Here is a 57671-nt window from a genome sequence, read left to right on the forward strand (position 1 = left end):
CCAGGCATGCGCCTGCACCGGCGTGGGCGCGGCGAACGCCGCGCTGAACCAGGCGCGCGTGGCCGGGGTGAAGGTGGCCAGTGAGCCGGTGAGGTCGTTCGAGGTGGGCATGGATCCGGAGGTCGTAGGACGCCCGCCCGGCATCGGCCGCGAGCGCAATGGAACCAGCCTAGGGTATGCCGCGTCGGGTAGGCGTCAATCGGCCCGACCTCCCAGCGTCGCTGATTCGCACCAGTCGCCCCTGGGCCACCGCCACTCGTCCCTTCGCCCCCGACGTCCAGCCCCAGGCCAATGCTGGCGGGCCTACGCGGGATCACACTCATTGGCATCACGCACAGCGCCCAGCGCAGGACGATTCCCATGAAACGACGCGATTGCCTCAAGGCCGGGCTGGCCCTGCCGCTGTTGCCGATGCTGCTCAACGCCGGCCCCGCGTTCGCGGCGACCGGTGTGAGGGTGAGGCCTGGAAGTGCGGCGTGGCCGGCGGCGGCCGAGTGGGACCGGCTGTCGCGTGCGGTGGGCGGCCGACTGTCGGTCCCGCGGTCGCCGTTCCTGGCTGACCCAACGAGCCGCGCGGCGGCGCTGGAGCAATTGCAGAACCCCTTCTTCCTCGGCGACCAGCCCGCCCTGACCCAGACCAGTGGCTACTTCGGCGCGTGGCGATCGGTGCCCAGCGCCCAGATGGTCTCGGCCGCCAACAGCGCCGATGTCGCCGCCGCGGTGAACTTCGCCCGCACTCACCGGCTGCGGCTGGTGGTCAAGGGCGGTGGGCACAGCTACCACGGCACATCCTGCGCACCGGATTCGCTGCTGGTCTGGACCCGCGCGATGAACCAGGTCGAGCTGCACGACGCCTTCGTGGCCCACAACGCGCGCCCGGGCACGGCGCCACAACCGGCGGTGAGCGTCGGCGCCGGGGCCATGTGGATCGATGCCTACGATGCGGTCACCACGCGGGGCGGGCGCTATGTCCAGGGCGGTGGCTGCACCTCCGTGGGGGTGACCGGCCTGGTCACCGGTGGTGGCTTCGGCAGCTTCTCCAAGGCGCATGGCACGGCCGCCGCCAGCCTGCTCGAGGCCGAGATCGTCACCGCCGACGGCCAGATCCGCATCGTCAACGCCGACAACGACCCGGACCTGTTCTGGGCCTTGAAGGGTGGCTGCGCGGCGAGCTTCGGCATCGTGACCCGGATGACGCTGCGCACCCACGCCCTGCCCGATACCTTCGGCGGCGTCTCCTGCCAGATCCAGGCCAGCGACGCGGCCAGCTGGCAGGCGCTGGCCGCGGAGATGCTGCGCTTCTACCGCGATACCCTGTGCAACCCGCACTGGGGCGAGCAGATCACCTTCACCGATACGCGTCGGCTCTCGGTCTCGATGGTGTTCCAGGGGTTGTCGCGTGACGCGGCCGAAGCCACCTGGGCGCCGTTCCTGGCATGGGTGCGTGCGCGTCCGGCCTACACGATCACCGAGCCCCTGCAGGCCATGGCGATGCCGGCCCGCGATTTCTGGGATGCCGATTTCTTCCGTCAGCATGCCCCCGGGTTCATTGCCGAGGACACCCGCGCGGGTGCCTCGCCGCGGCACATGCTGTGGAAGGGCGATCAGGGCCAGGTCGGCTGGTTCCTGCACGGCTACGCCTCGGCCTGGCTGCCGTCGGGCCTGCTGGACGATGCGCGGCGGGAGCAGGCGGCGGCCGCGATCTGCGCCGCGGCCGAGCACATGGATGTCGGCCTGCACTGCAACAAGGGCCTGTTCGGCGCACCGGCCGCCGCGCTGGCGGCCAGCCGTGACAGCGCCACCCACCCTGCGGTGCTGGATGCCTTCGCGCTGGCCATCATCGGCAATGCTGGCGGCCCGGTCTTCCCGGGCCTGGGCCTGAACGTGGACGAGCCCCGTGCACGCCGCGGTGCCTTGAACGTGGCGCGCGCCTACCAGGCGCTGAGCGCGGTGGCCCCGTCCGCACCGGCCTACGTCTCCGAGAGCGACTACTTCCAGAAAGACTGGCAGCAGGCGTTCTGGGGGCCGAACTACCCTCGCCTGCAGGCGGCCAAGCGCCGCTACGATCCGCACGGGCTGTTCGTCATCCACCACGGCGTGGGCAGCGAAGACTGGAGCGCGGACGGCTTCGAGCGCGTCCGCGGCTAGCCCAGCACGTGACGCAAGGCCTGCTGCGCGCGCCGGTTCTCCGCCGGCGTGCCGATGGTGATCCGCACCCAGCTGTCATACGGGGCGAACACCCGCGCGATGCGAACGCCCTGCTGCAGCAGCCCGGCGGCGATGGCCGCATGCGGGCGACCGGTGTCGACGAACACGAAATTGCCGGCCGCCTCGGTTGAACGCAGGCCCAGCCCGGTCAGCACCTGCTGCCAGCGCTGCCGCTCCAGCGCAACGCTGCGCCGGACCTGGGCAACGTGGGCGGTATCAGCCAGCGCCGCAGATGCCGCGGCGAGCGAGAGCTGGTTCTGCGCGTGCGCGCCACCGACCCCGCGCTGGTGCAGGGCCGCGGCCAACGCCGTCGGCGCCAGCGCATAGCCGACCTGCAGCCCGGCCAGCGCGTGGATCTTGCCCAGCGTGCGGAACACCACCACGTTCTGGCCCTGCCGCAGCAGGCGTACCGCGCTCAATGCGGCGGCGTCCTCACGGTAGTCCAGGTAGGCCTCATCGACGATCACCAACGTGCGCGCCTGCGCGGCGGTCACGAAACGATCGAAGTCCGCGCCGGGGCTGAGCGTGCCGGACGGGTTGTGCGGATTGACCACGAACAGCGCGCGGGTGTCCGCCGCGATCGCCGCCAGCAATGCGGGCAGATCATTCTCCAGCCGCGCGTTCAACGGCACTTCCACCGCCCGCCCGCCAAAGGGCCTGGCCGCATCCACCAGAGCGCCATAACCGGGCACCGAATAGATGAACCCACCGGCACCCTGGCTCAGCGCCAGGTGCTGGCCGAGCGCTTCCAGCACTTCACCGACGATGACCTGCTCCGGCGCGACCCCTTCCAGCGTGGCGATCTGCACCTGCAGGGCCTGCAGCTGGGCAGCGCTCACGTAGCGCGGCGCGTCCACCAGCGCACGCTGCACCGCCGGCCCCACCCGCGGCGAGGGACCGTAGCTGCTTTCGTTGAGGTCCAGCCGCAGCAGATCGGGAGCCGTGTCGGCGGCGGCGGACGGGGCGGACGGGGCGGCCGCAGCGGCCGATCCGGCGACCGGCGCCAGCGCGGCCACCGCCGCACTGGTCAGACCGGCACGCAGCCAGTGGCAGCGCTGCGGGTCGGCAGGCAGCGTGCCTGCCATCGTGGCATGGGTCATTGGAAACGGGCCTCCAGGCGTGCGTAGTAGTACGTGCCGCTCCAGCCGAACGGCGACAGCTCGCTGTACGGGAATACGCCAAAGGTATCCGCACCGGAGACCTGCGGGGTGGTGGCGATGTTGCGGGTGGGATAGGTATTGAACAGATTGTTCGCGCCCACCACCAGGGTGACGGTGTCGGTGGCGCGGAAGGCGATGTCCAGATCGGTGACCCAGCGCGCCTCCAGCTTCTGGATCACATCGAAATTGCCGGCCGTGCCGGCTTCGGTTGGCAGCGTGCGGAAACGGGTCGAGCCCTGCGCGAAGGCGGCGACGTTGGCCGCGCTCTGGTTGGTCGCCGCCACGCCTTCGATCTCGCCGTACCGGTGCGTGCCCAGGTGCAGGCCCCAGCGGCCGACGTCCCAGCCCAGCGCAACGGTCAGGTTGTCGCGCGGCTGGCCCTTCTCCACGCGGGTGCGTTCGGTGACGTCGAACAAGGGCGTGCGCACACCGAGCGCGGTGAGCTGGGCCGGGGTCGAGGCGACGTGGGTCAGCTCGGTCTTGTTGCGATTGTAAGCGACGGTCGCGGTCAGCCGGCCATGCTCCGCCAGCTCCCACAGGTAGCGTGCCGACGCATCCACACCGGTGGTGCGGGTGTCTGCGGCGTTGCTGAAGTAGCGCACGCTGGTGACCCCCGGTGAACCCAGCGCCGCCAGATAATCGCGGATCGCGGTGGTACCGGCCGCATCGACGAAGTTGCTGGAGAGGAAGATGCGGTCATCGATGTCGATCCGGTACACATCCAGCGAGGCACTCAGCCCGCCGATGCCCCAGGTAAGGCCGGCGGTGAGATTGGTGGCCTGCTCCGGCTCCAGCGACCGCGCGCCCAGCGCGCGCGCCTCCACCGTATCCACCGGTGCGGTGCGCACCAGCACGTACTCCGGCACACCGGTCACCGCGTTGTTGAGGGTGCGGCTGCTGGTGGAGCTGAAGTACTGCTGGGCCAGTGCGGGCGCATGGAAGCCGCTGCTGACCGAGGCGCGCAGCGCGACCCCGCCATCGAGCTGGTAACGCAGCGCGAGCTTGCCGTTGGTGGTACTGCCGAAATCGCTGTAGTCCTCCCAGCGCCCGGCCAGCGACACCAGGAAACGGTCGGTGACATCGGTCTCGGCTTCGGCATAGGCCGAGACGTTGTGCCGAATGTGGTTGCCCGCATCGGCCGGCTGGATGCCGGCAAAGCCCTGCGAGCCGATGGTCGGCACGCTGCCGGCCGAAGGGCCATCGAGCACGCGTGCCGGCCCCCACACATACGAGTCGAGCTCGCCGGGCGAGATGCCATAGGTGTCGCGGCGGAACTCCGCGCCCACCGCCAGTCGCAACGGCGCATGCCAGCCCAGCTCGACGCTGTTGTTCGCATCCAGGTTGGTCGTCCACTGCGAGGCCTCCAGCGCGCCGTTGTAGAACGCGGTCGGACTCTCGGCACCCAGAGTCGCGTTGAGCGTGTTGCGGGTGCGATAGACCAGCTTGTTGCGGCCATAGACGCTGCTCAGGTCCCAGTGCCAGTCGCCGAGCAGGCCCTTGATGCCGGCACCGAGCGAGGCGTTCGTACTCTGCGTATCCACCCACGGCAGGAACCCGTCCGGGTAGATCGCACGCACGTTCTCGACCTGGCCGGCGCGGCGCAGCGAGGCATTGGAGCTGCCCTCGCTCACCCCGTAGCCACCGAATGCATAGGCTTCCAGTCCCTCGGCCCAGGCCAGCGGCTTGCGCAGGTTGCCGAACACGGTTTTCTCGACGGTATCGGCCGAGTCGGCGAAGCGCCACAGCGCATCGCGATCGATGCTGGCCTCACGTGGATCGGCGACCGCACCTGCGGCCGCGCCGCCGATCGGGGCCAGGCCGGTGCCGGAGCCGAAGGTGCCCGAGGGCGCCACCGGCGCACCGTTGCGACCGATCCCGAAGTACTGCTGGCGCGTATCGGGCAGCGCGCGGTTGGCCGCCTTGCGGTCGCGATAGTCCCAGGTCAGGTGCAGGCCGCCACCGTCGGCGAAGGCCACGCCGGTATCCAGCGCGACGGCCGTCGTACCGCCGCCGCCATCGCGGGTGGTGCCGCGGCTGACGCGACCTTCGAATCCGGCATCCTCGCGCAGCACGATGTTGATCACCCCGGCGATCGCGTCCGAACCGTACTGGGCGGACGCGCCATCACGCAGCACTTCCACCCGCTCGATCGCACTGACCGGAATGGCGTTCAGATCGGTGGAGACCGCGCCCTTGCCGACCGTTCCGCCGGTGTTGACCCAGGCGCTGGCATGCCGGCGCTTGCCGTTGACCAGCACCAGGGTCTGATCCGGCGACAGCCCGCGCAGCGTCGCCGAGCGGATGTGGGTGTTGCCGTCCGGCGTGGTCGGGTGCGGGAAATTGAACGAGGGCAGCAGCGACTGCAGGATCTGGCTGATGTCGGTGTAGCCGCTGCTGCGGATGTCCTCGGCCCCGAGCACGTCGATCGGGACCGGCGATTCCAGCACGGTGCGTGCCTGGGTCCGGTTGCCGAGCACGGTGAGCTGGTCGAGCTGGGTGACTGCCGGCGCGGTAGCGGACGATTGCGCGTGGACAGGCAGGGTGGTGAACAGACTGGCAAGCACGGCGACGGACAGACGACGACGTCGCAGCACGGTGGCGCGAGGATTCATGGCAACTTCCGCAGAGATCGGGCGAGGCCCGCAAGAGACGATGGAGCGCGGCGCAGGCGGTACGTCAGTGGCGACATCGCCGTGGCAGATGGAATGCAGGCAAGACAGGTTCCCCCAGGTGACCTGCGGGACATGTTGCAAACTTGTTGCAGAGCGTCAATCGGTCCCGACGTGCACGTCGTTGCGCGCGCGGACACACCTGCCAAGGGTGGCGGTCAAGTCACTGATTTCATTCATTGGTGGGAGCCACGCGGCGGCCAACGCCCTTACCCATGGGAATATCCACATAGCCAACGGTGCTCGCCGGATGACGGCGAACGACCCGCCGACAGCGGAACCTGCGCGGACGTGACGATCCGCAGATGCGGCCGCACACGCACAGGCGTAGCCTGCGCGCAGCCTGCCCGCCAACGGAGATCGCCCTGTGTTTCCGATCATGCCCGCCCGCCTCGCCCCTGCCCTGCTCACACTCGCCCTTGCCGGCGCGGTGGCCCTGTCCGTTCCGGAGGCGCGTGCACAGACGCCTGCGACCGCAAGCGCCGTTGCCCCCACCTCGTTCAACGCACTGCTCGATGCGCAGACGATGGCCGCGATCAACGCCGATCCCGAACTGCGCACCATGCTGGGCATCAGCGGCGATGCTGCTGGCGATCTGTCCGACCAGTTGACCGACGTCTCGCTGGCACGGCGCGAGGTCAACCGCCGCGCGATGGCTGACAACCTGGCCCAGATAAAGGGCTGGAACGGCGCGCCGCTGGATCCGCAGCAACGTCTCAGCGATGGATTGGCGCGCTGGTTCTACCAGGCCCAGATCGATCTGATGGCGGTGCCCTGGGCTGCGGCGTGGTTGCCGGTCGGCGGCAGCACCTATGCGGTGGACCAGCTGTTCAGCCTGCCGGTCAACCTGCCGCAGTTCATGGACAATCAACATGCGGTGACCGACGAGACCAGTGCCCGCCATTACATCGCGCGCCTGCGGGCCATGGGCCCCAAACTGGACCAGGTCCGCGCCAATGTCGACATGCAGGCCAGCCAGGGCGTGGTACCGCCGGAGGTGGCATTGGAAGGGGCGGCCAGCCAGTTCCGTGCGCTGCTCACGCCTGCCCCGGAAAACAGCCTGTGGGTGCAGTCATTGCAGCGCAAGCTGGACAAGGTGCCGACCATCGCCGCCGCGCGGCGGGCGGAACTGATCGCGCAGGCGACCACCGCCGTGCGCGACGCCGTCAATCCGGGGTACCAGCGCCTGCTCGATGACGTGCAGGCCAGGCTCGCCACCCATCCCGGCAACAAGGGCGTGTGGGCCCTGCCCGGGGGCAAGGCGTATTACGACGCAGCGCTGCGCTGGTATACCAGCACCGATCTGGATGCCGATGCGATCCACCAGATCGGCCTCAGCGAGGTGGCGCGGCTGGACACCGCCATGGATGCACGCCTGAAACAGCTCGGCCTGCGCGACGGCACGGTCGCCGCGCGGATCGAGACACTGCGCAAGGACCCGCGCTACCTGTATCCGGACAGCGATGCCGGCCGCAAGGCGCTGATCGGCGACATCCAACAGCGGCTGAGCGACCTGGGCCCGATCCTGCCCACCTACTTCGGCCACCTGCCGGCGCAGAAACTGGTGGTGCAGCCGGTGCCCGCGCACATGCAGGCCACCTCGCCCGGCGGTTACTACTACCCCCCGGCGATGGATGGCTCGCGCCCTGGCACGTTCTTCATCAACCTGGGCGACATCACCTCGAACACGCGCTGGAGCATTCCCACCCTCACCTATCACGAGGGCTCGCCCGGCCATCACTTCCAGATCTCGATCGGCCAGACCCTGACCGATCTGCCGATGCTGCGCCGCAGCCTCAACCCGAGTGCGTTCAGCGAGGGCTGGGCGCTGTATGCCGAACAACTGATGGCCGAGGCCGGTGTTTACCGCGATGACCCGGCCGGTGACCTGGGTCGGCTCCAGGCCGAGATGTTCCGCTCGGTGCGGCTGGTGGTGGATACCGGCCTGCATCGCAAACAGTGGACGCCCGAACAGGCGATGGCCTACATGCAGGCCAAGACCGGGATGACGCCGGCCGACGTCCGCATCGAGGTCAATCGCTATCTGGTGCAGCCGGGCCAGGCCTCGTCCTACAAGATGGGCCAGCTGCGCCTGCTGGAACTGCGCGGGCACGCCCGCAGGCAACTCGGCGACCGCTTCGATATCCGCGCCTTCCACGATCTGATCCTGGGCAATGGGGCGATGCCGATGACGGTAGTCAGCCAGGCGGTCGAGGACTGGATCGCCGCCGGCGGCCCACCCTCCACTCGTGGCCCATGAGCGCACCGCGCAGGCGCCGGTGTGCGGCCGGTGCCTGCGTATAAATACCTAGCGGCTTACCGTGTAACTCCGGTTGTCCGCCGCGTGGGCGGTGCGCAGAGTGTCAGCAGGGTCGGTGGATTACGCGGCCCATCGACGACACTCTGGAGACTGTCATGCCGCGCACCCCGTCGCGCCTGCTGTTGGCCCTGGTCCTGGCTGGACCGCTGCTGTTGTCACCCCCGCCGCTTGCCGCGCAGACCGCTGCAGCGACGATCGATGCCGAGGCGATCCAGGCCCTGACCCGCATGGGCACCGCCCTTCGCGCCCTGCCGCACTTCTCGCTGAGCGCCACGACCAGCACCGAGTACGTGCTCGACGATGGCCAGAAGATCGCGCTGCCCGGCACCGTCACGTATCGCGTGCTCGGGCCGGACCACTTCTTCGCGGAAATCCAGAGCGACCAGCAGCACCGTCAGCTGTTCTATGACGGCAAAGCGCTGACGATCTACTCCCCGCGCCTGAAGTACTACGCCACGCTGGATGGGTTGAACAAGAGCAGCCAGGCACTGCTGTCCGAATCTGCCACCACGTATGGCATCGAACTGCCGCTGGCCGACCTGTTCCTGTGGGGCACGCCGGCGTTCCCGACGGATCAGTTCCAGTCGGCACTGCTGGTCGGCAGTGCCCGCATCGACGGCGAGGCTACGCAGCATTACGCCTTCCGGCAGCCTGGCGTGGATTGGCAGGTCTGGATCTCCGACGCCACCCATCTGCCGCGTCAACTCGCGATCACCAGCCACAGCGATCCGGCCCTGCCCACCTACCAGGCCACGTTGAACTGGGACACGCGACGCGCGGTGACCGCGAAGGAACTGGCCTTCGATCCGAAGGGCGCGACCAGGATCGTGTTCGTCCCGGTCGCACTGGCCGCGCAGACCACGCCTGACGGGGAGAACTGAGCATGGACCGTTCCACGACACTGCGTGCCGCACTTGCCTCCACCCTGATCACCCTGCTGCTGGGCAGCGCGCTGCTGCCCGCCACTGCCGAGGCACGGCCGGGTCTGCGCGGCTTTGCCCATCCCTCGATCGCCCATGCCGGCGGTTTCGGCGGCGGAGGCTTCACGCATGGCGGTGGTGGCTTCGCGCCGCATCCGCCAGGGCCGGGCCCTGCGCCACACCCCGGTCCGGGCCCTCGCCCAGAGCCGGGTCCGCATCCTGGTCCGGGTCCCGGCCCCCACCCTGCTCCGGGGCCGGGACCCGGGCCGGGACCTCACCCGCCAGGGCCAGGTCCAGGACCAGGACCAGGTCCGGGGCCGCATCCGCCTGGACCGGGTCCCGGCCCCGGTCCGCACCCGCCGGGCCCTGGACCGTACCCGCCGCCGCCCCCGCCGCCGTACTGGGATCATCCGTTCTGGGACGCTGCGGCATTCACCGCCGGCGTCGCGGTCACCTCGGCGGTGATCGGTTCGGTGGTCTACTCACTGCCGGTGGACTGCAGCACGGTCATCGTCAACGGCCTGGGCTACCAACGCTGTGACAATGCCTGGTACCAGCCGCGCTACTCGGGCACCACCGTGCAGTACGTGGTCGTGGACGCGCCGCAATGAGCGGTCACCGTCCGCGGCTCTCGCGGCTCACGCTGCTCGCCGGCATCGCCTGCGCCGCGCCACTGGCCGCGCAGGAAGCGCCGGCCGGCTCGGCGTCCTCCGATGACATCGCCCGCAAGCTCGCCGACCCGGGCGCAGCACTGATCTCGGTGCCGTTCCAGTACAACTACCAGGGTTCGGTCGGGCCGGGCAGCGACTTCCACAACCAGCAGTTGAAGATCCAGCCAGTGATTCCCTTCGTCGGCGAGAATGGCAAGTTCATCCTGCGCCCGATCCTGCCGCTGAGCTGGAACCAATTCCCGGAAGACAAGCACGGGACCGGCGATCTGTTCGTGCAGGGTTACTACATCCCCAAGACCGCCTCGGAGGCGCATGGCACCGAGGTCGGCTTCGGCTTCGCCGCGCTGCTCGATACCGCCTCGCACGACAGCCTGGGCACGGGCAAGTACTCGCTCGGCCCGGCCTTCATCCTGGTGCACAAAACGCAGAAGTGGACCGTGGGTGCATTGGCCAACCATGTCTGGTCGGTGGGCGGCGACAGCGACCGCGAAGATGTCAGCAGCACCAGCGTGCAGCCCTTCCTCACCCGCAATCTACCCAAGGGCTGGTCGCTGAGTTTCACCTCCGAGACCAACTACAACTGGAAAGCCGACAGCGGCGACGCATGGACGGTGCCACTGGGGGCGACCGTGTCCAAGGTGCTGCGGGTCGGCCACACGCCGGTGAGCATCGGCGTCGGCGGCTTCTACAACGTGGACCGCCCGCAGTACGCCAGCCGCTGGACCGCCCGGATGATGGTGACCCTGGTCTTCCCTGAATGATGCCGAGGCGCGCCGTCTGCTGCGTGCACTGAGAGGACATGATCATGCGACTGCTGCGCACCGCCGCCGCCCTGGCGATCGCCGGGGCGATCCTCGCCCTGCTGGCGGCCTGCCGGCCGGCGCCGTCGACCCAGGCCACGACCGCACCGGGTGAGCCACCCGCGGACGCCGCCGATACGCGCGCGATCGCCCGCGATGCGTATGTCTACGGCGTCCCGCTGCTGGGCGAGTACCAGACGATGCATACCTTCAGCATCGACACCGCCAACCCACAGTACAAGGGGCCCTCCAACACCATCCTCAATATCGCCCGGGTGTTCACCCCGGCCGACACCGCCTTCGTGACGCCCAATTCGGACACGCCCTACTCGTTCGCCGGGCTGGACCTGCGCGCCGAACCGGTGGTGATCAGCCTGCCGAAGATGGAACCGGAGCGCTACTTCGTGTTCCAACTGATGGATCTGTACACCTACAACTTCGCCTACATCGGCAGCCGCACCACCGGCAACGACGGCGGCCACTATCTGATCGCCGGCCCGGACTGGCAGGGCGCGGTCCCCGACGGCATCACCCAGGTGATCCGCTCGGAAACCCAGCTGGTCAGCCTGGTCGGGCGCACGCAGTTGTTCAACCCCGCCGACCTGGACAACGTCAAACGCATCCAGGCTGATTACAAGGTGCAGCCGTTGTCGTCCTACCTCGGCACACCCGCGCCGCCGGCACCTGCCGCGGTGGACTGGCCCGCGCCGCTGCACGGCAGCGAAGCACGCACCTCGCCGGCCTTTTTCGGCCACCTGGCCTTCCTGCTGCAGTTCGCGCCGCCGCACCCCAGTGAAGTGGACCTGCGCGCGCGCTTTGCCCGGATCGGCATCGTGCCGGGACAGCCGCTGGACCTGGCGGCGCTGCCGCCGCCGATGCTGCAGGCGCTGAAGGACGGAATGGCCGATGGGCAGCATGCGATCGACGCGCGCCGCAGCGCACTGGGCGGAAAGATGGACACCCTGTTCGGCACCCGCGAGTTCCTCAGGAACGATTATGTCGCGCGCGCCACCGGCACCCAGATGGGCATCGGCGCCAACTCGCGCGATGAAGCGCTGTACCCCATCTACGAAAAGGATGCCGACGGCGCCCCGCTGGACGGCAGCAAGCACCGGTACGTGCTGCGATTCGGCAAGGACGGCCTGCCGCCGGTCAACGCGTTCTGGTCGTTGACCATGTATGACCTGCCCGCCCAACTGCTGGTGGCCAATCCGATCGACCGTTATCTGATCAATGCCGCGATGCTGCCGCAGCTCAAGAAAGATGCCGAGGGCGGCGTCACGCTCTACCTGCAGCACGACTCGCCGGGGCCGGACAAACAGAGCAACTGGCTCCCGACGCCCAACGGCCCGTTCATGGCCGCGATGCGCTACTACTGGCCCAAGCCTGAGCTGCTGCAGGGCCAGTGGACCTCGCCGCCGATCGAGCGCGTGCAGTGACTGCTGTTCCTTCCGGAGGTGCCGTGATGAAACCTTGCCTGCCTGTGTTGGCCCTGACCCTGGCCAGCGCACTCGTTGTTGGCTGCAGTTCCAGTGCGCCCGCACGCATTGATGCGCCGCCGTCAACGGAGAAGCGCGAGGCGCAGAACCAGGCGCGCACCGCCACCGCTGCCGTGTTGTCGCGGCTGTACACGGCCCAGCCCGGCGCCCGCCAGGCAGTGGAACAGGCCGCCGGGTATGCGGTGTTCCGCAGCTTCGGGGTCAAGGTGCTGATCGCCGGCGGTGGTGGCGGGCATGGCGTGGCCATCGACAACCGCAGTGGACAGGAGACCTTCATGCGCATGGTCGAGATCCAGGCCGGCCTCGGATTCGGTGCCAAGACCTTCGATCTGGTCTGGGTGTTCAGGACACCCGAGGCATTCCAGGATTTCATCACCCGCGGCATCGAGATCGGCGGCCAGGCCACGTTGGCCGCAAAGGTCGACAAGGCGGGTGGCGGCCTCACCGGCGCCGTGCAGATCTCCGACGACGTGTGGGTCTACCAGATGACCGAAAGCGGCCTGGCCGCGGAACTGACGGTCAAGGGCACCCGCTACTACCCCGACAAGGCATTGAACTGAGCCGTCAGGCCAGGGAGCTCCCATGCACGGTCATCCGTTGGTCTGGATCGTCAGTCTGTTCGTGCTGCCGCTGGTCGCCGCGCTGGTGCTGAGCTTGTTCGTGCGGCATCGTGGCATCAGCGCCAACGCGGTGCTGGCCTGGTTCGTGATCGTATGCTGGTGCGGCGCGCTCGGGGTGATCCTGTCGCAGGTGTGGTGACCCGCGCTGCCGGCCAGCGGCCGGCACTACCCGCGAGCCCCCCCGCTAGTACCGGCCGCTGGCCGGCATCACAGCGATTGCCCCAGCTCGATGAACACCACGTTCTCGCCGCCCTCGCGGAAGCCCATGCCGAAGATCAACGGGCCGATCCATGAGTCGAAGCCGAGGAACACGCTGCCGTTCCAGATCCCGTCACTCAGGGACATGTCGCTGCGGCGCTGCCAGGCGTTGCCGTACTCGACCGTGCCCCCCACCTGCGCCGAGCGGCCAAGCAGCTTGCCCAGCTCGTAGGTGTAGCCGGCGAACCCGAGGGCGTAGTCCTGCCCGGTCAACTGATTGTGCTGGAACCCGGCCAGCCGCCAGCGCCCGCCGAGCCGGTACAGGTTCTGCACCGGGGCCGTGCCGGACGACGTCACGTGATAGCGCAGTCCCAGCTGCAGGGCATGCCGGCCGAACGAACGGGCCGCCACCGCATCCAGGTCCAGCTGACCGAAGCGTGCATCGGCACCCAGGCTCGGGCTGGACTGGTACGTCCCGGCGTTGACCAGGTAACCATCGCGCGGGAAGTACACACTGTCGATGTCGTCCAGCGTCGCCTGCGCGATCCAGGCGCCCTCCTCGAAGTTCACGCGTGGAATGGTCGGGTCACCGACCTCCACCTCGGCGTTGCCCGTGTAGCGCTCCACCCCGACCGACAACGCAAGCACATTGGAGACATTGCGGACCAGCGCCAGCGTGCCGCCGGTACGGCGTACCCGGTAGCGGGCGATCTTGTCGCCGTCCTCGTCATACAGATTGAAGCTGCGGGTCTGGAACCCGCCGCCAACCTGGAACGCGTAACGGTCGTGCAGATCGAAGGGACGGTAGTACTGTCCGGTCAGCCCCGGCTCGCTGCCGATCTGCAGGGCGATGCGCGCCTCGGCGCCATACGGCGACAGCGGCGAGAACAGCAGGCCGGCGCGCAGGTTGCTTTCGTGGTTGCCTTCCAGGTCGTTGCTCAGGCTCAACCCGGCCTCCAGGTAGATGGGACCGTTCGGCTTGGGATAGGCGGAGACGAAGACACCGGTGCGGCCGTCGCGCTCGCGTACGTCGTAGTTGATGCTGGCCAGCGTGCCCATGCCGTAGGCGCGCAGGACGCCGGCCTGCATGCCCTTGATGTCGAGCGGTTCGCCGAGGTGCACCGGCAGGTAGCTCAACAGCAGCGCGTCGGCGTAGCCGGTATGGTTCTCCACCTCGACGAACTCGATCCTGTCCTGGCCCACCGGACGTTCGCGCTGCACGCGCTGCGCGGCCAGCTGCGCGTACACCTGCGGGGTCTGCGCGAACGCGCGCAGGGCCGGGGCCGCCTGCTCGGCAGCGAGCTGGCCGATCCGCAGCGCTTCCGGGGCCTTGTCGAAATCGCCGGTGGCGACCTTGCCGGTCAGGTCCGGCGAGATCAGCAGATCCTGCGTCCCCAGGCTGTCCAGTTGGGCCTGGGCGCTGCGGGTGGTCAGGAAGCCGCTCAACTGGCTGATCACATCGACCAGGCTGGCGTCGCGATCCAGTGGCTTGAGCGGTGTGCCCACGTCCACCGCGATCACCCGGTCGGCACCCATCGCGCGCACCACGTCGATCGGGACCTGGTTGGACAGGCCGCCATCGAGCAGCACGTGCCCATCGATCACCACCGGGCGGAAGATGCCTGGCAGGGACATGCTGGCGCGCATGGCCATCGGCAGGTTGCCCTCGGAGAGCACCACCGGCTGCCCGGTGTTGATGTCGGTGGCGACCGCGCGGAACGGGATGGGAAGATCGTCGAAGCGACCGCTGACCCGGCTGCCGCCGGTGGCGCGCTCGAACAGCGCGATCAACTTCTCGCCCTCGGAAACGCCACCGGCCAGCGCCACCGCCTTGCCTTCGCCGCCCAGACCGATGCCGATCGGGGCCAGCTGCGCGTAGTCGTCGGCCTTGCGCCGCAGCGACCGGTCGCGACGCGGCAGGGTATCGGTGAACAGGCTCAACCATTCGGTGCTCAGCACGACCTGCTCGATCTGTTCAGGTGTGGACCCGGAGGCATACAGCGCGCCGACCAGGGCGCCAGCGCTGGTGCCGGCGATGCAGTCCACCGGAATGTGCAGCGCCTCGAGCTGCTTGAGGATGCGCACGTGCGCGATGCCACGCGCGCCGCCGCCGCCCAGTGCCAGGCCGATGCGCGGACGGGTGTCGCCCGGGCCGCGCAGGCCGCAGTGGCTGGCTTCGCCGGCCACGACGGGCGGCGACATCGGTTCGGCCGCGCGCAGCGGCGCCAGCGCAGCGGCCGCGCACACCCCCGCGAGCACCAGTGATGCCGTGCGCGGCACCCGACGACAGGGGCATCTCAATGCCATGCGCTGCCGACCTGGATGTAGAACGTGTCGTCTTCCGGCCCCCAGGCATAGTCCACGCCGACATGCATGCCGAGCTGGCGGGCGATCAGATAGCGCACGCCCGCGCCCTTGGAGACCTGGCTGGCGCCATCGCTGAAACTGTTGTGGCGTCCCCAGGTGCGGCCTGCGCCAACGAAGCCGATCAGCGCCCAGCGCTGGGTCATGTTCCAGCGCAGCTCGCTCTCCAGCACCGCCGCGCGGGTGTCCTGGTAACGTGCCGAACCGATGCCGCGCAGGTCGATGTAGGGCAGCCGGTAGAACGGGATCTCTCCGTTGGCCCAGCGCGCATCGGCGCGGCCGCCGAGCACGAAGTACCTGCCCATCGGCCAGTAGCCGTAGGCGTGCCCGCGATAGCTCTGGAAGGTCGCGTCGCTGCCGATCCCGGGCAGGTAGAAATTGCCCTCGACCATGCCCAGCCACCCCTTGGACGGCGTGAACGGATTGTCGCGGGAGTCGTATTCCAGCGACAGGCCGAGCCCCGAGCTGCGCTTGGACAGCTCGTGCGGCTGGAACCGGTCACTGTCGGAGGCGACATCGAAGCCGATGTCCAGGTCCATGTAGACCCAGGCCAGGCCCAGGTAAAGGTCGCGGTCGCCAAGGCGCCGGAAGCCCTGCTGGAACGACATCAGCCCGTCCATGTTGTACTCGATCTCCTGCGCGGGCAGCAGCGTGCCGGGCGTGTAGAAGCCCAGGTTGAAAGAGGTCTTGGCCACCCCACCGCGGTAGCGCCAGCGGTCGTCGTCGAAATGCAGGGAGGCGCCCACGCCGTACGCCTGGCTGCCGTTGGAGGTACGCATCGCGCCGCCTCCATAGATGTCCGGTGTCACCATCTTCGGTGCACCGCCCTCGCCCGGCGATCCGGAGGCCGGCGGGCGATGGAAGAACGCCAGCGCCACGCCGCCGCCGTTGCCAACCGCCGGATCGGTCACGATGATCGGCACGGGCAGGAAGCCGCGGTGCTCGAGCAGCCAGCGCGACATGTCGAAATGGCCATCTTCGGCGTCGCGGAACAACGAGGCCTTGGCGCCCGGTGCCGACGTCTGCACCTGCGGCGCAACAGGCTCGGCTGTTGCCGGGCTGCTCTGCTGGGCGATGGCGGTCCAGGGCGCAAGTACGCCCATCAGCGACAGCAGGCGTACGGCGTGGCCGATCGACACGGAGCACCTCGGGAGATGGGGAGCAGGACGGCCCGTCACTTCAAGTGCGCGGGCCCGCGCCGGTGGGAGGGGAACAGCCCGGCACGGGCCCGCGCGGTTGAACGCGTTTGCATCTTCGGCGCAGCACTCAGCGTGCGGCGGTCGCACCCGGCGGGAACGCAGCGAACAGTTTGTCCAGCCCTGCCTCCACCGCCGCATTGACCTTGTCCGGCGAGGTCGGCACGGTACCGCTGGCCGTACCGCGCCACACCGCCTGCTTGGTCCGCGCATCGAACATGTCCACCACCAGGGTGCCCACGTCATACGTGTGTACCGTGGTCGTGGCGTTGCCCATGGCCATGCCGCCGCCCCAGCCGCCACCCCGCCAGCCCCACCCGCCCATGCCGGTGCCGCTGTAGAAGGTGTCCAGGGTCTGCTTCTGCCCCGTGGCGATGTGGACGGCCAGGGCGATATCGCCGTTGGGCGCTTCGCGCAGGCCCTTGGCCTGCAGGCGGGCGTTGATGCCGTCGATGATGCGTTGCTGCACCAGCGGTGAGCTTGCCTCGGGCTTCATCGCCCAGGTGTAGGTTTTATAGGACCCGAAGCTGGCCGACGGATCGTAGTCGGTCTTGACGGTCGGGGTGGAAGCGCAGGCGACCAGGGCGGTGGCCAGGACGGCAATGGCGAAGGCTTTCATGACGCGAGTCTCCAGGGGCAGGATGGAAAGACGCGCTGCGTGGGCAGCCGTCCTGTGGCGGGCCGGGGTGGCAGCCTCGGTTGCCATCACGGTAATGCACCGGCAGTCGCAGGTAATGCGCATAACTACGCAGTGGCGACTGGAAAAACTACCGAGCGCGTTCAGCGCGGCGGGTTGATCACCACGTACTGCACGCTGGTGCCGGCATAGCGCGGCTCGTACCAGACGTTGCCGCACTGCTGGTAGGCCATGCCGTTGATGACGGTGGTCACGCAGCTGGGCGGTACCGAGGTGACGATCGAGCCGATCACCGCCGAAGTCACCGCCACACCAGCGGTCACCGCCGCGACGGTTGCGAAGGGATGGTCATCCCAGTGGTTCCAGTGATCGTCGTGGTAGTCCACGTTGACGTTGACGTTGCGATCGACATTGCGGTTGATGTTGCGATTGACGTTGCGGTTCGCATCGATGTTCCGGTTGATGTTTCCGCCACCGCCGCGATTGATGTTGCCGCCCTGCGGGCGCTGCACGGGACGGTTGATGCTGGTGTGGGCGCTGGCACGTGCACCGCCGCCATGGAAGCCGCCGCCACGCTGGGCGCTGGCCGGTGCGGCCACCGCCAGCAGGACCACGAGGAGCAGGCCGGCAGCCAGCGAGGACGCCACGAAGAAGCGATTGATCACGGTCCGCATGTCAGTTCTCCTGTCCAGCGGCGTCGATCACCACCGCCACCGGGACCAGCTTGATCCGGGCCGCATCGGCCGGAGGCGTGAACTGGAACGCGGTGGCCGCCACCGGCGTGCGCGTATCCCAGCGCAGCTGTGCACGGTATTGCGGCAACGCCGGATCATCCAGCGAGGTGATCACCAGCTTCTTCGGCAACGCGGTCGCCTTGCTGACCCACAGCTGCCAGTCCACCCCGTCCTGCTTGAACGCGTACTGCTCGATGGCCTCGCCGTCCAGGGTGCCGCCGCCGATATGCAGCGCGCCACGGATGGCGGTCTTCGGGGCTTTGTCGGTGCCCCACAGGAACATGTCGGCCAGCGGCATGTCGATGCCGTAGCGACTGGCCGCGTCCTCGACCAATTCGCCGAGCGTGGCGCTCAACCCGTCGACCCGGGCGTAGTACTTCAGGCGCGGAGAGTACAGCGACAGTGCCTTCCCGTCGTAGAACAGCTGGCGGAGCTGCCGGTCGCTGCGCAGTTCCAGGAACAGTTGGTTCGGCAGCCTGGCCTTGTAGGTGACCACGCCATCCAGCTCGACCTTCTGGCCGTCATCGAGGACGATTTCGGTACTTGCCTGCGAGGTCAGCGAGAACTGCTTGAGCGCGCGCAGCGCGGCGCCCATGCGGTCCAGCGCGGCCAGCGCCTCCGGATCGCGTTCGGGGCTGTCGACCGGCGCGGCGGCGGCGGGGGCCCCCTGGGCAACGCGGGTGGCCGCGTGCGCCGCAGGCGCCAGCGCGGCCAGCAGCAGGCACGCCGACCAGGCAACGGGAGGGAAGACAGAAGGCTTGACCGTTACTCCACGGGACGGAGGACAGGCGGCCGCAGTGGCGCGGCCGGGATCAGAAACCACCGCTGATCGAGAGACTCCAGGGGTCGCCCTCGAAGCGGTTCTTGACGCTGAACTCACCGACATAGCGGAAGGAGACATCCAGATGCTCGCCGCCGGACCACTTCTTGCCGTAGGTCAGCACCGGGCCGAGGCCGAACGAGCGCCCCTTGAATCCATCCAGGCGGTCGGCGGTATCGCCCTTGTCATCCTGCAGCTGCTGGATCCAGCCGCCGGCGGCACCTAAGCCCCAGCCGCTGGCAGTGCGCTTGACCAGCAGCAGGTCGGCCCGTGCCACCACACCGTTCTTGTAGTCGGTGTCGTCGTTGCGGGTGTACCAGTCGGTGGCACCCAGCACGCTGAATTCCAGCGTGCCCTTCTGGAACAGATGCGTGTAGCCCACGCTGGGCGAGAAGGTCCAGATGTTCATGCCCGGGTTGGCCAGCCGGTTGGGGTCGTACGTGGCCGTGGGCGCATACACGTACACGCCGAAGGACAGGTGCTGCACCTCGCTGATGTGGAATCCGGCGATCACCGGGGCGAAGTAGACGTCGAACAGGTTGGACGCGTGGTCCTTGGCCTGGAAGCGATTGCCCAGCGGCCCCGAGAGATTGGCGGTGACGTCCGCATCGATGTACGGCACGGTCAGCATCGACGCGAAATTCCAGCGCCCGGCCTTGGTCGGCCAGACATACACGCCGGTGGCAGCGGTCAGGCTGACGTCGGCTTCCAGCCCCAATGAGATCTGGCCGGCGATCGGTGCCGGGCGGCCGCCGCTGATCCTGCCGTTGTACTGGATGTAGCTCAGCGACCACTGCATGCCCGGCTCGGGCGGAATGACGCCGGCGTAGGAGGTGATCTGCATGCCGGTGATCGAGCGCCCCAGGGCGCCTTCCGTGGCCGCGACCGGGGCGCTGCCGAGCGCCAGCAGTCCGCCCAGGATCAGGGCCAGCGGACCGCGCGGCAGGGTCGGGGGCGTGGTGCGTGCAGGGGTGTTCATGGCAACTGCCTCCAGGGCGGAAGGGGAATCGCACTGCGCGCGATCAGGGCAGCCCGGGCGTCGACCGGGGCGCGTGCTGGCGCTCGCGCACTTCCTCGATGTCGCGTTCCAGGAAATAGTTCAGGAAGGTCCGGATCACCGCTATCGCAGCCAGTTGGCCGATCGCATCCCAGTCGGTGTAGATCGAGGATTCGATGATGTCCGCGGCCAGCTGGATGGTGAGTCCGGCGACCAGCCAGCGCCCGTACGCCAGCCACAACGCGCGCCGCTCCACGTTGGTCGGGTGCCCGCGCATCGCCAGGCGCAGTGCCTGCACGAACACCACGGCCGTGGCGAGCGTGATCAGCACCAGCGCCATCGCATCGATGATGACCACGACCGGTTCGGTAACGGCAATCAGCCATGCCTTGAGAGGCGTCATCTGGGGTGCTCCGGTAACGCACCTGGCGGTGGCAGGTGCCGCTCATCCGCGCTCCACGCAACGGAAGCCGAGGTGGCAGGTGGAGGTGTCGATCGGCTGCGCCATCCGCGCCGCCGGGCGGTAACGCCGGCAGTAGTTCGGCGCGCACAGATGCGAACCGCCCTTCATCACCCGGCGCGGCATCGCGCTGCGGTCGCGCGGGTCGTGGCTGCCCTCGCGCGCGCCGCCGCGGGGGTTGTCGATCGCGCAGCACGGCTTGCTCTGCAGCTGGTCGTGCTGCTGGTACCAGTCGCTGGTCCACTCCCAGACATTGCCGATCATGTCGTACAGGCCGTAGCCATTGGGCGGGAAACTACCCACCGGCGAGGTCCAGCGATAGCCGTCCTCGTCCAGGCTGTGCCAGGGGAACTCGCCCTGCCAGGTATTGGCCTGATGGCGCCCCCCCGGCACCAGGCTGTCGCCCCAGGCGAACTCGCCGCTCTCCTGCCCGCCGCGGGCGGCGAACTCCCATTCCGCTTCCGTGGGCAGGTCCTTGTCCATCCACTGCGCATACGCCAGCGCGTCGGCGACATTCACGTGCACCACCGGATGATCGTCCAGGCCCTGCAGCGACGATCCTGGGCCACGCGGATGACGCCAGTCAGCGCCGGCCACGTAGTGCCACCAGTTGTGCGTATTGGACAGATCGACCGGGTGCGCCGGCTGCACGAACACCACCGAAGACGGCACCAGCAGTGCCGGATCCGCGCCGGGATAATCGGCCGGGTCCGCCGGGCGCTCGGCAGCGGTGACGTAGCCCGTGGCCCGGATGAACCGTGCGAACTCCCGGTTGGTCACCGGGTACCGGTCGATCCGGAACGGTGCCACCCGCGCCTTGTGTGCCGGCCGTTCTTCGGGATAGTGATCGTTGGATCCCATCACGAAGACGCCGCCGGCGAGGTCGATCATGGTGTCGGCGACGACGCTCATCATTGATTGCCCGCGCAGGCTTCGCTGAGCTTGGCCAACGCATCATCGATGGTGAACGTGTTGGGCTTCTGCACCCGCGGGAAATCCTTGAAGGTGGCCGCGAACTTGTCGGCGATCGCATAGGCCCCGAACAGGATGTAATCGTGATGCAGGAACCAGTCGTAGTACGAGTTCGAGGTGATGTCGGCGAACTCGTACGGGTCGGTCCTCAGGTTGTAGACCTTGGGCAGGCGCAGCCGGATGAGCGGCTCGGACCAGACCTGCAGCGTCCCCTTGCAACGCTGCTCCATGAACGACACTTTCCAGTTGTCGTAGCGGATCGCCATCACGTCGCCGTCGTCGCTGAAATAGACGAACAGCTTGCGCGGGCTCTCCTTGTCCTTGCCGGTCAGGTAGCCGGTCAGGTTGACGCCATCGATATGGTTCTTGTAGGTCCGCCCGATCGCCTTGTAGCCCTTCTTGAGTTTCTCACTGACATCCGGGTCGCCGGCCATGGCCAGGAAGGTCGGCAGCCAGTCGTGATGCTGCACGATGCCGTTGGCAATCGTGCCCGCGGGAATCTGGCCCGGCCAGCGCACCACCATCGGAATGCGGAAGGCGCCCTCCCAGTTGGTGTCCTTCTCGCTGCGGAACGGCGTGGTGCCGCCGTCCGGCCACGAGTTCCGGTGCGGGCCGTTATCGGTGGAATACATCACGAAGGTGTCCTCGGCGATGCCCAGCTCGTCGAGATAGTCGAGCAGCTCGCCGACGTTCCTGTCGTGGTCGATCATGGTGTCGTGGTACGGCGACTGCCAGCGCCCGGCCTGGCCGAGGCTTTCCTTCTTGGTGTGGGTGAACAAGTGCATGTGGGTGAAGTTCACCCAGACGAAGAACGGGGTGTCGGCATCGTGCTGGCGCTTGATGAAGTCCTTGGCGGTAGCCGCGAAATCCTCGTCGCAGGTTTCCATCCGCTCAGGCGTCAGCGGTCCGGTGTCTTCGATCTTCTGCTTGCCGATCCTGCCCCAGCGCTCCTGCACCGTGGCATCGTCCTTGTCCGTGGCCCAGCTGCGGATGACGCCGCGCGGGCCCATGGTTTTCCGGAAGTTCGGGAAGTCCTTTTCCGGGAAGTAGTCGTACATGTCCGGCTCTTCCTCGGCATTGAGGTGGTACAGGTTGCCGTAGAACTCATCGAAGCCGTGGTTGGTCGGCAGCATGTGGTTCAGGTCGCCCAGATGATTCTTGCCGAACTGGCCGGTGGCATAGCCCTGGTTCTTCAGCAGCGCGGCGATGGTCACCAGTTTTTCGTTCATTCCGGTCGGTGCGCCGGGGATGCCGACCTTGGACAGGCCGGTGCGGTACACGCTCTGGCCGGTGATGAACGAGGATCGGCCGGCGGTGCAGGACTGCTCGCCGTAGGAGTCGGTGAACAGCGTGCCTTCATTGGCGATGCGATCGATGTTCGGCGTCCGGTAGCCCATCAGGCCCTGGCTGTAGCAGCTCAGATTGCTGATGCCGATGTCGTCGCCCCAGATCACCAGGATGTTCGGCCGCTTGCCGTTCTTGCCGGCCTTCGTGGTTCCGGATGACTTGGGGGATGCTGCCGTTTTTGCTGTTGCCATGACACTCTCCAGGGGATGCGTGTTGGGTTCCGGCGTCATGCCGGCATGCGGGAACGGCCGTCAAGCGAACGGCGAGACGTTGAAGGTCATGCTGACGATCGCCAGCAGGCCGAGCAGCCAGAGCAGCCCGGCGGTGATGAGGGTGAGCGAGATGGGATAGTGGCTTTCGCCATGGACCAGGCCCTCGCCGATCATGATCCGGCGCTCGGCACGCAGGCCCTGCATGTAGCGCACGTGGTAGACGATGCCCAGGGTCAGCAGCACCAGCCCGAGCCCGACCAGCGCGATGCCGAAATTGCGCGGTGCATGTGGGCGCAGCGCGGTGCCGGTCTCCAGCATGTGCCCGAAGAACTGATAGATGGTGAAGCCGAAGCCGATCAGCGACAGCGCCGTGCGGATGATCGACATCAGCGTGCGGTCCGCGCTCATGCGGGTCCGCTGGAACGACATCCCGGTCCGCCGCGAGGACAGTTCGATGGACGCCTCGTCGCTGCCACCAAGCAGCTCCTTGGCACGCGCGATGCTCAGGGCACGGTCGCTGAGGCGCTTGCTCGGGTCGGTGTCATTCATGAAGGGCTCGTGGCGTGGAAGGTTTGGGAGTCACTGACGGCGGCGCAGCCAGCGCGTTGCGATGCGGGTGATCGGGCCACGCAGGACGAGATACGGCAGGAAGCCGAGCACCACGGCGATGACGAAGGCTTCCAGCGGGTACTTGAAGCCACCGAACATGCGGAACTGGTAGATCACATCCATGCCCACACCGAGCAGCAGGATCCGCGTCGTGGCGGTCACCCCTTGGCGCCAGGCCACCTTGCGCTCGCCGGCCGAGCTGTGGGTCAGCAGCCACGCGTACGGAGTCCTGCCCGCCTTGGCGTCCTTGATGCCGTCGATCAGCGCGGTGATGAGCGCCATCGTGGGCTGCAGGAAGAAGCGGAACGTCATGGGACCGTCGGCGCGATCGATCATGTCCGTCCAGAAGCGCGTAAGAAAATCGATCACCAGGAGCATGGGCGGGGTCCTTGGGTCAGGACTCCAGCTTGGGCGGCCCGCGCAGGCCGCACAATCGAGTTAGTACTGCATGCGCCACAGTATTTTTACTGCGCCCGCCACGCCCGGTGGCGGCGGTATGCTCCGTGCCAGCGCGCTGCGGGCACGACGCCGTGCGCCTCCCTCCCCTGCCCGGTCAGCTCCCTGATGCGCATGGACCAGGATCACTACTCCCTGATGCGCGGCGGGCTGGTGCATCGGTTGCTGCATGCCAGCGGCGCGCTGCACGGCACCTCGCGGCTGTCACTATGGCTGGCACTGGGCATCGTGTTGATCACGCTCGGTCCGATGAGCGTGTTGGCCGCCCTCGCCGGCACGCTGTGGCCAGCGACCCCGTCGATGTCGCTGCTGGGCGACTACGCCATCCTGGCCCGCCTGCTGCTGGCCATGCCATTGCTGGTACTGGCCGCGCCGCGCTCGGATGCGCTCCTGCGCAATGCGTTGCGGCAGCTCACCCATGCCAGCCTGGTCCACCCACGTCGCCAGGCAAAACTCGAAGCCACCTTGGCCAGCATCCGGCGCTGGCGCGACAGCTGGCTGCCCGAGGCACTGTGCCTGCTGATCGCCTGGGCACCGCCGCTGTTCGGCAGCGATACGGTGAGCCTGCTGCCGGGTGTCGCGGATTGGCGGCTGGACCAAGGCACCCTGACCGCCGCCGGGCGCTGGTACGAATGGGTCGGCGTGCCCTTGTTCCGGCTGGTGGCGCTGCTGTGGCTGTGGCGCTTCGTGCTGTGGGTCTGCCTGTTGTGGCGCCTGCCACGTACCGGGCTGGTACTGCACGCCGAGCATCCGGACGGTGCCGGCGGACTGGCATTTCTCGGCATGGCGCAGGAGCGCTTCGCGATCCTCGCGCTGGCCGGCGGCGTGCTGCTTGCCGGCGCCTGCATCAACCACATGCAGTACCTGGACGGCAGCCTGTACAGCCTGCGCCACCTGCTGGCAGGCTACGTGATCGGCGCAACGTTGCTGCTGGTCGCCCCGCTGCTGCTGTTGATGCCGGTGATGCTGCGGGCCAAACGCCACGCGCTGTACCGCTTCGACGCGCTGGGCAACCGCGCCGCGACGGTGTTCGATCAACGTTGGCAGCGCACGGTGCAGGATGCCGCCGCGGGCGACAGCCTGCTCGACCACGGCGACGCCTCCGCCTTCGCTGATTTCAGTGGGGTCTACAAGGGCCTGAGCAGCATGGCGGTCCTGCCCTTGAATCGCTGGAACGTGCTCTGGATCGCGCTGCACGCCATCGTGCCGTTGCTGCCGCTGGTGCTGCTGGCCATGTCCGTCGACGAACTGGCACAGAAGCTGATCGGCATCCTGGTCTGACGGTTGGCCGCCCGCTCAGCGACCGTCCCTGCGCAGGCCGCGCAGGGAGCGCGAGACAAACCGGTCGCCCTTCAGGGCGGCGGCGACGGCCGCCAGCAGGTCATCGCCGGCATCGGACTTGAGGACGTAGCTGCAGGGGCCCAGTGCCATCGCCCGGGTCACCATCTGCGGATCGGCGTGCACGGTGATGAAGACCACGCCCAGCACGGGACGCTGCAGCCGCAGGCGACGTACCGCTTCCAGCCCGTCCATCTCCGGCATCGCGATATCGGTCACCACGACATCGGGCAGCATGGCCTGCGCGGCCTGCACCAGTGAGGCGCCGTCCTGGACCAGGCCGATCACCTGGTACTGCTGGCACAGCAGGCCGCGAAGCTGGCGCCCCATGGCACACCCATCCTCGGCCAGCAGCACACGAACCGCATTCATCGCACTCGCCCGTTGGACGCCTGCGCCATGGTGCGGGTGCCGTCGCTGGAGCGACAAGGGGAAAACAACCGTGGCCGGGCAAGTAAAACTACTTGCCCGGACCGGGTGTCGGGTTTCAGTGGCGGATCAGTCCTTCCTGCTCGGCTTTGCGCACCAGCTCCAGCGTGCCATGCACGCCCAGCTCCTGCATGATCGCGTACTTGTGTGACTCGATCGTGCGCACCGACACGCCCAGCTCATAGGCGATCTGCTTGGAGCGCAGGCCACGTGCGACGTACTCGAGGATCCGCAGCTGCTTCTCGGTCAGCACGTACTGGCAACGACCGGCGCTGACAATCGCGTTCGCGGCCAGGGTCGGGGTGACGTAGGTCTGCCCCTCCATCACGCCGTTGATGGCACGCACCAGCTCATCGCCGGCCGCGCTCTTCAGGATGTAGCCCTGCGCACCGGCACGTATCGCCTCGGCTGCCATGCTTGATTCGTCGTGCATGGTCAAGAATACGAACGGTGTCCTGCTCCCCTCGCTGCGCACCCGGCGCATCACATCGATCCCGCTGATCCCGGGCATGCTGATGTCCGAGACGACGACATCGGGCGTCTCGCGATGCAGGGAATCCAGCAGCTCCTCGCCGGATGACACCAGCTCGATCGACGCAAAGCACTCCATGAGCAGACGCTCTATGCCCTGCGCCACCACCATGTGGTCATCGGCGACCACGACTTTACGGAACGGTACGTCCATCCACTGCGCACACGAGACGCTCATTGCATTGCCTCCGTTGACATCAATCTTCCCCTGATTGAACTGCCGGTGCGGCCGCCACGCACTGCTGATTCCGCGGTCGGATATCGCCATCAACCTGCCATCGGTTTCCACCTGCAGCGCGCTGAACATGCGAGACACCTCGTGATGGCCTCGTGATGCGGTGACGGCTGAATTCCTCATGTTCCCACCAGAATTCAGCTGCGCAGGGTGTCCTTCGGACATTCCCCGAAGACATGCCGGTACAGGATCGAGAACCGCCCCAGGTGGGAGAACCCGAAGCGCAGCGCGATATCGGTCACCGTGCCCTGTTCATCGGCGTGCAGCAGCGCCGTGCGTGCCCGGTTGAGTCGCGCCAACTGGTGCCAGTGGCAAGGACCATGCCCGTAGGCGTCACGGAACAGGCGTTCGAGCTGGCGTTCCCCCACGCCCATCGCCAGCGACAGCGCGCGGCTGTCGAACGGACGTTCCAGCTGGGCCTTGAGGTACTCCTCTGCCCGCCGCACCAGCGCATCGCGGTGGCGGGCGTTCCAGCTGCGCTCCGTCCGCGCTGCGGGACCTGCGTCGCCAGCGTTGACCGCCTCCACGAAGGCGCCCAGCAACAGCGACGCCTGCGCATCCATCTGTGCCGACGTGATCAATCCCTCCCACCCGGCGGCCGTCTCCAGCGCCTGGAAAACGGCGTGGCGCACCCCCTCGGCCACGACCGGTGGCGCGGGCCGCGTGTACCAGCCGGTGCGTGGCAACCGCAGTTCCCGCCCGACCCGGCGCACGGCTTCACGCTGCAGCACCTCGCGCGGGATCAGCAGCACCGCCCACTGCCAGCCACCGGGGCTGGGGCGGACGTTGAGTTCACTGTCTTCGGCGAACACCATCACCTGGCCCACGTCGACCGAACGGCCGTTGGCCCACATCGGTCGCCCGCACGAAATCGCCAGGGCCAGCGCGATCAGTCCCTGCGAGAAACTGCCGCTGGCGAAGATCGGCAGCGTGTACGCGCCGCTGTCGAGGCTGAATTCCGGGAACACCAGGCGCTGCACGCACGCGCGGAAATGTCCGGCCGCCAGCAGCCGCTGCTCGAAGCGGGTATCGCGCACGACGCCCAACAGCGCATCGGCATCGAAGCCGTCCACCACGAAACGAGAGTAAGGGGCCATCGGTTCGTCCATGCCAGCTCCTCGGGGCAAGTCGGAATTCGGATAGCGCACTTGCGGACAACCTGCTTACATCGGCGCGATTGTGGGGTGGAAGCGACACAGCGACAAGCCGTGATTGCTCAGGGGGCCCGCAAGCGTGAAATGCATCACACCGAGGTTCGCCCGACCGCCCCGCCACTGCGCGACGCGGCTTGGGGCGGACAGCGAACCGAAGCGTCATCACGCCACCTCGAGGTACCCGTGCCAGTCATTGCGAGTGTGAAGCCCTCTGTTGCCGTGCACTGCCGCCCCGACGCCAAGCCGGTCGACGACACCACCCCCGCCCCCTCCACACGCACGTCACCTGCCCTTCGCATTGCATTTACCCGCGCGCTTCCGCTTGCGCTGGGTTGCCTACTGGGCCAACTGCTGCCCACCCTCGCGCAGATGCCCGGTTTCCGGCTGCATGTGCTCTGGATTCCCGGCCCACTGCTGCTCGGCTGGCTGTTGTTCACCCCACGCGCGGCATGGCGCACGTGCGTGCTGTCCGCATGCGCCGGCACGGTGCTGGCATTCACCCTGGTGCCGTTCGTGGTATTGCCCCGCCTGCTTGCCAGCGCCGGCGAGTTCGCTCTGGTGGCCGCCGTGGCCTGGCTGCTGTTGCGCTGGCGCGGCGCACGCGCCCCTCTGGAAGGCTACCGCGAGATCGGCCTGTTCGTGCTGCTGGGATGTGTGCTGCTGCCGAGCGCGTGCGGATGGTGGCAGGCGCTGCTGTTCGCGGGCGGGCCGATCGGCATGGCACCGGGTGCGCTGCTCACCCTGGTGTTGTGCAGCAGTGTCAGCTACCTGCTGATCGTGCCCACCGTGGTCAACCTGGCACGCATCGTGCAGAGCCCGGAGCGCCGCCATGGGTGGCATTGGCAGCCGCTCATCATCGCGGTCACGCTGCTCAGTGCGCTCGGCATCGTCTGGGGCGTGGACTGGTCCGACGGCGTGATCACCCCGTTGCTGGTGCTGGCCCCGATTCCGCTGTTGGTCTGGGCGCTGATCATGTTCGGCGTTGCCGGCGCCAGTATCGGCATGCTGATCGTCGCCCTGCTCGGCATGCAGCTCAGCATGGAGGGCGTGGGCCCGTTCGCGTTCTGGACGCCGGACCGCAACCTGATCACCGCCCAGGTGTGGACCCTGTGCACCGGGTGCGCACTGTTGTTCCTTGGCGCGTTGTCCGAGCAGAAGCTCTCCAACCACCTCAAACTGCAGCAGGCGTACCGTCGGCTGGGCGAACTGACCGGGCGCATGCTGGTGGTGCAGGAAGAGGAGCGCACGCGCATCGCACGCGACCTGCACGATGACGTCAATCAGTCGCTGGCGGCGATTTCAATCTGCCTGAGCGCGCTGCGCAATCAGATTCCGGACGCAGAGCGCCACAGCGTGGTCGAACTGCAGGAACAACTGCTGACCGTGTCCAACGACATCCGTTCGATCTCCCACGAACTACATCCCAGCATCCTGCGGTTCACCGGCCTGGCCAGCGCGCTGGATGCGTTCTGCATCAAGCGCAACGCGCGCGGTGCGTTGCGGGTGCGCTGCCGCATCGAGAACCCGCCGCGGCTGAGCGACGACCAGGAGCTGAGCCTGTTCCGGATCGTGCAGGAAGCGGTCAACAATGTGGACAAGCACGCGCGGGCGACCAGCGCACACATCCTGGTCGGCGTGCGGGGTGGCCAGATGCTGTTGCAGGTGGACGACGACGGTATCGGCATGGCCGGCCATGCGGCGCCATCCCCCGCCCCTGGGCTCGGCATGATCAGCATGGAAGAGCGGGCCCGCCTGCTCGGCGGTGGTCTGAAGGTAGGTCCAAGCCCGTTGGGCGGCACTCGTATCGAGGTCCGCTTTCCGTTGGGCACGCCGGCGCAGGACATCGCCGCCGCGGGTCCGTAGAACTACTGACCCTGCGCGCGTAGAAAGGCGGTTGTGCCCTGCCCCGTGGCCGCACAGAGTGGCCCGACACCCGCACGTGGAGAAAGACATGCACCGGAAGGCTTCGCTCCACCCGCGGCCTCAGGTCGCGTCCCTGCTGGTCGTCGCGTCACTGGTGGCCGCCTGCAGTTCGGCGCCGCCGCTGGCCAGCGCACCTGCACCGTCGATTGCGCCGGCGACCGTGGCGCCCGCACCGGTGCCGGAACTGCGACCCGGCGTGCCGGCCGGCTATCTCGGTCGGTCACTGCCGGACAGCCTCGCCCTGTTGCCGCCGCCGCCGGCCAAGGGCTCGGCCGCCTTCGCGCAGGATCAGGCGATCCACCGCGCCGCGCAGCAACTGCGTTCGACGCCGCGCTATGCGTTGGCCACGACGGATGCGGATCTGCACTTCCCCCAGGTGGCCAACACTTTCTCCTGCGCCCTCGGGGTGCCGGTCACCCAGCAGGCGACGCCCACGCTCTACCTGCTGCTGCAGCGGCCCCTGGTGGATGCCGGCCTGGCCACCTACGCGGCCAAGGATCACTACAAGCGGGTGCGGCCGTTCGTGTTCCACAAGGAAGGTACGTGCGCGCCGGCGGACGAGGCTGCGCTGCGCACCGACGGGTCGTACCCCTCGGGGCATACGGCGATCAGCTGGACCTGGGCATTGCTGCTGACCGAACTCAGCCCCGACCAGGCCGATGCGCTGCTCGCCCGCGGCCGTGCCTTTGGCGAGAACCGGCTGATCTGCAATGCGCACTGGCAGAGCGATGTGCTGGAAGGCCGCGCCGTTGCCGCCGGTGCGCTGGCCAAGCTGCATGCCAACGCCGACTTCAACCGCGACATGGCGCTCGCCCGCACAGAGATCCAGTCGCTGCGCGGCAACGGCATCGAGGCGACGGGCTGTGATGCGGAGAAGGCGGCGCTGGCGATCAGGATCCCCGGCGTACTGTAGCCGCTTTCCCGGCACGCTCGCGCGGACTGCACGCGCCCGTCACGCCCGGTTTACGGGTGAAAAAAGAGGCTCGTGGCTGCATCCGCCCCACCCCTCCCGCCGTAGCTGAAGGTGCGTCACATCGGCGCGTCCATGTGGGAGTTTCGTCATGAAGATCCAGTTCGCAGGCCTCGTACTGATTGGCTGTCTCGCTGCCGCGTCCCCGCTCGTGTTCGCGCAGGCGCCGGCCGCACCGATGGCGGCACACAGCAATCCGATGGTGGGCGGTGCGGCGATGCATGCCAACAAGGACATCATCGACAACGCCGTCAATTCCAAGGACCACACCACCCTGGTGGCGGCGGTCAAGGCGGCCGGCCTGGTCGATACGCTGAAGGGTCCCGGGCCGTTCACGGTGTTCGCGCCGACCAACGCGGCGTTCTCGGCGCTGCCCAAGGGCACCGTGGAAAGTCTGCTCAAGCCGGAAAAGAAGGCCGATCTGACCAGGATCCTGACCTATCACGTGGTCCCCGGCGCGGTCACCAGCGCGGACCTGATGGCCAAGATCAAGCAAGGCGGTGGCAAGGCCAGCCTGACCACGGTGGAAGGCGAGGCGCTGATGGCCCGCGTTGCCGGCAAGGGCATTACCGTGACCGACAGCAAGGGCCAGGTGGCCCACGTCACCATCGCCGATGTGAAGCAGAGCAATGGAGTGATCCACGTGGTCGACAAGGTCCTGATGCCGTAACCGGACCAGGCGGCCGCAGTTCGCCTGCGGCCGCCCCGGTGGGAGGGAAGAGATGACCTGGCGCGGCGTCTTCAGAACGATGACGGGGGAGACATCACGCTGTGCGGGCGGCGCGCCAGGTCAAGACGGTCCCTCGTCGGCGCACGGCTGCGCCGACGGGGTATGCAGGGGCAGGACGGTGCGGTCCGTATCGATCAGTGCGGCAGTGCCCTGCCTGACAGCTCGACGCGCCGATTCGGTGCCAGGCACACGATCAAGGCCTTGCGCTGCGCCTGCTCGCACTGCACCAGCGGATCGGCCTTGCCGCGGCCTTCGGCGACGATGGCCGCGGCCGGCACGCCACCAGCAACCAGCGCATCGCGTACCGCCTCGGCGCGCCGTTGCGACAGCACCAGGTTGTAACGGTCGCTGCCGATCCGGTCGGTATAGCCGATCACCTGGATGGTCTGCACCCGGCTGGCATCACGGACCTGCTGAAGCAAGGTATCCACGTTGCGTCGCCCTTCAGGGGTGAGCACGGCACTGTCGAAAGCGAACATCGCATCGGCGGCCAAGCGCAGCGGCTCGCTCGGCATCGGCGCGGGTGCAGGTGGCGGCGCGGGCGGCGGACGCGGCGGATCCAGCACCGCCGCGCAGGCCTGGGGCTTCCAGTGCGCTGCCTGGGCGATGCCTTTGCCGTCGAAGTCGACCTTGAACTGGCAGGTGAAGTAGTCCCCGCCCGGCGTGCTGCGGAAGTTGAACAGGTAGTTCCATTCGCGCACGCCCCACATGCCCTCACCGAAATGCGGCGTACCCAGCAGTGCGTACAACTGACGTTTGCTCATGCCACGGGCGAACAGGCGCAGGTTGTCGACGTCCACGAACAGGCCCTCCTTCAAGGTGGCGTGGCGCGGATCTGGGAAGCTGGCCGTGTCGACGTCGACAGGGCCATCGGACGCTGGGCTGCGCTGCTCGCCGTGGCTGGCGCAGGCGGCCAGCAGCAGGGTTGCCAGGCTCAGGCCCAGCGACCGCAGCAGCGGCCCCGGGGCGGTGGATGTGGGCTGCATGGTCATGGTGTTCCCCCTGTATGCGTTGAATGCGGACCGATGGCCCGGTACCGGCCGGATGGCCGGCACCGGAACCGGTCACCACTGGATGCCGGCACCTACCGCGACACCACCATCGCCGCGGCTGTTGGTCGAACCGCTGAACTTGTAGATCCAGCGCCCGCCCTCGGAGACCCCCGAGATGCCGACGGCCACCCCGGATTCGCCGTTGAAGCTGCCCGCGGCGACCGAGGCCATGCTGCGGCCGGCCTCATAGGGCTGCGGCAGCGCGGCCACGGCCATCGCCGACGCAACGCCGGCCGAGGCGCGGTTGTCGGTCTTCTGCAGGTTGCGGTCAAACGAGTCCATGCGTTCGTCGGTGTACGCCTTGGACCAGTCCAGGGTCTGGGCCATGCCGCTGCGCAGCTGGTCCACGTTGACCGCATCGGTCCCGGCCGTACCGGCGGCCACGTTGCGCACCGTGGTCGGTCCGGTGGCGGTACTGCCCAGGGTCACACTGTTGAGGTTGGTGGTGCCGTTGATGTTGGTGTCGTAGCGGATCGTGCCCTGCTGCGACGCCTGCAGCTGCCGGACGTTGACCGCGTCGGTGGCTTCACTGCCATCGGCGACATTGGCGATCTGGCGCTCCGCGCCGCTGCTGCCCACCGAGACGGTGTTGGCACGGTTGGCCACCGAACCAGCCCCCAGGGCGACGCTGTTGCTGCCCTGCGCGTTGGCCCCGTTGCCCAGCGCGGTCGCGTTGTTGCCCGCGGCGGCGGCGCCGGCGCCACCGGCCACGGCGTTGTCACCGGTCGCTGCCGGCGCGGCCAGGTTCTGTGTGTTGTTGACCTGGAACATGCCGGAGGTGCCGTTGTTGATGTTGTTGATCTGCGTATCCGTGTACGCCTTGGACTCGTTGATCGCATGGTTCACGCCGTTCTGCAGCTGGCCGACATTGACCGCGTCGTAGCGTTCGGAACCGTCGGCCACATGCGTGACCTTGCGCTCGCCCCCGGTGCTGCCGACCGCCACCTCGCCCACCGAGTTGCTGGCCCCGGCCTGGCCGTAGGCACCGGTGTAGCCGGTCTGTGCGCCCACACTGGCGACCGAGCCGGCGCCGAGTGCGACGCTGTTGTCCGCGCTTGCGTTGGCACCGTCACCGATCGCCGCGCTGCCGCTGCCTGCCGCAGTGGCCAGCGGCCCGATCGCGACGCTGTCGGCACCGCTGGCGATGGCCGCGCCCTTGGTCGAATTGACCTGCACGTACTGGTTGTTGCCGCCCGGCTGGATCTGGTCGATGCGGGTGTTGAGGTTGGTCAGCGAAGCGTCCACCGCCGAGAAGGCCACGGTGACGTCGCTGTAGTCGTTGGCGATGACACTGCCGTCGGTGGCGATCGAGGAGATGCGGAAGGTGGGCGCGGTCCAGATGCCGGTATTGCCATCGAAGTTGGTGGTACCGCCGAAGTACCCGACCAGCGCGTTGTTGGTCTGGAACAGCTGGTTGCCGTTGACTGCATCCAGGCTGCCCGCCAGCACGCGGCCCTCGGCCAGGTTGGTCAAGGCGACCGCCGCGCCGCTGGCATCGCCGGCCAGGGTGATGGTGTTGGTGGCATTGCCGCTGGCATCGGCATCGTATTTCACCGCCAGCCGGTCCACGCTGTCGGTCTGGTCGGCGACGTTGGCCAGCGAAGTGCTGACCGCATCGAAGGCACTTCCGACGTTGTCATAGCTGCCGGCGGTGACCTGGCCATTGCTGGCCACGTTGTTGATCGTGTAGGTCGGTGCAGTGATCACGCCACTGGCATCCACCGCCGCGCCGCCTCCCAGGTGGGTGGCGACGGTCTGGTTGGCGGCGAACAGCTGCGCACCGTTGATCGCCTCGCTGCTGGTGGCGGTGACGCTGCCAGCGGCCAGGTTGCTGAGCGTGGTCGTACTACCCCCATTGCCCAGCGTGGCGCTGGCATAGTTCACGCTGCCATCGGGATTGAGGTCATAGCGCAGCGCGCCCTGTTCGGACGCCTGCAGCTGGCCCAGGTTGACCGCATCGGTGGCCTGGATGCCTGCAGCCACGTTCACCACCTGGCGTTCGGCGCCGACCGCGCCGACGGATACCGAGTCCTCGCGATCAGCCAGTGCACCGGCACCCACGGCAATGCTGTTGGCGGCCGTGGCGGAGGCCCCGGTGCCGACGGCGATGCTGTCCAGGCCCGCGGCAGTGGCTTCCGCACCGGTGGAGTTGATCTTCAGATAGCGGCTGCCGACGCCGTTGCGGATGTCGGTGATCTGCGTGTTGAGGTTGACCAGCGAGCCGTCGACGGCAGAGAAAGCGTCGCTGGCGTTGTCGTACACGCCTTGCGCGACCGCGCCACCCGTGGAGATCGTGGAAATCTGGAAGCTCGGTGCGGTCCACGCGCTGGTCGCCGGATCGTAGGCGGTGACGCCGCCGAAGTAGTCCACGATCGCACTGTTGGTATCGAACAGCTGGGCGCCGTTGACCGCCTCGGTGCTGCCGGCGTTGACCGCGCCGTTGGCGAGGTTGGCGATGGTGGTGGTACCGGTGCCGCCGCCCAGCGTGACGCGGCGGTAGTTGGCACCGCCCGCGCCGTCATCGTCGTAGGTGACCGCCAGCGTACCGACTGCATCGATCTGCGAGATCGCGCCCTGCAGCTGGGCCACGTTGACCGCATCGGTGGCGGCGCTGCCGGCGGCCACGTTGCTGATCTGGCGTTCTCCACCGGCAAAGCCGACCGAGACTTCACCTGCCGATACCTGGGGCGCGCTCAAGCCATAGGCACTGTAGCTGGCTTGGGCGCCGCGGTTGGCCGCAGAGCGGTAGCCGAGTGCCACGCTGTTGGCCTGGCTGGAGGTCGCTTCGGCACCGAGGATGGTCTGGCCGTTGGCGGTGCCCTTCGCACTGTCACCGACGACCACCGAATGGCCCATGCGCGCGGCGTAGTCGGCGGTCGGCACGCCTGTCGGGTCGGTCGGGTCGTTGACCCCGGCACCGGGGAAGGCGACGTTGGCATCCTGCCGCGGCAGTTCGTGGCGCGCGTTGGCACCGATCACCACCTCCTTGGAGCCGTTGGCGAACGCACCATCGCCAACCAGCACTTGATAGTCCTGCGCGGCGTTGACCGCCCAGCAGTCCACGCTGGCCACCAGCAGGTTCACGCAGCGGTTGGACCACGCCGGTGAACCATCGGGCAGGAGCAGGCCGAGCAACCCATTGGGGTTGCCGTTGTTGATGTTGTAGATGTAGCTGTCGGAGGTGACGCCGCCGATCAGGGTCAGGTGCGAGCTGCCCCCGGTGCTGGCGTTGCCCAGCCCATCGAGCAGCGTCCCGACCGGGGTCAGGTTGACCACCGGCACGCCCAGCACGTTGGTCACCGAGTAGGTCTGCATCACGTTCGCGCTGCTGACCGCCAGATTGCCGTTGCGCACATAACCGTCGCCGCCCAGCAGGCCCTGCGCAGTGGGGCCGACCAGCTGCGAGAGCGAACCGACCAGGCCGCCGGTGCCGATGACCAGACCGGCGTTGGGATCGGCCGGTGCCGGTCCTTTCGGGCTGCCTGGCGGCAGCGCCGTCGGCGTGGGGAACACCGTACCCAGCACCGGTGTGGTGATCGCCCCCACCACGCCCAGCACTGGAGTGGTGATGGCGCCCACCGTCGAGCCGACGCCGTCGAGCAGGCCCCCCACCGCGCCACCGACACCGTTCAACAAGCCACCCAGCGCATTGCCCAGGCCGTTCGGGGCCAGCGCCATCGAGCTGGTCTGCACGGCGCTGACGCCGGCGTCCACCAACTTGGGATTGCGGTCGGCGGCATCGACCACGTGGCCGAGTGCGTCCACGCGCACGCCACCGGCGACGTTGCTGGCCAATGACGCCTGTACGGCATCCGCTGCGTCGGGGGTCACGGTGGCCTCGGCGATCAACGCCGCCTTCGCCGCTACCTCTGCCGCCACCAGGCGTGCCTGTGCGGCCGCATCGACCTTGGTCTCCAGGGCCGCTTTCAGTTGCGACGGCGCGGCGGCAACAGCGACGTTCGCATGCGCGTCGGCCTTGAGCGCCAGCGCAGCACCGGCCGGCGTGGACAGGCGTGCCGGAGCTGTGGCCGGCACCTGCGCCGCCCCCGTCGACGGCGCAAGCGTCGCCGCGACATCGACGCCAGCGTGCGCATTCAACACAGCCCCGTTGCCGCTGCCCGCTGCGAGGCCCAGGTCGGCCAGTGCCGCCGCATGGACACTCGGCGCGGCCACGCGCCGCGGCAGATCCGCGCCCAGCGCTGCAGCGGCCTGCACCTGCAGCGCCGGCCGGCTGTGCGCCGCCGGGGCACCGAGATTGAGATTGACGTTGGCATCCACGCTCAGCAGCGGCGTGGTACCACGGTCGCGTGCGGCCGCTGCCAGCGCGACTTCGGCATCGAGCTTCACCGGCAGCGGCGCGGTGTACTTCGCGGCCAGCGCCTGCAGGTCGGTGAGCGTCTGGTTTTCGCCTGCCCATGCACTACCGGTGCACAGCGCCAGTGAGAGGCCCAGCGACAACACCGACATCGGCACCTTCAGGTGCACCACCACCGGACCGGCGGCGAGGCTGCCGCGCGCCGTCGCGATTTCGGAGACGACCACCAGGGCATTCAGCCGGTGGCTCCACACCAATCGAAAGATACGGTTCATCAGGTATTCCCCCGTGTACGGACGCGTTGAACATCACCGGTGCCTGACGGCACGTGGATGTCATTACAGTCGAGGGGTCAAACCGCGAGCACTTCATTCCGGCAGCGCAAACGTGCGTTCCGGCAAGACGACGGGTAAAACCGGCAGCGGCATGGGCAATTTCGGCAGGTTGCCGAATATGTGCACGGCGGCCGCGCGGATACCCGTTTGGACGATCAGGCCGGGCTGCCCATCTGCGCCGGCGCGCGCATCAAGGTATCGCGCGGCAGTTCACCGAACACGCGGCGGTAATTGTCGGCAAAACGCGATAGATCCCACAGTCCGCAGCTCAGCGCGATCGCCTTGACCGACTTGCGGCTGGAATCGGCCATGGACAGCCCACGGCACGCCGCGCACAGCCGCAGCATCGACAGGTAGCGGTTGGGCGAGGTGCCGAACAGGTCTTCGAAGGCATACCGCAACGCCCGCTCGCTGACCCCGGCTGCGTCACAGATTTCATTCATGTAGATATAACGACGCAGATTGAGCCGCATGAAGTTCTCGGCGCGCTGGGCGATCAGATAATGCGTGCGCCGCCCACGGCTGCAGGTGGGGTGGTCATCGCTGCCCGCGCCCAGCAGGGCCTGGATGTGGTCATGCAACAGAGTGTCCACGGCATCGGCAGCCAGCATTCCCGCCTGCCCGGCCAGCGCCTGCTGTACGTCGCCATAGCGCTGCACCAGGCGCGCGCCACCGCTGCCCGCGCCGGCCTGGAACAGGGACAGCGCCTGGCCCGAGGGCAAGGTGTTGCGCAGGCTCAGTTCGGTCAGCTTGCGCTGCACGCGTTGCATCGGGGCAAGCAGCAGGGTCAGGCGCGTGCCGGCGCTGAGGGTGAACTCGCTGATGCCTTCGGGCAGCACGGTCAGCGCCATCCCCGCAGCCAATGGCATGCCATGGCACCAACTGACGTTTTCGTCGGTGGCGTGGATCAGGCCAAGCAGGCACCAGTCCTGCGGCAACATGAACCGGCCGCGGAAATGGAAGCCACTCACCGCCGTGCAGAACAGGGCCTCGTCGTGGACCCGGGATTCAATCGCGGCCCGCGGCCCGTTGCCATCGAGCAGCACCATCTCCAGATCGCACACACGCAGCACGCCGCTGAGCGAGGCCAGGTCGAATGCCCGCAGCCCGCTCTCGATCTGGTCATCCACCACACCATCTACCATGACAGTGATGCCCCCTTTGGCCTGGATCTCCGGTGCCAGCCTCGCGTGGCCACCGGATGCGCACTCCTGCGTTTCCTGCTGCGCATTCTGTTACGGCCAACCCGCCGCGACGATGCCCGCCAACCCGCCCAGCTAAATCATTCAGTGGCCGCAGCTAAATCATTCAGCCGATGCTGCATCGGTTTCACGCGACACCTTGCATGCGCATTTTTGGCAAGTATGCCCGAACTGGACGCCAGGTAAACAGCATCGCAATCGACGCACCGGATGTGGTCGGAACCGCTGAAATCCAGCGTTAACGCGCGCCCCGGCAGTGTCAAATAGTTGACATCACGCCACTCTCACATAATCTCTACCCGCATTTCACTTTGCCGCCTTTACATCAGGCTCACGCACTGCGAAAACGCAGCGGGAAGTTTCTAAAGTTGAAAACCCGCCTGCCGATTTTGTGTATTGGATACCGCGTTACTGGACGAGCATCGCATTCAGCACGCCCGGCCCGGCCGACGCGGCGATCGAGCAACAAAAGGGGAACGCCATGGACAGCAACCTTCATCACCACCGCCCTCATTGCCGTTGCCGCGAGGCGGCTGCAATGACCGTACTGTCCAACGCGAGCTGCCGGCAATGATGTCGGCCGGGCACCGCCCGGCCGACAGCGCAGGCCTGCAAGGGCCGCACCGCGCAGGATGCGCGGTAGAGATGGCCGTCCTGGCGGAGCCAGGCAACGCCATCAGTAGCAGGGGCTGTATCCGCCCGTTCGGGCTCTGATTGGGAAAGGGAGAAACCGTCATGAATGCATCCGTTCGCAAGTTCCTCGTGGAAGAAGATGGTGTGACCGCACTCGAGTACGGCCTGCTGGCCGCCGTGATCGCGGGCATCCTGGTGGCCGTGGGTAAAGACCAGATCACGGGATTCTTCGAGAATCTGTTCACCAAGCTGGGCGAAGTGGTCGACGACGCCACGGCTGCCGCGGCCTGATCGACTGTCGTTGACTGCCAGCGCTGTCGCCCGGCTCTCCCGCGGCGACGGCATGGCATGGCATGGCATGGCATGGACCACGCTGTCGCACGACCGATTCGGGGGACATATCGCATGGAATTCCTTCCCCTGGTGGCATTGCTGCTGGGCGTACAGGTCGCCATCCATGACCTGTACGCCCGGCGGGTGTCCAATCGCGGGTTGATGCTGGTTACCGGCATCGCACTGGTGGCGCTTGGGTGGCAGTGGTGGATGGCTGGCCGCGGCTTTCCGGGCACGCATCTGCTCGGCTTCGCGCTGGGATTGTTGTCGCTGCTGCCGTTCTATGCGATCGGCTGGATGGGTGCCGGCGACGTGAAGTACTTCGCCTTGCTCGGCCTGCTGCTCGGCGCGGCACCGCTGCTGCCGATCTGGATCATCGCCAGCCTGCTGGCAGGTGCCCATGCAATGTGCGTGATCCTCGCGCGGCGCATCGCACCAGCGCTGTCGCATACCGGGCCGCGGCCCGATCCAGGCAATGCGGTCTCGCGTCGCCTGCAGCCGGTCATCGCGCAGTGGCGGCAGGCGCGGCAGGGCCGGGTCGGCATCCCCTACGCCGCCTATCTGGCCTTCGCCAGCCTGTGGTGGATCCTGCAGCAGCAGGTCGGGGCCGGCGCATGAGCATCATCCTCCGATGCGGCGCTCGTCCAACGCGCCAACGCGGCATCGCGACCCTCGAGTTCGCGCTCATGCTGCTGTTCGGCCTGTTGCCACTGCTGCTGGTCACCTATTCCGGCGTGATGATCATGGCCGCGCAGCAGACCCTGTCGGCGGCGTCGGCGGAAGGCGCACGTGCCGCCTTCCGCCATGCCACGCCGACCGAACGCCGCACCGCCGCGTGCCTGGCGGCACGACGCTCCATGCAGTGGCTGCTCACTTACGCCAAGCAGACGCCCGACTGCGCTGCGGCTGGCGCGCCACCGATCACCGTCTCCACGCCGGCCCCCTGCGCCGACCTGCCGGCCGCGCAATGCATCCGCGTGGAGGTGAGCTACGACTACCGCGCCCACCCCTTCCTGCCTGGCACCGGGCGCGTGTATGGCTGGGTGATGCCGCGGGCGTTGCGCAGCACCGCCGTCGCCCAACTCGACCTTGGTGGCAACTGATGACGCTCCGGAGAACAGCATGCTCAAGTTGACCCGCATCGCCGCGATCCTGCTGATCGGCCTGGCGGTGATCCTGGCGATCGTCGCCTTCGGCGTCAGCCGCCGCGCCAGCCACGTCCCGCCCGGCACGCCGGCCACCGCCAGCGCACCCGCGCAACCGGCCACCTGGCCGGTGGTCGAGGCCGTCGCCGCCTTGCCGGCCGGGCGTCCGATCACGGCGGACGACCTGCGTGTCAGCGGCCATCCGCAGCGACCGGTCGGTGCCTATACGTCGATCAATGCCCTGATCGGCGCTGTACCGACCCAGGACATCCCGGCCGGCACCCAGATCCAGACCGCGCAGATCGCACAGGGCTTTTCGCTGCGCCTGAATCCCGGCGAGCGCGCACTCGCGGTGCCGGTGGACGAACTGGTCGCCGCAGGCAACCGCATCCAGCCTGGCGATTTCGTCGATGTGTTCCTCAACCTGCGCGCGTCGGGCGGGCTGCGCGACGAAGGCGACGCACAGACCCGACTGCTGTTGTCTCGTCTGCGCGTGCTCAGTTATGGCGTGCATGACATACAGAGCGTGGCCGTCGAGCCTGCCGATGGCAGCGAGCCGCCGCCGGCAGACAGCCGTGCCCAGGACATCACCGGCGGCAACCCGTCGTCCAGCAGCACGCGCAGCGATGGCACGACGGCGCCGGCACGCAGCGCAGTCCTGGCCGTGCCGGTTGCCGAAGCGAACCGGCTGCTGCTCGGCGCCCAGCAGGGCAAGTTGTTCCTGGCATTGCGCAACCCGGCCGATATCGGGCTGCCGGACCAGGCGTTGTTCCCGACCCCCAACCGCGTGCTCAGCCCGCGCCGCGAACTGTCGGCCGACGAGCGGCTCGCCCTGCAGCGCCCCGAGAACGATGCCTACGCCGGCATCGACAGCGACGCACTGGCCGGCCGCGGGCGCAGCTCCGCTGCGGTCCTGCCCGTGCCGGGCAGCACGCCGCGTCGCGCCGCAGCGCGCGCGGACCGCGGCATCGAGATCATCCGTGGCGACATTTCTTCCCATAGCGGATCGCGCTAAGCCCATGCCGAGACAGCCCATGACCAACCGCCCCACCCTCGCGCGCCGCCTTTCCTACGTCCTGCCACGCTGCCTGCTGGTCGGGGCGCTGATCGGCAGCCCGTTGCTGGCCAGCGCCGATGCGGAGCTGGTGCTGCACACGCGCGAGCAGCGTCCGTGGTCACTGCCAGCCAACCTGGAGCGGGTGGCCATCGCCGACCCCAGCGTGGCCGACGTGGTGATGCTGCGCGGCCGCGAGGCCCTGCTGGTCGGCAAGGCTGCGGGCAGTACCACGCTGCTGCTGTGGCGCAATGGCAGCCGCGAGCCGGAACGGCTGCAGGTGGAGGTGCGCAGCGCAGTCCAGGGCGCGCTGACTGCACAGGGCGGCGGCACCGGACTGATCGTGCAGGACGGTCAAGGCCTGCTGCAGGGCCTGAGTCCGTCGCTGCTGGACCACCAGAACAGCGTCAAGGCAGCCGCGATGGCGGTCGGCAAAGACGGCCAACTGGCCGACATCTCCACCATCGCCAGTGGTGGCGTGGTCCAGGTGGAGGTGAAGATCGTCGAGTTCAACAAGTCGGTGCTGCGCCAGATCGGCATGAGCTTCGGCAACAAGAACTTCAACGGCAACAACGGCTTCTACTACGGCATCACCCGCCCCGGTGCGACCCTGCCGGGCATTCTGCCGGCAGGTGAGTCGGGTGGCGGTGACAACCCGGTGGTGATCAGCAACCCGCTCTCGTCCGCGTTCGGGCTGGTGTTCAAATCGCTGACCCATGGCTGGGACGCCAACATCGACCTGCTGCAGAGCAACGGCATGGCGCGGGTCCTGGCCGAGCCGACCCTGGTTGCACTGTCCGGGCAGAGCGCCAGCTTCCTGGCCGGTGGCGAGCTGCCGATCCTGGAGCCGCAGGGCCTGGGCACCACCACGGTCACCTTCAAACCGTTCGGCATCGGCCTGACCGTCACGCCGACCGTGCTCGGCCCGAACCGCATCGCGCTCAAGGTCGCGCCGGAAGCCAGCGATCTGAACTATGCCGCCGGCATCACCTACAACGATGTGCAGGTGCCCTCGATCACCACCCGCCGCGCCGACACCACGGTGGAGCTCGGAGACGGGGAGACCTTCGTGATCGGCGGGCTGGTCAGCAACAACGTCAGCTCCAACGTGGACAAGGTGCCGCTGCTCGGCGACCTGCCGATCATCGGCTCGTTCTTCCGCACCCTCAATTACAAAAAGGAAGAGAAGGAGCTGGTCATCATCGTCACGCCGCGGCTGGTGCAGCCGCTGGCTCAGGGCACCGAGGTACCGCTGCCGGGCCAGCGCGAGGCATCGCCGAACCTGCCGGTCTGGGGCGCCTGGCTGCTGAGCCCGGCGTCCTCGGACCAGCTGCCCGGATTCTCGCGCTGAGCCCGATGCCAGGAACCTGCCCGCCATGTCCGCCACCCTGCAACTGGTCCAACCACGGGATGCTTCGATGAAGCTCGTGCTGTTTGCACCGGATCGCGAACTCGCCACCCTGCTGTCGGCATTGTTGCCGTCGCTGGGCACGGTGCAGTGGCTGGACAGCGCCGCACCGGCCTCGGCGCTGGAGCCGCTGCGCGACACCGGCTGCGTGGTGCTGCTGGATTACCGGCATGAGAACGCCGCCTTTTCCGCAGCCCTGACCCGGCAGCTGCAGGCGCAGGCGCCGGAGCTGCCGCTGGTGGCGATCGGCTCGACCCACGCCGATCACATGGACGGCGTGGTCGCTGCGCTGCGCGCCGGCCTGCGCGATCTGCTCGATCTGGACAGTGCGCCGCAGGAGATGGATGCCGTGCTGCGCCGCGCCGCCGCGCTGGGTGCGCAGGGTCGCGCCAGCGTTGCCGCCGCGCCGCCGGCACGTGCACGCATGGTGCTGCTGCTGGGCGTCCGCCCCGGCGTGGGCAGCAGCACCCTGGCCGCGCATCTGGGCGTGCTCGCCCAGCAGAGCATGACGCTCGACCCAGCGCGCCCGTCCGATGCGGCACCCGCCGATGCCGGCACCCTGCTGCTGGACCTCGGGCAGCCGACCGGCGACCTGACGCTGTACCTCAACGTCGACCCGACCTTCCATTTCGACGATGCGTTGCGCAATGCCGCACGCATCGACGCCACGCTGGCGCGCACCGCGATGGCCCACCATCCGGCCGGGGTCACCCTGCTCGGCCAGCCGCCGGGCCTGGAAGGCACGGCATTGCCGGACCCGGGCATGTTGATGCAGCGCCTGCGCAGTGTGTTCCATACCGTGCTGTGCGACCTGGGCGGCGTGCCGCTGCGCCAGTTGCCGGTCTCCCTGCTCAACAGTGCCGATGAGATCTGGTTGCTTGCCGACCAGTCGATCGGCACCCTGGTCTCGCTGGACCAGATGCTCCGCCACCTCACCCAGGTGGGCGCGCACGATGCCCGGCTGCAGCTGATCATCAACCGCCATGACGATGCCAGCGGCCTGAGCCCGGCGCAGATCGCCGCGCGCTTCGAGCTGCCCCTGTTGGCAGTCCTGCCGGATCGGCCCACACTGCGTTCCAGTGCCAGCCATGGCCGCCTGCTGCTGCAGGATGCGCCTCGTGACCCGTATGTGCGTGCCCTTGCCCCGCTGTTGTCGCACCTGGATCCGACGGCCCCTGCGCCGGCCAGGGGCTGGCGGGAACACCTCGCCCTTCGCCTGAGTGGTTCCCCATGGAAGACAAAGTGACCCCGTTCCCGTCCAGCACCGCCCGCGCCGACGCAGGCGGCGAAGCCGAGCCTGGCGTGCAGCCGTTCGAGCAGTCCGAGCAGTACCAGAAGGTGCTGATCGCCGCGCACGAGCACCTGCTCAACAGCATCGAGGATGAACGCATCGATATCGACGCGTGGGCGCCGGACACGGTGTCGCGCTACGTGCATGCCCAGACCGCCGGCTTCGTCCACGAGTGGCGGATTCCGATCAACGAGGCCGAGAAGGACATCGTCGCCAACGCACTGGTGAAGGAGCTGACCGGCTTCGGCCCGCTCGATGACCTGCTGCACGACCCGGAGATCGAAGACATCCTGATCAATGGTTACAAGGACATCCACGTCTCCCAGGGCGGCATGCTCAAGCGGGCCCCGCAGCGCTTCAGCGATGACAGTCACCTGCTGCGCATCCTGCGCCGGGTCCTCGCCCCGCTCGGCCGCCGCCTGGATGAATCCAATCCGATGGTGGATGCGCGCCTGCCCAACGGTGGCCGCCTCAACGCGATCATCTCGCCCTTGGCCGTGGATGGGCCGATGGTCTCGATCCGCAAGTTCCGCAAGGACCCGTTCACCCCGGACGAGCTGCTGCGCATGGGCACGTTCGATCGCCCGATGCAGGCGCTGCTGCATGCCATGGTGCTGGGCCGCTGCAACATCCTGGTCTCCGGCGGCACCAGTTCGGGCAAGACCTCGCTGCTCAATGCGCTGGCCAACTACATCCCGGCCAACGAGCGCGTGATCACCGTCGAAGACACTGCCGAACTGTCGCTCAACCATCCGCACGTGGTGCGCCTGGAAAGCCGCATCGGCGGCGCTGACGGCAACGGCGCGATCAGCATCCGCGATCTGGTCCGCAACAGCCTGCGCATGCGCCCGGACCGCATCGTGGTCGGCGAAGTGCGTGGCGCCGAGGTACTGGAAATGCTGCAGGCGATGAACACCGGCCATGACGGCTCGATGGCCACCATCCACGCCAACTCGCCGCGCGACTGCCTGTACCGCATCGAGATGCTGGCCGGATTCGCCGGCTTCCAGGGCAGCGAGGACAGTCTGCGCCGGCAGATCGCCAGCGCCATCGATTTCATCGTGCAGATCTCGCGGCTCGGCAGCGGCCGCCGCGTACTGGTCTCGATCACGGAAATCACCGGCGTCACCGACAACATGATCGCCACCCAGGAGATGTTCCGCCACGAGGTGCAGATCGATGCCGACGGCAAGGAGTACGACCGTTGGGTCGGACTCGGCTTCCAGCCGCATTCGCACAAGCTTGAACCCTTCCGCCGACAGCTGCGCGAAGCCCTGGGCGGAGGCTTCTGAGCATGGCCTTCGTCCTGCTCCTGTGCAGTGCGGCGCTGATACTGGTAGCGCTGGCCGTGGAGCTGTGGGGTGGCGCGGCCGCGCGCGAACAGCGCCGGCTGTCGCTGCAGCATGCCGAACAACGGCTGGCGCGACCGGACACCGCGCCGCGCCTGGCCGGAATCAGCGACACCCCGATCCTGCCGATGCCGGTGGCCACTGCGCCCGCGGGCCTGCCCTGGGACGCGCTGATGCGGCGCGCCGCGCTGCCCACCGGCTGGCGGGTACCGCTGCTGATCATCGCTGCCGCAATGCTGCTGGCATGGATCGCCAGTGCGCGGCTCGGTACGGCCTGGGCCGCGCCGATCGTGCTGGTGCTGAGTGCACTGGCCGCCTGGTTCTGGGTCTCGCGGCGGATCAACCGGCTGCAGGCCAAACTGCTGCGCCAGCTGCCGGATTTCCTCGACAATCTGGTGCGCCTGGCCGGCCTCGGCAACAGCCTGCAGATGGCATTCCAGACCTCCGCCGCGCAGATGCCGATGCCGCTGCGTGGCCTGCTCGATGCCACGCTGTCCTACACGCGCAGCGGCCTGGACCTGGACCGTGCCGTGGCACAGGCCGCCCAGCCGTATCGGCTGGAGGCCCTGAACGTACTGTCGGTGGTCCTCGGCGTGAGTGTCCGCATCGGCGGCCGCGCCGATCAGATCCTGCAGCGCATGGCCGATTTCATGCGCGACCTCGACCAGGCGCAGCAGGAACTGATGGCCACCACCTCCGAGACCCGCATGTCGGCCTGGGTACTGGGCCTGCTGCCGCCGATCAGCGCGGTGCTGATGGCGATCACCAGTCCGGATTTCTTCCAGCCGATCATCCACGAGCCGCTTGGCCACAAGCTGTTGCTATGGGCGCTGGGGCTGGAACTGATCGGCGGCTTCCTGCTGTACCGCCTGGCCAAGTCGATATGAGCGTCCGCCCCAACCTCCACCGGGAGTCCGCATGACCAGTAACGGCTGGTGGATCGCCACGTTGTTGGTCCTCGCCGCGGGCGTGGCCCTGCTCGGGCTGCGCGGCTGGGTGCTGAGCGGACGCCAGCAACGTCACCAGGACGCATTGCAGGCGGCGCTGCGGCCGCGCGACATGGCCGGCGCCCCCGCCCCGACCCCGCAAGCACCGGTCAGCCTGCGCCAGCGCTGGCTCACCGCGATCGCCGCGCTCGGCCAGCGCTTCAATGGGGGCCGCATCGAGGCAGCGCTGCTGACACCGGAAGACCGGTTGCTGCTCGACCAGGCCGGCTGGAACACCAACGCTGGGACCGCGATCTTCCTGGCCCTGCGGTTGCTGATCGCCGTGGCCACCCTGGTGCTGGTGCTGGCGTTCAACCACAGCACCGGCTTCAGCCGCGCGATGGTGATCTTCGCTGCGCTGGCCTTCGGCATCCTGCTGCCCAAGTTCGCCCTGCGTGCCTGGGCGATGCGCCTGCGCAAACAGGTCTCGGCCGAACTGCCGCTGCTGATCGACCTGCTGCGCCTGCTGCAGGGCGTGGGCTTCAGCATGGACCAGAGCCTGCAGACCCTGGGCGACAAACTGCGCAACGCCATCCCGGTGCTCGGCCGGGAAATCCACCAGGCCAACATCGCCTACATGCACGGGCGCAGCCGCGAACAGTCGCTGCGCCGGCTGGGCGAGTCGTTCGATGACGAAGACCTGCGCAGCCTGGTGCAGCTCATCCTGCAGGTACATGCGCATGGCGGTGCGGTGCAGGAGCCGCTGCGCCAGTTCAGCATCCGCCTGCGCGAACAGCGCCGGTCCACCCTCAAGGAGAAGGTCGGCAAGCTCTCGGTGAAGATGACCGTGGTGATGATGTTGACGTTGTTGCCGGCGCTGATGCTGGTGTTGGCCGGTCCGGCCATCATCGCCCTCGCCTCCGCCCTGACCAAACTGGATTGAACGCCATGCGCCACGCCGTGCTCTCCCGCCTTTGCCTGCTGCTCGCCGCGACTGCCCTCTGCGCGGCCTGTTCGAACGTGCGCAACGGCTACCGACAGGACCCGATGGCACTGGCGTCGCCCGAGGTGGCGCCGCAGGACGACAAGCAGCTCTACGTCGAACTGATCTCCAAGATGCAGCAGCAGGGTGCGTACTACGCCTCGCTGGCGCATGTGGAAGCGTATCGCCAGCGCTATGGCGACAGCCCGCAGCTTCGCCTGTTGAATGCCGACGCGCTGCGCGAAACCGGGCAGCGCGAAGCAGCGCTGACCCTGTACGGCAGCCTCACCAGTGGCCCGCAGGCCGCCGCGGCATGGCACGGAATCGGCCTGATCGCCGCCCGCGATGGCGACGCGGCACGCGCCGAGCAGGCACTGGCGAAGGCGGTGCAGCTGCAGCCATTGAACACCGGCTACCTCGGCGATCTGGGCTTCGCCCGGCTGCGCGCCGGCGACTGGACCCGTGCGCAGGAGCCGCTGGCCAAAGCCGCCGAACTGTCGCCCGGCAGCGCCAAGGCCAACGCCAACCTGGCGGTCTGGGCGCTGCTGCGCGGCCAGAACGACATGGCCGAGACCATCATGCGCAACGCGCGCCTGACCGACAGCGCGCAGGCTGAAGTCCGTCGGCTGGCAGAGCAGCTGCGCCAGCAGGCAGCCCCGGCGCCGTCGGTGCAGCGTGCACCCGCCAGCGTCGCGACGGCGGCCACCGCACCCTACGCCGACGCCATGCCTGCACCGCGCGCCGCTGCCGGGCGCCCGGCGCAACGCAGGGTCGCCGTCGATACCGATCACCGCACGCGTGCCGATGCGCGCCTGGCGCCGTCGATGCTCGAACGCTTCAGCACGTCCCCTCCTGCCAGCGAGACCACGCCATGAACCAGTTGCGTCGCCTGCCCGTTACGTTCCTGCACGTTGGCCTGCTGTGGCTGCTGGCAGCAGTGGCGCTGCCCGCGATGGCGCAGCAGGCACCGCTCACCGGGCAGATGCTCGGCGGACAGCAGGCCCCGCCGGTCACCACCACGACGCTGCCGGCGACAGCGAGCCCTGCGCCTGTCCCGGCCTACATGGATCGCGCGCCGGCATACACGGAGGCCGGGGCCCCCCAGCGCTATACGCCTCCTGCACCGCCACCACGCAGCGAGATCGGCCAGACCACCCGTGACCTGCTGCGCCTGCAGGCCCAGGGCACCCATGCCGGGGCGCGCCTGCCGATCCTCGGCGACCAGGCCGCCGCGAGCTATGCGCGCTACCTCAAGAGCTTCGAACACGAAATTCCCGAGTTCCTCAAGACCAGTGTGAAAAAGGACGTAGGCGGTTCCAACGACGGAGGTTGATGCCATGCACCAGTCCAGCGCCCGCGCGCCCCGACCATCCCGGCGGCAGCTGCGCGGCGGGATGTCGATCACCATGATGCTGGTCCTGCTCGGCCTGGTCGGGATGCTCGGCCTGGTGGAAGTGGGCTACCTGTACTGGGCCAAGCGCGATGCGCAGAAGGTGGTCGACCTGGCCGCCGTCGCCGGCGCGCAGCGCCTGGACCTGTGCAGGGTCGACCTCAAGGACAATGGCGCCGCCCGCAGCAATGCAGAGCGGGACAACAGCTTCTCCGGCACCTTGGTGATCCAGTGCGGGAACTGGAATCCCGCGCGCGGCGGCGACGATCATTTCAGCATGACCCCCGACGCGGCCAACCCGCTCAATGCCGTCAAAGTGGTCGCGACCCGTCCGGTGGTGCCGTTCTTCGGGCAGAACACACGCCTGCCCACCGTCCGCGCGCAGGCGGTGGCCACCCGTGCGCCGCCGATGGCGGTGTTCTCGGTGGGCTCGCAGTTGCTGCGGGTCAATGGCAACACGCCGTTGGGCAACGTGCTCAACCTGGTGGGCGTCAACCTGGACCGGACCACCCTGCTCGGCTATGACGGCCTGGCGCAGGCGAAGGTCACCCCGGGCGGCCTGCTGCAGGCGCTGGGTATTCCGGTCAAGGCGAACATCGGTGTCGCCGAATTCAACGCACTGCTGGCCGCCAACCGGGTCTCGCTCGGGCAACTGCTGGATGCCACGGCCACCGTGCTGACCAACAGTGGTGTCGCCAACGTGGATCTGAGCGCACTGCGCAATGCGCTCGCGGCGAAGCTCGATCTCGATCAACTCAAAGTCCGGCTTGGCAGCACCGATACCGCGGGCGGGCTGTTCGCGCGCATCGTCGCATCCGAAGGGCCCGCCTCGCCAGCGCTGCAGGCCGACGTCAACGCGCTGGACCTGATCACCACCAGCATCAGCATCGCCAGCGGTGGCAACGGCGTAGCGGTCAACAATCTCAACATCCTGGGCCTGGTGCAGACCCGCGCGGCGATCATCGAACCGCCGTCCATCGCCATCGGCGGCGTCGGCACCCGAGCCTACAACGCGCAGGTGCGGCTGAAGATCAACATCGATACCGGCGGCCTGGCGCTGCTGGGACCCGTGCTGAGCGGGCTGGGGATCCGCCTCAACCTGCCGATCTACGCCGATGTGACCAACGCGATGGGCACACTGGACGCACTCAACTGCGGCGCCACCCCGCCAACCGCGACGGTGCGGGTGCAGTCCTCCCTGCTGCGCGCCTGCGTCGGCCGCGTCGATGCTGCCAACGAGTTCTCGCAGCGCAACGTGTGCGACGCCGGGCTGCAGAACGAGCAGCTTCTCACCCTGCTGGGCGCGCCGCTGGTCACCGACAAGATTTCCCTCAATGCGCTGACCCGCGATGAGAGCCTGACCCTGGCTGCCGGAGAGACCGCTTCCACTTACTTCAACCAGGCCCAGGTCGGCACGGCCGTCTCCAACCTGGTGAGCGAACTGCTGCGCGTGCTGAGCAACGTGGTCACCCCGGGCAGGCAGGGCAGCACCGATGCCGCCACGGCCGATCGCCTGGCGGACCAGTACCTGAAGGCGGCCAATCCCGGCAACGGGTTCTACGATGCCAAGAAGACCATCGAGCTGCTGCGCCATGGTGATCCGGTGCGTGGCATCGGTGCGCTCGGCGACTGGGATGTACCCGGTGGCGTGCCGTTCGCGTGTCCGCCGATCTATCTCACTACCTGTCACCGTACCGGCTCGGTATGGGACGGGTACAACGCCACGGTCACCGGCGAGGGCATGGGGGCGCTGAGTGGCCTGGTCGGCTCTCTGCTTGGCGGCCTGGTCGTCAACCGCTGCAACAGCCTGCTCAGCACCCTGCTCAACTACAACAACTGCGTCAAATCCAACCTGGCGTCCTACATGCAGACCCGGCCGGGTGGCCTGCAGGACCTCGCCGGCGGGAGCGGAGTGACCGATCCGGGCACCGACCAGGTCCGCTGCAGCGGTCTGCTGTGCCTGGCGCTGACCCCGGTGCTGGAGACGCTCAAGCCGCTGCTCAATGGCGTCGGCACCCTGCTCTCGCAGACCCTGGCCCAGGTTCTCGGGCTGGAGCTGGGCCGGACCGACGTGCACATGCAGTCCATCCAGTGCACCCCGGCGCAGCTGGTTTATTGACGCGGCCAAGGCGTGCGGACAGCGCGATGGTGCGTGCTAGACTGCGGCGGGGACTTTACTTCACTGATGATCCACTCGTGGATGGCCTGAATATGCGAGAGAGAAAAGGGGTTGGTTCCATCGTCACGCACGCGCTGACCGGTGGGATTGTGTTGCTGCTGACGTTGAGTGTCGTTCCGCAGGCCCTGGCCGCGCGCGCGCCGCGTGCCGAGCCGGCCGCGGACGCCGCCGCGCGCCCGGCACCGGTGGTCCGCAATACGGTGGACGAACTGCGCCAGCTGGTCGATTCCAAGCAGCTCACCGAGCTGCGCACCACGTACAACGGCAGTTACGGTGCCAGCCTGCTGTTCAATACCAGCACGCTCAACTACTACGTCGCGCTGTTCCACGAGAAGGACTTCTGGCGCGTGATAAAGACCGATTCGGTCGACAACGCCGAGAAGGTCTACCGCACCTTCGTCGAACAGACCGAGCAACTGGCCCAGGTGTACATCGACACCACCCGCCTGCAGGCCGGCAAGCGCTATACCGAAAATCTGGTCGCCTACAACGAGGAGCGGCTGCGCAGCCTGCAGCAGGAAGCGGAACTCCAGCGCCAGCAGTCGCTGCAGGTCAGCGCTTCGCTGGAACAGGCCAAGCAGCAGGCAGTCAGCCTGAGCACCGACCTGCGCAGCAGCCACAGCGAACTGGACGCGCTCAACCAGCGCATCCAGACGTTGCAGGCCCAGCAGTTGAATCCGGCACTGTCGCTGCCCTCGGCCGAGACGGCCACGCCGGATCCGGCGACGCAGGGAAACCCCGGCAACCCGTAACGGCATCGCGCGCCCTGCCCTGGCAGGGCACGTCACCGACGGCGCCGAGGGCGCCGTCTCTCTTTCCGGTGCAGTACCCTTGGCTGTGCAGACGTACTGCGCATCAGCAAGGAGTGCACCATGCCCGCCCCACGTCCCCGTATCGCCCCGTTCCGGTGGCGCGCCGCCCTGGCGTCATCGCGCGCCGGGCTGGCCGCGGCCCTGGTCGCGATGCTCGCCCTGCCGGGCGCCGCCACTGCCGCCCCGACCTCGCCCACCGCGCCGCCGCTGTCGGCGGAAGCATCCGATCCAAAGCTGCTGGGCTGGATGCAGGGCGCACCGCCCCCGGAAGACAAGCGCATCCGTTACACGGATGACGATTATTTCAGCTTCCCCAAGCTGCGCTGGACGGCCTGCCATTTCCGTCAGCTGATGCCCACCCTCGGGGTCAGCCGGGGACCCGGCGCCGCCCGTGCGCTGCCGCGCAGGCTGGATGCCACGATCGATGCGCTGTCGTTCACGCCCAGCGGCACCAACAGCCAGATGACCTGGGCACAGTCGCTGTCGGCCAACTACACCGACGGCATCGTGGTGCTGCATGACGGTGTGGTGGTCTACGAGCGCTACAGCGGCTGCCTGGACGAGCACGGCCAGCATGGCGCGATGTCCGTCACCAAATCGATCACGGGCCTGCTCGGCGAGATGCTGGTCGCCGAAGGTGTGATCGATGAAACCCAGCGCGTCAGCGCGATCGTTCCCGAGTTGAAGGACAGTGCGTTCGGCGACGCCACGGTCAGGCAGGTGCTGGAGATGACCACGGCGCTGCGCTACAGCGAAGACTACGCCGATCCCAATGCCGAGGTGTGGCAGTACTCCGCTGCGGGCAGCACCCTGCCGCCGGCGCCCGGCTACACCGGCCCACGCAGCTACTACGATTACCTGAAGACCGTGCAGAAGCAGGGCCGCCACGGCGAGGCGTTCGGTTACAAGACGATCAACACGGACGCGCTGGGCTGGATCATCGCCCGGCGTACGGGGCAGTCGGTTGCACAGTTGCTGCAATCGCGGATCTGGCAACGCCTTGGCGCCGAACAGGACGCGTACTACACCGTTGATTCCACCGGCACGCCCTTCGCGGGCGGCGGCTTCAATGCCGGCCTGCGCGATCTGGCCCGCGTCGGCCAGCTGCTGCTCGACGACGGCAGGGTCGACGGCCAGCCCATCGTGCCCGCCGCCGCGATCGCCCGTATCCGGGCCGGCGGCAACAAACAGGCCTTCGCCAGGGCCGATTACGCGCAGCTGCCGGGCTGGAGCTATCGCGGCATGTGGTGGATCTCCCACAATGACCATGGCGCCTACATGGCGCGCGGGGTGCATGGCCAGGCGCTGTACATTGATCCCACCGCACGCGTGGTGATCGCGCGGTTCGGCTCGCACCCCATCGCCGGCAACAGCGCCAACGACCCGACCACCCTGCCCGCCTTCGATGCCGTGGCGCGATATCTGATGACGCAGCCCTGAGTGTGCCTGGCGGCCGACTACCGGCACGCATCGTGCACCAGGTCATCCATTCGCCGGCTGAGCGCCAGGCTCGGCCGGCCGCCCGCCTTCCGGTAGGTCGTCTCGCGCTGGCGTCGCGCGGCGGCGCAACGGGCGGGATCGGCATGCACGGAGATGACCGCCCCCCGGATCGCGGGCGTCGGGCGGACACTCCGTCGCTGCGGACGCTTCTGTCGCGCGGGCGCAGCCTCAGCACGCCGCTTGGCCTGGAGTTCCTGCCGCACCGACTCGATATGGATGTCATTGGCCCAGGTATCGATGGGCGGCGCCATCTCGCGGATGCGCTCGGTGCGTCCCTCGCACGGGGTGGACTGATAATGACGCGCGCCGTCGAACAGGCAGGTATGCACCTGTCGCGGCGGCAGATCCACCGCTGTGGCGCTCATCATCAGGGTCAGCCACCACGCAGGCATCGCATCGCTCCGTCCAGAGGCGCCCAGCATGTTGCAGAGGCGGGTGGCGCTGCCGTGACCCGCCGCACAGTGAGGACGCGATGCGCATACCGCTGACAGGGAATCACTGCCACGCCCTACCCAGGTGCTACGACAACGCAGCGGGCCCGGCATTGCCGGGCCCGCGAGGGCGTCACAGGAAGCGGTAGTCGAACTCCAGCCACAGCTGGCGGCCGTAGGGGTCGTAGTTGCCGACCGGATAGAACGGCCAGCCCCCGCCGTTCTTGTCCGCCGGCGGGCGGCTGTCGCGCAGGTTGTTGACGATCAGGCCGAGCGTGGCGTTGTCGTTGAGCTTGCGGTACAGGCTGGCGTTGTAGGTCATGTACGGGGCGATGCGGCCGCTGCCATCTGTCTTCGGCAAGGAGCCGTAGCGCATGCCGTACAGGGTGGCGGTCCAGTCATTGATCGCCCAGGTCACGCTGCCGTTGACCTTGCTGCGCCACTGGTAGGAATCCAGCGAATTGCGCTGGTCCTGCACCCCATCGCCGGCGAACTGGCGGTAGCTGTGATCGATCACCAGCGAGTAAGCGACGCGGGCCGAGAAGCGGCCATAGCGGCCCGCGTCCCAGCGCAGGTTCGACTTCAGGTCGATGCCGCGCACGGTTTCGGAGGCGGCGTTGATCGGATTGATCAGCACGCGCACCACCTGGTTGGGCTGCACGGCGGCGTCGGCCGGATTGCGGATCACGCGACGCAACGCGTCCTGGCATTGTGCCGAGCCGATGTCACGTGCGTCGCCACCCACGGTCTGGCCAAGGCGGCAATCCGCTTCGTCCTTGAGGATGCGGGTGGCATCCAGGTTGGTGACCTCGTCGTCGATGCGGATGTCGTAGTAGTCGGCGGTGAAGTCCAGGTTGGCCGACGGCGACCACACGAAGCCCAGACCGTAGGACGTAGCGGTTTCCGGCTGCAGTTGTGGGTTGGCGCCACTGGTGTAGTCGATCGCCAGCCCGCTGAAGTCGCAGTCATCGTATGCCTGCCCCGCACTGCGGCAGCGCCAGTAGTCGGTCATGCCGGGGTTGTAGCCGCGCGTTTCGGTGGCGAACACGTAGTTCATGTCCGGCGCACGGAAGCTGGTCGCCGCACTGGCGCGCAGCAGCAGCGTATCGAACGGACGGAACTCCAGGCCGGTGCTCCAGGTCGCCTTGCCCAGGTGGTCACCGGCGGCACGGTACTGGTCATAGCGGCCGGCGACGGTCGCGGTCAGACGCTCCAGCAACGGCAGCTGCAGTTCCACGCCGGCCGCGTAACGGTCACGCTCGCCACCGGCGGGAATGCCGGCGTTGAGGTTCCAGAACACCCCCTGCGCCAAGGCCGGGTCCGGGCGGTTGCTGTAGCCCTGGCTGCCGGCTTCGACGACGGCTGCCAGCGCGGCACGGCCACCGGGCAGATCGAACAGCTGGCCGTTGACGCTGATGCTGGCGGTCTGCAGCCAGGCAGCGTTGCGGCTTTCGTAGCGGTCCGACAGGCCCTCGTACTCGCCCGGCGTCAGTGGCAGGTACAGGCGCGACGGATCCGGCGCGTAGACCTCCACGCCATTGCGGGTGCCGAGCTGCGGGCCGAGCAGGTACTCATTGATGCCGACCAGCAGCCCGGGGCGCTGCGTCCTGTTTTCATAGCGCGAGCGACTGTAGGCCGCTTCGTAGTCCCAGTCCGAGCTGCCGATGCTGCCGCGGGCGCCGACGTTGAAGGACCACGACTGCTCAAGGAAGCGGTTGGCGTTGCGCTGCACGCCGCCGATCTCTTCCGGCGCGAAACGCCGGTACCAGCTTTCCAGCTGACCGCTGTTCTGGTTGTAGAAATAGTTGCGCGAAGAGGTCCAGCTCGGTGCGCGGGTGTTGTTGTAGATGCGCGCGGTGCCGATGGCCGCATCCGCGAACAGCTCCTGGCGATCATTCAAACGCCAGGTCACCGCGCTGTAGGCATCGATGTTGCGCTTCTCGGTCTGCACGGTCCAGAACGCGGGCGCAGCTTCGTTGCTGCCGCAGTACCAGCCCTGGCGCGGGTTCTGCGCGCGGAACACACTGCCGCCGTACAGCGTGCCGGCGGCGTCGCAGCCCTCGGCACCGGGGTCGATGTAATTGTTGGTGGAGGCGTTGCGGCGATACGCCACGGCCGTCGCCAGCGGATCCACGCCGCGCGGGTCATCGGTCAGCGAGTCCATGAAGTCGCGCTGCGAGCCGTAGATCGCCTTGCGGTTGGCGATCTCCAGGCCGAAGATCGCATCCCACTGCTCGCCCGAGCCACCGCCGACCGCCTGCAGGCGCTGGTTGTCGCCGCCGCCCTGTTCGGTGGTACCGGCGCGGACATTGATGCCGACGCCGTCATAGGTCTTCTTCAGGAAGATGTTGACCACGCCGGCGATCGCATCGGAGCCGTACACGGCCGAGGCACCACCGGCCAGCACTTCGATCCGGTCGATCAGCGCACTGGGAATGTTGGCCAGGTTGACCACATTGACCGAGCCTTCATAGGCCAGCGGGTAATCCGACTGGCGGCGACCGTTGACCAGCACCAGGGTGCGGTTGGGGCCGAGGCCGCGCAGGTTGATGGTGTTGGCGGCGGGGGTGAACGTATTGCCGAAGTCCTCACCCTGCACATTGCCGGTGTTCTCGGTCAGTGCGCTGAGCGCTTCGAAGGCGCTGCGGTAGCCCTGCGCCTCGATCTGTTCCTGGGTGATCACGGTCACCGGGGACGGTCCTTCCACACTGGCGCGGGGAATGCGCGAGCCGGTGACCGTGACCGCATCGAGCTGGGTGGGCGCATCGGCGGCGTGGACGACAGCCCCTGCGCCGAGCAGGGGCAACAACGACAGAACCAAGGCCCGCCGACGCAGCGGGCGATACAGCACAGACATGCAGACTTCCGGTAAAAGAGGTACGTCCCGGCGCGGACAGGTCCGTGCCAGAGCGTAGTGAGGGAGGGACCGTGATTCTGCTGAACAGGCAGAAAAGGGGGAAATGACCGGCCGGGATATGCTTATCGGGATTTCGCCTAAGCCCTGCCCTGCAAGGACTCCGCATGCGCTTCATCCAGACCTTCGAGCTGTATCCCTTCCTGGACACCGTGGTCAGCCTGGTGGCCGCGTTCGTGCTCGGCACCCTGATCGGCGCGGAACGGCAGTACCGCCAGCGCACCGCCGGGTTGCGCACCAATGTACTGGTGGCAGTCGGCGCGGCCGCCTTCGTGGATCTGGGCATGCGCATCGCCGGCAGCGCCGAAGCCGTGCGGGTGATCTCCTACGTGGTCTCCGGGGTCGGCTTCCTCGGCGCCGGTGTGATCATGAAGGAGGGCATGAACGTGCGCGGCCTGAACACCGCGGCCACCTTGTGGTGTTCGGCGGCGGTCGGCGCCTGCACCGGTGCGGACATGTTGGCCGAGGGCGCGCTGCTGACGGTGCTGATCATCGCCGGCAACACGCTGCTGCGGCCGCTGGTCAACGCGATCAACCGCATTCCGATCAACGAGGCCGCCTCCGAAGCCACCTACGAGGTCCGCCTGAGCGTGGACCCTGCCGCCACACCCTTGGCGCGCGAGCGCCTGGTGGACGCGCTGGAAGCCGCGCAGTACCCGGTCAGCGACGTGCAGGTGATCGAGCACGGCGACGGCCCGGTCGAACTGGTGGCGATCCTGGTCAGCACCGCCGTCAGTGCCGACGAGCTCGATGCCGTGATCGCGCGCCTGCAGCGTCAGCCCGGTGTGGTGCATGCCAACTGGGAAGTCAGCACCCGCGACTGAGCACCCCCCTGCCCCCGAACAACGAAAAACGGCGGCCCTGCGGCCGCCGTTTTCGTCATTGCACGTGCGCCTGGACTCAGGCGTCGGCAGGCAGCGCGCTCTGGCGGCTCACCAGTGTGCTGAAACGTGCCAGCGAGCTCAGGTGATGATGGACCAGCGCCAGCCAGCCACTGCGGTGCCAGGCCACGACGGTGGCGTCCGGCAGCGCGGCGAACTTTTCCACGTCCACGACCTGGAAGCCGTTGATCGACATCTGCCGGCCATCGGCCAGGGTGACGTCGATGTTGCGGTCGATCAGCAGGTCGTTCTCGATCAGGGCAGCCGTGAAGCGGCGGGTCTGATCATGCTCGCGGGTGTAATCGCCGCAGAAGCGCATCGCGTTGTCGACGATCTCGGTCGCCTTGCCATCCTGGAACA

At 67.9% G+C, this 57671-nt stretch carries 50 protein-coding genes (2 of these 50 cut by a window edge); 27 read left to right on the forward strand and 23 right to left on the reverse strand.

Annotated features, from left to right (window positions below):
- A protein-coding gene (locus tag AC07WC_RS12020) for an ATP-dependent helicase (RefSeq protein WP_495210199.1) crosses the window boundary here: on the reverse strand, positions 1-111 show its start. 4638 nt of this gene lie to the left of the window's left edge; 111 of the gene's 4749 nt are visible here — the first part of the coding sequence; the start codon lies at positions 109-111; its stop codon lies beyond the left edge, outside the window.
- Between the two features lie 249 nt (positions 112-360).
- Between AC07WC_RS12020 and AC07WC_RS12025 the strand changes: the two genes are divergently transcribed.
- Entirely contained in the window at positions 361-2148 is a 1788-nt protein-coding gene (locus AC07WC_RS12025) for an FAD-binding oxidoreductase (RefSeq protein WP_495210200.1), read from the forward strand.
- Here AC07WC_RS12025 and AC07WC_RS12030 read toward each other — a convergent pair.
- Both AC07WC_RS12030 and AC07WC_RS12035 read right to left on the reverse strand, forming a co-directional pair.
- Positions 2145-3308, reverse strand: a complete 1164-nt coding sequence (locus AC07WC_RS12030) for a pyridoxal phosphate-dependent aminotransferase (RefSeq protein WP_495210201.1) — start codon at positions 3306-3308, stop codon at positions 2145-2147. The genes AC07WC_RS12025 and AC07WC_RS12030 overlap by 4 nt on opposite strands.
- Positions 3305-5980 carry a TonB-dependent receptor plug domain-containing protein gene (locus tag AC07WC_RS12035; RefSeq protein WP_495210202.1) on the reverse strand — a complete coding sequence of 892 codons (2676 nt, stop codon included), beginning with the start codon at positions 5978-5980 and terminating at the stop codon, positions 3305-3307. The genes AC07WC_RS12030 and AC07WC_RS12035 overlap by 4 nt, the downstream gene beginning before the upstream one ends.
- Before the next feature lie 436 nt (positions 5981-6416).
- Between AC07WC_RS12035 and AC07WC_RS12040 the strand changes: the two genes are divergently transcribed.
- From AC07WC_RS12040 to AC07WC_RS12070, 7 genes are all read left to right on the forward strand, one after another.
- The gene (locus AC07WC_RS12040) at positions 6417-8297 is read left to right on the forward strand and encodes a DUF885 domain-containing protein (RefSeq protein WP_495210203.1); all 1881 of its coding nucleotides are present in this window, start codon (positions 6417-6419) and stop codon (positions 8295-8297) included.
- Positions 8298-8452: 155 nt separating this feature from the next.
- Positions 8453-9238: a DUF2092 domain-containing protein gene (locus tag AC07WC_RS12045; protein ID WP_495210204.1), complete on the forward strand. Its 786-nt coding sequence runs from the start codon at positions 8453-8455 to the stop codon at positions 9236-9238.
- Between the two features lie 512 nt (positions 9239-9750).
- Positions 9751-9888, forward strand: a complete 138-nt coding sequence (locus AC07WC_RS12050) for a hypothetical protein (RefSeq protein ID WP_495210205.1) — start codon at positions 9751-9753, stop codon at positions 9886-9888.
- Entirely contained in the window at positions 9885-10709 is an 825-nt protein-coding gene (locus AC07WC_RS12055) for a hypothetical protein (RefSeq protein ID WP_495210206.1), read from the forward strand. Before AC07WC_RS12050 ends, AC07WC_RS12055 begins: the two co-directional genes overlap by 4 nt.
- A 38-nt stretch (positions 10710-10747) precedes the next feature.
- Positions 10748-12187 carry a DUF1254 domain-containing protein gene (locus AC07WC_RS12060; protein ID WP_495210207.1) on the forward strand — a complete coding sequence of 480 codons (1440 nt, stop codon included), beginning with the start codon at positions 10748-10750 and terminating at the stop codon, positions 12185-12187.
- A gap of 26 nt (positions 12188-12213) precedes the next feature.
- The gene (locus tag AC07WC_RS12065; RefSeq protein WP_495210208.1) at positions 12214-12807 is read left to right on the forward strand and encodes a lipid-binding SYLF domain-containing protein; all 594 of its coding nucleotides are present in this window, start codon (positions 12214-12216) and stop codon (positions 12805-12807) included.
- A gap of 22 nt (positions 12808-12829) precedes the next feature.
- Complete coding sequence (locus tag AC07WC_RS12070) at positions 12830-13006, forward strand: hypothetical protein (RefSeq protein WP_167390385.1); 177 nt, start codon at positions 12830-12832, stop codon at positions 13004-13006.
- 68 nt (positions 13007-13074) lie between these two features.
- Here AC07WC_RS12070 and AC07WC_RS12075 read toward each other — a convergent pair whose 3' ends face one another.
- The 11 genes from AC07WC_RS12075 to AC07WC_RS12125 all read right to left on the reverse strand — a co-directional run bounded on the left by AC07WC_RS12075 (position 13075) and on the right by AC07WC_RS12125 (position 23791).
- Entirely contained in the window at positions 13075-15267 is a 2193-nt protein-coding gene (locus AC07WC_RS12075; protein ID WP_495210209.1) for a patatin-like phospholipase family protein, read from the reverse strand.
- A gap of 95 nt (positions 15268-15362) precedes the next feature.
- The gene (locus AC07WC_RS12080) at positions 15363-16568 is read right to left on the reverse strand and encodes a BamA/TamA family outer membrane protein (protein WP_495210210.1); all 1206 of its coding nucleotides are present in this window, start codon (positions 16566-16568) and stop codon (positions 15363-15365) included.
- Positions 16569-16695: 127 nt separating this feature from the next.
- On the reverse strand, positions 16696-17244 hold the full coding sequence (locus tag AC07WC_RS12085) for a DUF4136 domain-containing protein (RefSeq protein ID WP_495210211.1): 549 nt from the start codon (positions 17242-17244) through the stop codon (positions 16696-16698).
- Positions 17245-17405: 161 nt separating this feature from the next.
- Positions 17406-17936: a hypothetical protein gene (locus AC07WC_RS12090; RefSeq protein ID WP_495210212.1), complete on the reverse strand. Its 531-nt coding sequence runs from the start codon at positions 17934-17936 to the stop codon at positions 17406-17408.
- A 1-nt stretch (position 17937) separates the two neighbouring features.
- Positions 17938-18819 carry a DUF2092 domain-containing protein gene (locus AC07WC_RS12095; protein ID WP_495210213.1) on the reverse strand — a complete coding sequence of 294 codons (882 nt, stop codon included), beginning with the start codon at positions 18817-18819 and terminating at the stop codon, positions 17938-17940.
- The gene (locus AC07WC_RS12100; protein WP_495210214.1) at positions 18809-19795 is read right to left on the reverse strand and encodes a SphA family protein; all 987 of its coding nucleotides are present in this window, start codon (positions 19793-19795) and stop codon (positions 18809-18811) included. The genes AC07WC_RS12095 and AC07WC_RS12100 overlap by 11 nt, the downstream gene beginning before the upstream one ends.
- 43 nt (positions 19796-19838) lie before the next feature.
- Positions 19839-20216 (reverse strand): DUF1622 domain-containing protein, encoded by a 378-nt coding sequence (locus tag AC07WC_RS12105; protein ID WP_495210215.1) that lies wholly within the window; start codon positions 20214-20216, stop codon positions 19839-19841.
- A gap of 42 nt (positions 20217-20258) precedes the next feature.
- On the reverse strand, positions 20259-21185 hold the full coding sequence (locus tag AC07WC_RS12110; protein WP_495210216.1) for a formylglycine-generating enzyme family protein: 927 nt from the start codon (positions 21183-21185) through the stop codon (positions 20259-20261).
- A complete protein-coding gene (locus AC07WC_RS12115; RefSeq protein WP_495210217.1) occupies positions 21185-22783 on the reverse strand; it encodes an arylsulfatase in 1599 nt (532 codons plus the stop codon). Before AC07WC_RS12115 ends, AC07WC_RS12110 begins: the two co-directional genes overlap by 1 nt.
- Positions 22784-22843: 60 nt before the next feature.
- Positions 22844-23353 carry a YidH family protein gene (locus tag AC07WC_RS12120; RefSeq protein WP_088433326.1) on the reverse strand — a complete coding sequence of 170 codons (510 nt, stop codon included), beginning with the start codon at positions 23351-23353 and terminating at the stop codon, positions 22844-22846.
- 30 nt (positions 23354-23383) lie between these two features.
- The gene (locus tag AC07WC_RS12125) at positions 23384-23791 is read right to left on the reverse strand and encodes a hypothetical protein (protein WP_495210218.1); all 408 of its coding nucleotides are present in this window, start codon (positions 23789-23791) and stop codon (positions 23384-23386) included.
- A 192-nt stretch (positions 23792-23983) separates the two neighbouring features.
- Here AC07WC_RS12125 and AC07WC_RS12130 point away from each other — a divergent pair, with 192 nt between their 5' ends.
- Positions 23984-25150 (forward strand): hypothetical protein, encoded by a 1167-nt coding sequence (locus AC07WC_RS12130; RefSeq protein ID WP_495210219.1) that lies wholly within the window; start codon positions 23984-23986, stop codon positions 25148-25150.
- Between the two features lie 15 nt (positions 25151-25165).
- Here the strand turns inward: AC07WC_RS12130 and AC07WC_RS12135 are convergent, their stop codons facing one another.
- The 3 genes from AC07WC_RS12135 to AC07WC_RS12145 all read right to left on the reverse strand — a co-directional run bounded on the left by AC07WC_RS12135 (position 25166) and on the right by AC07WC_RS12145 (position 27499).
- Positions 25166-25579, reverse strand: a complete 414-nt coding sequence (locus AC07WC_RS12135; protein WP_495210220.1) for a response regulator transcription factor — start codon at positions 25577-25579, stop codon at positions 25166-25168.
- Positions 25580-25694: 115 nt separating this feature from the next.
- A complete protein-coding gene (locus AC07WC_RS12140) occupies positions 25695-26474 on the reverse strand; it encodes a response regulator transcription factor (protein ID WP_495210221.1) in 780 nt (259 codons plus the stop codon).
- A 65-nt stretch (positions 26475-26539) separates the two neighbouring features.
- Positions 26540-27499, reverse strand: coding sequence for an AraC family transcriptional regulator (locus tag AC07WC_RS12145; RefSeq protein WP_495210222.1), 960 nt, complete (start codon positions 27497-27499; stop codon positions 26540-26542).
- 276 nt (positions 27500-27775) lie between these two features.
- Between AC07WC_RS12145 and AC07WC_RS12150 the strand changes: the two genes are divergently transcribed.
- From AC07WC_RS12150 to AC07WC_RS12160, 3 genes are all read left to right on the forward strand, one after another.
- Positions 27776-29419 (forward strand): sensor histidine kinase, encoded by a 1644-nt coding sequence (locus tag AC07WC_RS12150; protein ID WP_495210223.1) that lies wholly within the window; start codon positions 27776-27778, stop codon positions 29417-29419.
- A gap of 88 nt (positions 29420-29507) precedes the next feature.
- Complete coding sequence (locus AC07WC_RS12155; RefSeq protein ID WP_495210224.1) at positions 29508-30392, forward strand: acid phosphatase; 885 nt, start codon at positions 29508-29510, stop codon at positions 30390-30392.
- A 148-nt stretch (positions 30393-30540) separates the two neighbouring features.
- Positions 30541-31119, forward strand: coding sequence for a fasciclin domain-containing protein (locus AC07WC_RS12160; RefSeq protein WP_495210225.1), 579 nt, complete (start codon positions 30541-30543; stop codon positions 31117-31119).
- Between the two features lie 194 nt (positions 31120-31313).
- On the opposite strand, the gene AC07WC_RS12165 is transcribed toward AC07WC_RS12160, so the two are convergent.
- The 3 genes from AC07WC_RS12165 to AC07WC_RS12175 form a co-directional block, all read right to left on the reverse strand.
- Positions 31314-32165 carry an outer membrane protein assembly factor BamE gene (locus tag AC07WC_RS12165; protein WP_495210226.1) on the reverse strand — a complete coding sequence of 284 codons (852 nt, stop codon included), beginning with the start codon at positions 32163-32165 and terminating at the stop codon, positions 31314-31316.
- 78 nt (positions 32166-32243) lie between these two features.
- Positions 32244-36821, reverse strand: a complete 4578-nt coding sequence (locus AC07WC_RS12170; RefSeq protein ID WP_495210227.1) for a YadA-like family protein — start codon at positions 36819-36821, stop codon at positions 32244-32246.
- 215 nt (positions 36822-37036) lie between these two features.
- Positions 37037-38026 (reverse strand): helix-turn-helix domain-containing protein, encoded by a 990-nt coding sequence (locus tag AC07WC_RS12175; RefSeq protein WP_495210228.1) that lies wholly within the window; start codon positions 38024-38026, stop codon positions 37037-37039.
- A gap of 792 nt (positions 38027-38818) precedes the next feature.
- Here AC07WC_RS12175 and AC07WC_RS12180 point away from each other — a divergent pair.
- The 14 genes from AC07WC_RS12180 (at position 38819) to AC07WC_RS12245 (ending at position 53025) form a co-directional block, all read left to right on the forward strand.
- Positions 38819-39007, forward strand: a complete 189-nt coding sequence (locus AC07WC_RS12180) for a Flp family type IVb pilin (RefSeq protein WP_019184693.1) — start codon at positions 38819-38821, stop codon at positions 39005-39007.
- A 114-nt stretch (positions 39008-39121) separates the two neighbouring features.
- Positions 39122-39667, forward strand: coding sequence for an A24 family peptidase (locus AC07WC_RS12185; protein ID WP_495210229.1), 546 nt, complete (start codon positions 39122-39124; stop codon positions 39665-39667).
- A complete protein-coding gene (locus AC07WC_RS12190) occupies positions 39664-40152 on the forward strand; it encodes a pilus assembly protein (protein ID WP_495210230.1) in 489 nt (162 codons plus the stop codon). The genes AC07WC_RS12185 and AC07WC_RS12190 overlap by 4 nt, the downstream gene beginning before the upstream one ends.
- A 19-nt stretch (positions 40153-40171) precedes the next feature.
- Entirely contained in the window at positions 40172-41209 is a 1038-nt protein-coding gene (cpaB, locus tag AC07WC_RS12195; protein ID WP_495210231.1) for a Flp pilus assembly protein CpaB, read from the forward strand.
- A gap of 19 nt (positions 41210-41228) precedes the next feature.
- Entirely contained in the window at positions 41229-42599 is a 1371-nt protein-coding gene (locus tag AC07WC_RS12200; protein WP_495210232.1) for a type II and III secretion system protein family protein, read from the forward strand.
- 25 nt (positions 42600-42624) lie between these two features.
- A complete protein-coding gene (locus AC07WC_RS12205; protein ID WP_495210233.1) occupies positions 42625-43902 on the forward strand; it encodes a CpaE/TadZ family protein in 1278 nt (425 codons plus the stop codon).
- Positions 43887-45239, forward strand: a complete 1353-nt coding sequence (locus tag AC07WC_RS12210; protein WP_495210234.1) for a TadA family conjugal transfer-associated ATPase — start codon at positions 43887-43889, stop codon at positions 45237-45239. The genes AC07WC_RS12205 and AC07WC_RS12210 overlap by 16 nt, the downstream gene beginning before the upstream one ends.
- A gap of 2 nt (positions 45240-45241) precedes the next feature.
- The gene (locus tag AC07WC_RS12215) at positions 45242-46183 is read left to right on the forward strand and encodes a type II secretion system F family protein (RefSeq protein WP_495210235.1); all 942 of its coding nucleotides are present in this window, start codon (positions 45242-45244) and stop codon (positions 46181-46183) included.
- Positions 46184-46214: 31 nt separating this feature from the next.
- Positions 46215-47165 carry a type II secretion system F family protein gene (locus tag AC07WC_RS12220; protein WP_495210236.1) on the forward strand — a complete coding sequence of 317 codons (951 nt, stop codon included), beginning with the start codon at positions 46215-46217 and terminating at the stop codon, positions 47163-47165.
- Positions 47166-47170: 5 nt separating this feature from the next.
- Entirely contained in the window at positions 47171-48079 is a 909-nt protein-coding gene (locus tag AC07WC_RS12225) for a tetratricopeptide repeat protein (protein WP_495210237.1), read from the forward strand.
- Positions 48076-48537: a DUF3613 domain-containing protein gene (locus tag AC07WC_RS12230; RefSeq protein WP_495210238.1), complete on the forward strand. Its 462-nt coding sequence runs from the start codon at positions 48076-48078 to the stop codon at positions 48535-48537. The genes AC07WC_RS12225 and AC07WC_RS12230 overlap by 4 nt, the downstream gene beginning before the upstream one ends.
- A 4-nt stretch (positions 48538-48541) precedes the next feature.
- Positions 48542-50713, forward strand: coding sequence for a TadG family pilus assembly protein (locus AC07WC_RS12235; protein ID WP_495210239.1), 2172 nt, complete (start codon positions 48542-48544; stop codon positions 50711-50713).
- A 92-nt stretch (positions 50714-50805) separates the two neighbouring features.
- Positions 50806-51525, forward strand: coding sequence for a DUF2968 domain-containing protein (locus AC07WC_RS12240; protein WP_495210240.1), 720 nt, complete (start codon positions 50806-50808; stop codon positions 51523-51525).
- Between the two features lie 120 nt (positions 51526-51645).
- Positions 51646-53025, forward strand: a complete 1380-nt coding sequence (locus AC07WC_RS12245) for a serine hydrolase domain-containing protein (protein WP_495210241.1) — start codon at positions 51646-51648, stop codon at positions 53023-53025.
- A 17-nt stretch (positions 53026-53042) separates the two neighbouring features.
- Here AC07WC_RS12245 and AC07WC_RS12250 read toward each other — a convergent pair whose 3' ends face one another.
- Together AC07WC_RS12250 and AC07WC_RS12255 are read right to left on the reverse strand one after the other, a co-directional pair.
- Positions 53043-53477: a hypothetical protein gene (locus AC07WC_RS12250; RefSeq protein ID WP_495210242.1), complete on the reverse strand. Its 435-nt coding sequence runs from the start codon at positions 53475-53477 to the stop codon at positions 53043-53045.
- A 172-nt stretch (positions 53478-53649) separates the two neighbouring features.
- Positions 53650-56373: a TonB-dependent receptor plug domain-containing protein gene (locus AC07WC_RS12255; protein ID WP_495210243.1), complete on the reverse strand. Its 2724-nt coding sequence runs from the start codon at positions 56371-56373 to the stop codon at positions 53650-53652.
- A gap of 164 nt (positions 56374-56537) precedes the next feature.
- Here AC07WC_RS12255 and AC07WC_RS12260 point away from each other — a divergent pair, with 164 nt between their 5' ends.
- Positions 56538-57254, forward strand: a complete 717-nt coding sequence (locus AC07WC_RS12260; RefSeq protein WP_088433353.1) for an MgtC/SapB family protein — start codon at positions 56538-56540, stop codon at positions 57252-57254.
- A 76-nt stretch (positions 57255-57330) separates the two neighbouring features.
- On the opposite strand, the gene AC07WC_RS12265 is transcribed toward AC07WC_RS12260, so the two are convergent.
- Positions 57331-57671: the 3' end of a SapC family protein gene (locus tag AC07WC_RS12265; protein ID WP_495210244.1), read on the reverse strand. The gene runs 427 nt beyond the window's last position; 341 of the gene's 768 nt are visible here — the last part of the coding sequence; its start codon lies off the right edge, out of view — the gene reads right to left on this strand; it ends in the stop codon at positions 57331-57333.

It is taken from the genome of Stenotrophomonas sp. GW821-FHT01H02A, assembly GCF_059422145.1.

Coding starts and splice junctions, on each gene's coding strand:
- AC07WC_RS12170 (WP_495210227.1), bottom strand. CDS start 36,821: ATGAACCGTATCTTTCGATTGGTGTGGAGCCACCGGCTGAATGCCCTG.
- AC07WC_RS12130 (WP_495210219.1), top strand. CDS start 23,984: ATGGACCAGGATCACTACTCCCTGATGCGCGGCGGGCTGGTGCATCGG.
- AC07WC_RS12230 (WP_495210238.1), top strand. CDS start 48,076: ATGAACCAGTTGCGTCGCCTGCCCGTTACGTTCCTGCACGTTGGCCTG.
- AC07WC_RS12205 (WP_495210233.1), top strand. CDS start 42,625: ATGTCCGCCACCCTGCAACTGGTCCAACCACGGGATGCTTCGATGAAG.
- AC07WC_RS12215 (WP_495210235.1), top strand. CDS start 45,242: ATGGCCTTCGTCCTGCTCCTGTGCAGTGCGGCGCTGATACTGGTAGCG.
- AC07WC_RS12190 (WP_495210230.1), top strand. CDS start 39,664: ATGAGCATCATCCTCCGATGCGGCGCTCGTCCAACGCGCCAACGCGGC.
- AC07WC_RS12180 (WP_019184693.1), top strand. CDS start 38,819: ATGAATGCATCCGTTCGCAAGTTCCTCGTGGAAGAAGATGGTGTGACC.
- AC07WC_RS12225 (WP_495210237.1), top strand. CDS start 47,171: ATGCGCCACGCCGTGCTCTCCCGCCTTTGCCTGCTGCTCGCCGCGACT.
- AC07WC_RS12140 (WP_495210221.1), bottom strand. CDS start 26,474: ATGTTCAGCGCGCTGCAGGTGGAAACCGATGGCAGGTTGATGGCGATA.
- AC07WC_RS12035 (WP_495210202.1), bottom strand. CDS start 5,980: ATGAATCCTCGCGCCACCGTGCTGCGACGTCGTCGTCTGTCCGTCGCC.
- AC07WC_RS12045 (WP_495210204.1), top strand. CDS start 8,453: ATGCCGCGCACCCCGTCGCGCCTGCTGTTGGCCCTGGTCCTGGCTGGA.
- AC07WC_RS12255 (WP_495210243.1), bottom strand. CDS start 56,373: ATGTCTGTGCTGTATCGCCCGCTGCGTCGGCGGGCCTTGGTTCTGTCG.
- AC07WC_RS12025 (WP_495210200.1), top strand. CDS start 361: ATGAAACGACGCGATTGCCTCAAGGCCGGGCTGGCCCTGCCGCTGTTG.
- AC07WC_RS12125 (WP_495210218.1), bottom strand. CDS start 23,791: ATGCTCCTGGTGATCGATTTTCTTACGCGCTTCTGGACGGACATGATC.
- AC07WC_RS12240 (WP_495210240.1), top strand. CDS start 50,806: ATGCGAGAGAGAAAAGGGGTTGGTTCCATCGTCACGCACGCGCTGACC.
- AC07WC_RS12085 (WP_495210211.1), bottom strand. CDS start 17,244: ATGAAAGCCTTCGCCATTGCCGTCCTGGCCACCGCCCTGGTCGCCTGC.
- AC07WC_RS12200 (WP_495210232.1), top strand. CDS start 41,229: ATGACCAACCGCCCCACCCTCGCGCGCCGCCTTTCCTACGTCCTGCCA.
- AC07WC_RS12105 (WP_495210215.1), bottom strand. CDS start 20,216: ATGACGCCTCTCAAGGCATGGCTGATTGCCGTTACCGAACCGGTCGTG.
- AC07WC_RS12145 (WP_495210222.1), bottom strand. CDS start 27,499: ATGGCCCCTTACTCTCGTTTCGTGGTGGACGGCTTCGATGCCGATGCG.
- AC07WC_RS12250 (WP_495210242.1), bottom strand. CDS start 53,477: ATGCCTGCGTGGTGGCTGACCCTGATGATGAGCGCCACAGCGGTGGAT.
- cpaB (WP_495210231.1), top strand. CDS start 40,172: ATGCTCAAGTTGACCCGCATCGCCGCGATCCTGCTGATCGGCCTGGCG.
- AC07WC_RS12165 (WP_495210226.1), bottom strand. CDS start 32,165: ATGCAGCCCACATCCACCGCCCCGGGGCCGCTGCTGCGGTCGCTGGGC.
- AC07WC_RS12120 (WP_088433326.1), bottom strand. CDS start 23,353: ATGAATGACACCGACCCGAGCAAGCGCCTCAGCGACCGTGCCCTGAGC.
- AC07WC_RS12075 (WP_495210209.1), bottom strand. CDS start 15,267: ATGTCGCCGCCCGTCGTGGCCGGCGAAGCCAGCCACTGCGGCCTGCGC.
- AC07WC_RS12055 (WP_495210206.1), top strand. CDS start 9,885: ATGAGCGGTCACCGTCCGCGGCTCTCGCGGCTCACGCTGCTCGCCGGC.
- AC07WC_RS12065 (WP_495210208.1), top strand. CDS start 12,214: ATGAAACCTTGCCTGCCTGTGTTGGCCCTGACCCTGGCCAGCGCACTC.
- AC07WC_RS12070 (WP_167390385.1), top strand. CDS start 12,830: ATGCACGGTCATCCGTTGGTCTGGATCGTCAGTCTGTTCGTGCTGCCG.
- AC07WC_RS12155 (WP_495210224.1), top strand. CDS start 29,508: ATGCACCGGAAGGCTTCGCTCCACCCGCGGCCTCAGGTCGCGTCCCTG.
- AC07WC_RS12060 (WP_495210207.1), top strand. CDS start 10,748: ATGATCATGCGACTGCTGCGCACCGCCGCCGCCCTGGCGATCGCCGGG.
- AC07WC_RS12030 (WP_495210201.1), bottom strand. CDS start 3,308: ATGACCCATGCCACGATGGCAGGCACGCTGCCTGCCGACCCGCAGCGC.
- AC07WC_RS12090 (WP_495210212.1), bottom strand. CDS start 17,936: ATGCGGACCGTGATCAATCGCTTCTTCGTGGCGTCCTCGCTGGCTGCC.
- AC07WC_RS12110 (WP_495210216.1), bottom strand. CDS start 21,185: ATGAGCGTCGTCGCCGACACCATGATCGACCTCGCCGGCGGCGTCTTC.
- AC07WC_RS12260 (WP_088433353.1), top strand. CDS start 56,538: ATGCGCTTCATCCAGACCTTCGAGCTGTATCCCTTCCTGGACACCGTG.
- AC07WC_RS12245 (WP_495210241.1), top strand. CDS start 51,646: ATGCCCGCCCCACGTCCCCGTATCGCCCCGTTCCGGTGGCGCGCCGCC.
- AC07WC_RS12115 (WP_495210217.1), bottom strand. CDS start 22,783: ATGGCAACAGCAAAAACGGCAGCATCCCCCAAGTCATCCGGAACCACG.
- AC07WC_RS12220 (WP_495210236.1), top strand. CDS start 46,215: ATGACCAGTAACGGCTGGTGGATCGCCACGTTGTTGGTCCTCGCCGCG.
- AC07WC_RS12160 (WP_495210225.1), top strand. CDS start 30,541: ATGAAGATCCAGTTCGCAGGCCTCGTACTGATTGGCTGTCTCGCTGCC.
- AC07WC_RS12185 (WP_495210229.1), top strand. CDS start 39,122: ATGGAATTCCTTCCCCTGGTGGCATTGCTGCTGGGCGTACAGGTCGCC.
- AC07WC_RS12135 (WP_495210220.1), bottom strand. CDS start 25,579: ATGAATGCGGTTCGTGTGCTGCTGGCCGAGGATGGGTGTGCCATGGGG.
- AC07WC_RS12175 (WP_495210228.1), bottom strand. CDS start 38,026: ATGGTAGATGGTGTGGTGGATGACCAGATCGAGAGCGGGCTGCGGGCA.
- AC07WC_RS12210 (WP_495210234.1), top strand. CDS start 43,887: ATGGAAGACAAAGTGACCCCGTTCCCGTCCAGCACCGCCCGCGCCGAC.
- AC07WC_RS12100 (WP_495210214.1), bottom strand. CDS start 19,795: ATGAACACCCCTGCACGCACCACGCCCCCGACCCTGCCGCGCGGTCCG.
- AC07WC_RS12235 (WP_495210239.1), top strand. CDS start 48,542: ATGCACCAGTCCAGCGCCCGCGCGCCCCGACCATCCCGGCGGCAGCTG.
- AC07WC_RS12040 (WP_495210203.1), top strand. CDS start 6,417: ATGCCCGCCCGCCTCGCCCCTGCCCTGCTCACACTCGCCCTTGCCGGC.